The organism is Erythrobacter sp., assembly GCF_040217515.1.
Taxonomy (GTDB): Bacteria; Pseudomonadota; Alphaproteobacteria; order Sphingomonadales; family Sphingomonadaceae; genus Erythrobacter.
This window is the reverse complement of sequence record NZ_JAVJPT010000004.1, coordinates 1-54,866: the sequence shown is the minus strand read 5'-3', so window position 1 is coordinate 54,866 and position 54,866 is coordinate 1. Positions and strand designations below refer to the sequence as shown.

Annotated in this window: 54 protein-coding genes, 2 tRNA genes and 1 pseudogene; 38 read left to right on the top strand and 19 right to left on the bottom strand. The window is 65.4% G+C overall.

The window, feature by feature from the left end; all coding sequences use genetic code 11:
- Positions 1–44 precede the first annotated feature (44 nt).
- The 11 genes from tsf (at position 45) to rpmE (ending at position 10,722) form a co-directional block, all read left to right on the top strand.
- Positions 45–980 (top strand): translation elongation factor Ts, encoded by a 936-nt coding sequence (gene tsf, locus RIB52_RS04255; protein WP_350173269.1) that lies wholly within the window; start codon positions 45–47, stop codon positions 978–980.
- A gap of 166 nt (positions 981–1,146) precedes the next feature.
- Positions 1,147–1,869 (top strand): UMP kinase, encoded by a 723-nt coding sequence (pyrH, locus tag RIB52_RS04250; protein ID WP_350173267.1) that lies wholly within the window; start codon positions 1,147–1,149, stop codon positions 1,867–1,869.
- A 3-nt stretch (positions 1,870–1,872) separates the two neighbouring features.
- The gene (frr, locus tag RIB52_RS04245; RefSeq protein ID WP_350173265.1) at positions 1,873–2,430 is read left to right on the top strand and encodes a ribosome recycling factor; all 558 of its coding nucleotides are present in this window, start codon (positions 1,873–1,875) and stop codon (positions 2,428–2,430) included.
- A gap of 119 nt (positions 2,431–2,549) precedes the next feature.
- Entirely contained in the window at positions 2,550–3,191 is a 642-nt protein-coding gene (gene uppS / locus RIB52_RS04240; protein WP_350173871.1) for a polyprenyl diphosphate synthase, read from the top strand.
- Positions 3,178–3,939, top strand: coding sequence for a phosphatidate cytidylyltransferase (locus RIB52_RS04235; protein ID WP_350173263.1), 762 nt, complete (start codon positions 3,178–3,180; stop codon positions 3,937–3,939). Before uppS ends, RIB52_RS04235 begins: the two co-directional genes overlap by 14 nt.
- A gap of 7 nt (positions 3,940–3,946) precedes the next feature.
- The gene (dxr, locus tag RIB52_RS04230; RefSeq protein WP_350173261.1) at positions 3,947–5,107 is read left to right on the top strand and encodes a 1-deoxy-D-xylulose-5-phosphate reductoisomerase; all 1,161 of its coding nucleotides are present in this window, start codon (positions 3,947–3,949) and stop codon (positions 5,105–5,107) included.
- Between the two features lie 16 nt (positions 5,108–5,123).
- Complete coding sequence (gene rseP, locus RIB52_RS04225) at positions 5,124–6,251, top strand: RIP metalloprotease RseP (RefSeq protein ID WP_350173259.1); 1,128 nt, start codon at positions 5,124–5,126, stop codon at positions 6,249–6,251.
- A 301-nt stretch (positions 6,252–6,552) separates the two neighbouring features.
- A complete protein-coding gene (gene bamA, locus RIB52_RS04220) occupies positions 6,553–9,159 on the top strand; it encodes an outer membrane protein assembly factor BamA (RefSeq protein WP_350173869.1) in 2,607 nt (868 codons plus the stop codon).
- Positions 9,159–9,860 carry an OmpH family outer membrane protein gene (locus RIB52_RS04215; protein WP_350173257.1) on the top strand — a complete coding sequence of 234 codons (702 nt, stop codon included), beginning with the start codon at positions 9,159–9,161 and terminating at the stop codon, positions 9,858–9,860. Before bamA ends, RIB52_RS04215 begins: the two co-directional genes overlap by 1 nt.
- A 43-nt stretch (positions 9,861–9,903) precedes the next feature.
- Positions 9,904–10,395, top strand: a complete 492-nt coding sequence (gene fabZ, locus RIB52_RS04210) for a 3-hydroxyacyl-ACP dehydratase FabZ (protein WP_350173255.1) — start codon at positions 9,904–9,906, stop codon at positions 10,393–10,395.
- A 102-nt stretch (positions 10,396–10,497) separates the two neighbouring features.
- Entirely contained in the window at positions 10,498–10,722 is a 225-nt protein-coding gene (gene rpmE / locus RIB52_RS04205; RefSeq protein WP_034900856.1) for a 50S ribosomal protein L31, read from the top strand.
- A 128-nt stretch (positions 10,723–10,850) separates the two neighbouring features.
- On the opposite strand, the gene RIB52_RS04200 is transcribed toward rpmE, so the two are convergent.
- Positions 10,851–11,174, bottom strand: coding sequence for a TraR/DksA family transcriptional regulator (locus RIB52_RS04200; protein ID WP_350173252.1), 324 nt, complete (start codon positions 11,172–11,174; stop codon positions 10,851–10,853).
- Positions 11,165–11,818 carry a prolyl hydroxylase family protein gene (locus tag RIB52_RS04195; protein WP_350173250.1) on the bottom strand — a complete coding sequence of 218 codons (654 nt, stop codon included), beginning with the start codon at positions 11,816–11,818 and terminating at the stop codon, positions 11,165–11,167. Before RIB52_RS04195 ends, RIB52_RS04200 begins: the two co-directional genes overlap by 10 nt.
- 220 nt (positions 11,819–12,038) lie before the next feature.
- On the opposite strand from RIB52_RS04195, the gene RIB52_RS04190 reads away from it, so the two are divergent.
- The 11 genes from RIB52_RS04190 (at position 12,039) to RIB52_RS04140 (ending at position 21,061) form a co-directional block, all read left to right on the top strand.
- Positions 12,039–12,115, top strand: a tRNA-His gene (locus RIB52_RS04190).
- 72 nt (positions 12,116–12,187) lie between these two features.
- The gene (locus tag RIB52_RS04185; RefSeq protein ID WP_350173248.1) at positions 12,188–13,255 is read left to right on the top strand and encodes a Glu/Leu/Phe/Val family dehydrogenase; all 1,068 of its coding nucleotides are present in this window, start codon (positions 12,188–12,190) and stop codon (positions 13,253–13,255) included.
- A gap of 135 nt (positions 13,256–13,390) precedes the next feature.
- The gene (gene ccmC / locus RIB52_RS04180; protein WP_350173246.1) at positions 13,391–14,164 is read left to right on the top strand and encodes a heme ABC transporter permease CcmC; all 774 of its coding nucleotides are present in this window, start codon (positions 13,391–13,393) and stop codon (positions 14,162–14,164) included.
- Complete coding sequence (gene ccmD, locus RIB52_RS04175) at positions 14,161–14,304, top strand: heme exporter protein CcmD (protein WP_350173244.1); 144 nt, start codon at positions 14,161–14,163, stop codon at positions 14,302–14,304. The genes ccmC and ccmD overlap by 4 nt, the downstream gene beginning before the upstream one ends.
- A complete protein-coding gene (gene ccmE, locus RIB52_RS04170; RefSeq protein ID WP_350173242.1) occupies positions 14,301–14,786 on the top strand; it encodes a cytochrome c maturation protein CcmE in 486 nt (161 codons plus the stop codon). Before ccmD ends, ccmE begins: the two co-directional genes overlap by 4 nt.
- A gap of 15 nt (positions 14,787–14,801) precedes the next feature.
- Complete coding sequence (locus RIB52_RS04165) at positions 14,802–16,820, top strand: heme lyase CcmF/NrfE family subunit (protein WP_350173240.1); 2,019 nt, start codon at positions 14,802–14,804, stop codon at positions 16,818–16,820.
- Positions 16,817–17,344, top strand: a complete 528-nt coding sequence (locus RIB52_RS04160) for a DsbE family thiol:disulfide interchange protein (RefSeq protein WP_350173238.1) — start codon at positions 16,817–16,819, stop codon at positions 17,342–17,344. The genes RIB52_RS04165 and RIB52_RS04160 overlap by 4 nt, the downstream gene beginning before the upstream one ends.
- Positions 17,344–17,778: a cytochrome c-type biogenesis protein gene (locus RIB52_RS04155; protein ID WP_350173236.1), complete on the top strand. Its 435-nt coding sequence runs from the start codon at positions 17,344–17,346 to the stop codon at positions 17,776–17,778. The genes RIB52_RS04160 and RIB52_RS04155 overlap by 1 nt, the downstream gene beginning before the upstream one ends.
- Complete coding sequence (locus tag RIB52_RS04150; protein WP_350173234.1) at positions 17,775–18,416, top strand: tetratricopeptide repeat protein; 642 nt, start codon at positions 17,775–17,777, stop codon at positions 18,414–18,416. Before RIB52_RS04155 ends, RIB52_RS04150 begins: the two co-directional genes overlap by 4 nt.
- A 156-nt stretch (positions 18,417–18,572) precedes the next feature.
- Positions 18,573–20,495, top strand: coding sequence for a potassium transporter Kup (locus RIB52_RS04145; RefSeq protein WP_350173232.1), 1,923 nt, complete (start codon positions 18,573–18,575; stop codon positions 20,493–20,495).
- A gap of 77 nt (positions 20,496–20,572) precedes the next feature.
- Positions 20,573–21,061, top strand: coding sequence for a hypothetical protein (locus tag RIB52_RS04140; protein WP_350173230.1), 489 nt, complete (start codon positions 20,573–20,575; stop codon positions 21,059–21,061).
- A 35-nt stretch (positions 21,062–21,096) separates the two neighbouring features.
- On the opposite strand, the gene RIB52_RS04135 is transcribed toward RIB52_RS04140, so the two are convergent.
- The 5 genes from RIB52_RS04135 to RIB52_RS04115 all read right to left on the bottom strand — a co-directional run bounded on the left by RIB52_RS04135 (position 21,097) and on the right by RIB52_RS04115 (position 26,805).
- The gene (locus tag RIB52_RS04135; RefSeq protein WP_350173228.1) at positions 21,097–21,738 is read right to left on the bottom strand and encodes an inner membrane-spanning protein YciB; all 642 of its coding nucleotides are present in this window, start codon (positions 21,736–21,738) and stop codon (positions 21,097–21,099) included.
- Positions 21,738–22,679, bottom strand: a complete 942-nt coding sequence (gene ftsY / locus RIB52_RS04130; RefSeq protein WP_350173226.1) for a signal recognition particle-docking protein FtsY — start codon at positions 22,677–22,679, stop codon at positions 21,738–21,740. Before ftsY ends, RIB52_RS04135 begins: the two co-directional genes overlap by 1 nt.
- Positions 22,676–23,905, bottom strand: coding sequence for a MiaB/RimO family radical SAM methylthiotransferase (locus RIB52_RS04125; protein ID WP_350173224.1), 1,230 nt, complete (start codon positions 23,903–23,905; stop codon positions 22,676–22,678). The genes ftsY and RIB52_RS04125 overlap by 4 nt, the downstream gene beginning before the upstream one ends.
- The gene (dapF, locus tag RIB52_RS04120; RefSeq protein ID WP_350173222.1) at positions 23,902–24,726 is read right to left on the bottom strand and encodes a diaminopimelate epimerase; all 825 of its coding nucleotides are present in this window, start codon (positions 24,724–24,726) and stop codon (positions 23,902–23,904) included. The genes RIB52_RS04125 and dapF overlap by 4 nt, the downstream gene beginning before the upstream one ends.
- 111 nt (positions 24,727–24,837) lie before the next feature.
- Complete coding sequence (locus tag RIB52_RS04115; protein WP_350173220.1) at positions 24,838–26,805, bottom strand: putative bifunctional diguanylate cyclase/phosphodiesterase; 1,968 nt, start codon at positions 26,803–26,805, stop codon at positions 24,838–24,840.
- Between the two features lie 198 nt (positions 26,806–27,003).
- Between RIB52_RS04115 and RIB52_RS04110 the strand changes: the two genes are divergently transcribed.
- Together RIB52_RS04110 and RIB52_RS04105 are read left to right on the top strand one after the other, a co-directional pair.
- A complete protein-coding gene (locus tag RIB52_RS04110) occupies positions 27,004–27,426 on the top strand; it encodes an EVE domain-containing protein (protein WP_350173218.1) in 423 nt (140 codons plus the stop codon).
- 132 nt (positions 27,427–27,558) lie between these two features.
- A complete protein-coding gene (locus RIB52_RS04105) occupies positions 27,559–27,729 on the top strand; it encodes a CsbD family protein (protein ID WP_350173216.1) in 171 nt (56 codons plus the stop codon).
- A 78-nt stretch (positions 27,730–27,807) separates the two neighbouring features.
- Here RIB52_RS04105 and RIB52_RS04100 read toward each other — a convergent pair whose 3' ends face one another.
- Positions 27,808–29,478 (bottom strand): thiamine pyrophosphate-dependent enzyme, encoded by a 1,671-nt coding sequence (locus RIB52_RS04100; RefSeq protein ID WP_350173214.1) that lies wholly within the window; start codon positions 29,476–29,478, stop codon positions 27,808–27,810.
- Between the two features lie 164 nt (positions 29,479–29,642).
- On the opposite strand from RIB52_RS04100, the gene RIB52_RS04095 reads away from it, so the two are divergent.
- Positions 29,643–29,924, top strand: coding sequence for a hypothetical protein (locus RIB52_RS04095; RefSeq protein ID WP_350173212.1), 282 nt, complete (start codon positions 29,643–29,645; stop codon positions 29,922–29,924).
- Between the two features lie 7 nt (positions 29,925–29,931).
- Here RIB52_RS04095 and RIB52_RS04090 read toward each other — a convergent pair whose 3' ends face one another.
- Entirely contained in the window at positions 29,932–31,305 is a 1,374-nt protein-coding gene (locus tag RIB52_RS04090; protein ID WP_350173210.1) for an MFS transporter, read from the bottom strand.
- Positions 31,306–31,420: 115 nt separating this feature from the next.
- Here RIB52_RS04090 and pgsA point away from each other — a divergent pair, with 115 nt between their 5' ends.
- The 3 genes from pgsA (at position 31,421) to RIB52_RS04075 (ending at position 34,119) form a co-directional block, all read left to right on the top strand.
- A complete protein-coding gene (pgsA, locus tag RIB52_RS04085; RefSeq protein ID WP_350173208.1) occupies positions 31,421–32,029 on the top strand; it encodes a CDP-diacylglycerol--glycerol-3-phosphate 3-phosphatidyltransferase in 609 nt (202 codons plus the stop codon).
- Between the two features lie 92 nt (positions 32,030–32,121).
- A complete protein-coding gene (locus RIB52_RS04080) occupies positions 32,122–33,300 on the top strand; it encodes a hypothetical protein (RefSeq protein ID WP_350173206.1) in 1,179 nt (392 codons plus the stop codon).
- A gap of 3 nt (positions 33,301–33,303) precedes the next feature.
- Positions 33,304–34,119: a trypsin-like serine peptidase gene (locus RIB52_RS04075; protein WP_350173204.1), complete on the top strand. Its 816-nt coding sequence runs from the start codon at positions 33,304–33,306 to the stop codon at positions 34,117–34,119.
- Between the two features lie 33 nt (positions 34,120–34,152).
- On the opposite strand, the gene RIB52_RS04070 is transcribed toward RIB52_RS04075, so the two are convergent.
- Both RIB52_RS04070 and RIB52_RS04065 read right to left on the bottom strand, forming a co-directional pair.
- A complete protein-coding gene (locus RIB52_RS04070; protein WP_350173202.1) occupies positions 34,153–35,022 on the bottom strand; it encodes a metallophosphoesterase family protein in 870 nt (289 codons plus the stop codon).
- On the bottom strand, positions 35,019–35,933 hold the full coding sequence (locus RIB52_RS04065) for a hypothetical protein (RefSeq protein ID WP_350173200.1): 915 nt from the start codon (positions 35,931–35,933) through the stop codon (positions 35,019–35,021). Before RIB52_RS04065 ends, RIB52_RS04070 begins: the two co-directional genes overlap by 4 nt.
- Positions 35,934–36,207: 274 nt before the next feature.
- On the opposite strand from RIB52_RS04065, the gene RIB52_RS04060 reads away from it, so the two are divergent.
- Positions 36,208–38,397 (top strand): M3 family metallopeptidase, encoded by a 2,190-nt coding sequence (locus RIB52_RS04060; protein WP_350173198.1) that lies wholly within the window; start codon positions 36,208–36,210, stop codon positions 38,395–38,397.
- A 34-nt stretch (positions 38,398–38,431) separates the two neighbouring features.
- On the opposite strand, the gene RIB52_RS04055 is transcribed toward RIB52_RS04060, so the two are convergent.
- Together RIB52_RS04055 and RIB52_RS04050 are read right to left on the bottom strand one after the other, a co-directional pair.
- Positions 38,432–38,608: a hypothetical protein gene (locus tag RIB52_RS04055; protein WP_350173196.1), complete on the bottom strand. Its 177-nt coding sequence runs from the start codon at positions 38,606–38,608 to the stop codon at positions 38,432–38,434.
- A 106-nt stretch (positions 38,609–38,714) separates the two neighbouring features.
- Positions 38,715–40,169: a coiled-coil domain-containing protein gene (locus RIB52_RS04050; protein ID WP_350173194.1), complete on the bottom strand. Its 1,455-nt coding sequence runs from the start codon at positions 40,167–40,169 to the stop codon at positions 38,715–38,717.
- A gap of 284 nt (positions 40,170–40,453) precedes the next feature.
- Between RIB52_RS04050 and RIB52_RS04045 the strand changes: the two genes are divergently transcribed.
- Positions 40,454–41,179: a Flp family type IVb pilin gene (locus tag RIB52_RS04045; protein ID WP_350173192.1), complete on the top strand. Its 726-nt coding sequence runs from the start codon at positions 40,454–40,456 to the stop codon at positions 41,177–41,179.
- Between the two features lie 158 nt (positions 41,180–41,337).
- Here the strand turns inward: RIB52_RS04045 and RIB52_RS04040 are convergent, their stop codons facing one another.
- Complete coding sequence (locus RIB52_RS04040; protein ID WP_350173190.1) at positions 41,338–42,246, bottom strand: hydrogen peroxide-inducible genes activator; 909 nt, start codon at positions 42,244–42,246, stop codon at positions 41,338–41,340.
- 14 nt (positions 42,247–42,260) lie between these two features.
- Positions 42,261–43,463, bottom strand: coding sequence for a ribonuclease D (gene rnd / locus RIB52_RS04035; protein ID WP_350173867.1), 1,203 nt, complete (start codon positions 43,461–43,463; stop codon positions 42,261–42,263).
- Positions 43,464–43,659: 196 nt separating this feature from the next.
- Here rnd and aspS point away from each other — a divergent pair, with 196 nt between their 5' ends.
- The gene (aspS, locus tag RIB52_RS04030; protein ID WP_350173188.1) at positions 43,660–45,459 is read left to right on the top strand and encodes an aspartate--tRNA ligase; all 1,800 of its coding nucleotides are present in this window, start codon (positions 43,660–43,662) and stop codon (positions 45,457–45,459) included.
- A 153-nt stretch (positions 45,460–45,612) separates the two neighbouring features.
- Here aspS and RIB52_RS04025 read toward each other — a convergent pair whose 3' ends face one another.
- A complete protein-coding gene (locus RIB52_RS04025) occupies positions 45,613–46,047 on the bottom strand; it encodes a DUF2383 domain-containing protein (protein ID WP_350173186.1) in 435 nt (144 codons plus the stop codon).
- A 254-nt stretch (positions 46,048–46,301) separates the two neighbouring features.
- Here RIB52_RS04025 and RIB52_RS04020 point away from each other — a divergent pair, with 254 nt between their 5' ends.
- From RIB52_RS04020 to RIB52_RS03990, 7 genes are all read left to right on the top strand, one after another.
- Positions 46,302–46,538, top strand: coding sequence for an acyl carrier protein (locus RIB52_RS04020; protein ID WP_350173184.1), 237 nt, complete (start codon positions 46,302–46,304; stop codon positions 46,536–46,538).
- A gap of 182 nt (positions 46,539–46,720) precedes the next feature.
- Entirely contained in the window at positions 46,721–47,980 is a 1,260-nt protein-coding gene (gene fabF / locus RIB52_RS04015) for a beta-ketoacyl-ACP synthase II (RefSeq protein WP_350173182.1), read from the top strand.
- 4 nt (positions 47,981–47,984) lie between these two features.
- Positions 47,985–48,950, top strand: coding sequence for an endolytic transglycosylase MltG (gene mltG / locus RIB52_RS04010; RefSeq protein ID WP_350173180.1), 966 nt, complete (start codon positions 47,985–47,987; stop codon positions 48,948–48,950).
- A gap of 129 nt (positions 48,951–49,079) precedes the next feature.
- A complete protein-coding gene (locus RIB52_RS04005; RefSeq protein ID WP_350173178.1) occupies positions 49,080–49,598 on the top strand; it encodes a 2'-5' RNA ligase family protein in 519 nt (172 codons plus the stop codon).
- Positions 49,599–49,722: 124 nt separating this feature from the next.
- Positions 49,723–49,799, top strand: a tRNA-Met gene (locus tag RIB52_RS04000).
- Positions 49,800–50,340: 541 nt separating this feature from the next.
- Positions 50,341–50,832, top strand: a complete 492-nt coding sequence (locus RIB52_RS03995) for an META domain-containing protein (protein WP_350173176.1) — start codon at positions 50,341–50,343, stop codon at positions 50,830–50,832.
- The gene (locus RIB52_RS03990) at positions 50,833–51,771 is read left to right on the top strand and encodes a hypothetical protein (protein WP_350173174.1); all 939 of its coding nucleotides are present in this window, start codon (positions 50,833–50,835) and stop codon (positions 51,769–51,771) included.
- Between the two features lie 46 nt (positions 51,772–51,817).
- On the opposite strand, the gene RIB52_RS03985 is transcribed toward RIB52_RS03990, so the two are convergent.
- From RIB52_RS03985 to RIB52_RS03975, 3 genes and pseudogenes are all read right to left on the bottom strand, one after another.
- A complete protein-coding gene (locus RIB52_RS03985) occupies positions 51,818–52,918 on the bottom strand; it encodes a patatin-like phospholipase family protein (protein ID WP_350173172.1) in 1,101 nt (366 codons plus the stop codon).
- Between the two features lie 173 nt (positions 52,919–53,091).
- Positions 53,092–54,453: a mechanosensitive ion channel family protein gene (locus RIB52_RS03980; protein ID WP_350173170.1), complete on the bottom strand. Its 1,362-nt coding sequence runs from the start codon at positions 54,451–54,453 to the stop codon at positions 53,092–53,094.
- A 16-nt stretch (positions 54,454–54,469) separates the two neighbouring features.
- Positions 54,470–54,866: pseudogene (locus RIB52_RS03975) on the bottom strand (6-aminohexanoate hydrolase); the annotation flags it as partial.

Sequence of the window (54,866 nt, the reverse complement as noted above, 5' to 3'; positions counted from 1 at the left end):
AGTCGATGCCCGGGCGCCAACGACACGTAAAGGAACACCGAGACATGGCCGATTTCACCGTCGCCGATGTGAAAAAGCTGCGCGAGAAGACCGGCGCAGGCATGATGGACGCCAAGAAGGCGCTGACCGAAGCGGGCGGCGATATCGAGGCCGCTGTCGATGCCCTGCGCGCCAAGGGTCTCGCCACCGCCCAGAAGAAGTCGAGCCGCACTGCTGCGGAAGGCCTTGTGGGCGTTGCCGTCAATGGGACCATGGGCGTTGCGGTCGAAGTCAATTCGGAAACCGATTTCGTGGCCAAGAATGACCAGTTCCAGGATTTCGTGCGCAAAATCACCGGCGTCGCGCTCGAACTGGACGGGGATGATGTCGAGGCGCTCAAGGCTGCGGGCTATCCCGATGGCGGCACTGTCGCCGACAAGCTGACCGACAACATCGCCACGATCGGCGAGAACCAGCAGATCCGCCGGATGAAGTCGATTTCGGTCGGCCAGGGCGCTGTCGTGCCCTACGTCCACAACGCGGTTTCGCCCGATGCCCAGGATCTCGGCAAGATCGGCGTGCTCGTCGCGCTCGAAGGCGATGCGAGCGCCGAAGTGCTCGCCACGCTCGGCCGCGACATCGCCCAGCACGCCGCCGCCATGTTCCCCCAGGCGCTCGACGCCGAAGGGCTCGACCCCGCGGTAATCGAGCGCGAGCGCGCCATTGCCCGCGAAAAGGCGGCCGAAAGCGGCAAGCCCGAAAACGTTCAGGAAAAGATGGTCGAAGGCGCGGTCAAGAAATACGCGAAGGAAAACGCCCTGCTGAGCCAGGTCTTCGTCAAGGACGGCAAGGCCACGGTCGAGGAATATGTCGCGCGCACCGCCAAGGAAGCGGGCACCTCGATCAAGCTGGTCGATTTCGTGCGCTTCCAGCTTGGCGAAGGCATTGACAGGGACGATGGCGATTTCGCGGCTGAGGTTGCGGCGGCGCTCGGCAGCTGATCGCACTGTTGCCAACGAAACCAACGGCCGTCGCAGCAACGTGCTGCGGCGGCCGCTTGCATTGGGGATGAGGCCCGGATGCGGGGACGCTTTGCCTTTGCGCTGTGCGGGCGCACTCGCTAAAGCCGCGCCACCAGTCCAGTTTTTCCCGCGAGCGATACGCCCAATGCCCATGCCCGAAATCAAGCGCGTTCTCCTGAAACTTTCGGGGGAGGTCCTGATGGGCGAGCAGGAGTATGGGATCGATCCCGAATATGTCGCTCGCCTTGCCGAGGAAGTGAAGGCGGCCAAGGATGGCGGAATCGAGGTGTGCCTCGTCATCGGCGGAGGCAACATCTTCCGCGGCATCGCGGGCGCGGCCAGGGGGCTCGACCGCACGACCGGCGATTACATGGGCATGCTCGCAACGGTCATGAATGCACTTGCGATGCAGAACGCGCTCGAAAAGCTTGGTGTGCAGACCCGCGTGCAGTCGGCGATCCCCATGTCCAGCGTGTGCGAACCCTATATCCGCAGGCGTGCCGAACGGCATCTCGAAAAGGGCCGCATCGTCATTTTCGCCGCCGGCACGGGCAATCCGTTCTTCACCACCGATACCGGTGCCGCCCTGCGCGCGGCGGAGATGAATTGCGATGCGCTGATGAAAGGGACCAGCGTCGAGGGCGTCTATGACAGCGATCCCAAGCACAACCCGGATGCCGTGCGTTTCGAGACGGTCAGCTACGACCACGTCCTGTCGCAGAATCTCAAGGTGATGGACGCGACGGCGGTGGCGCTTTGCCGGGAGAACGATATCCCGATAGTGGTGTTTTCGATCCGTGAAAAAGGCAATGTCGCGCGCGTGCTTTCGGGCGATGGCGTGCAGACGATAGTACAGAAGGACGACTGATCCATGCCGCAATACGAGAAGGCCGATATCGAGCGCCGGATGAAAGGTGCCGTGGATTCGCTCAAGAGCGATCTTCAGGGCCTGCGCACCGGCCGGGCCAATACGACGCTGCTCGATCCGGTGCAGGTCGAGGTCTACGGTGCGATGATGCCGCTCAACCAGGTCGCGACCGTCTCTGCGCCCGAACCGCGCATGCTGAGCGTGCAGGTGTGGGACAAGTCGAATCTCACCGCGGTGGAAAAGGGCATCGCCCACGCCAATCTCGGCCTCAATCCGATGATTGACGGCCAGACCATTCGCCTGCCGATTCCCGACCTGACCGAGGAGCGCCGCAAGGAGCTCGCCAAGCTCGCCGGACAATATGCGGAGAAAGCCAAGGTCGCGATTCGCAATGTGCGCCGCGACGGGATGGAAGCGCTGAAGGCCGACGAGAAGAAGAAGGAGATCTCCGAGGACGATCGCAAGCGTATGGAAGAGGAAGTCCAGAAGCTGACCGACAAATATGTCGCCGAAACCGATGAGGCGGCGGCGAAGAAGGAAAAGGAAATCCTCACGCAATAGGGACTAGCGTGACGGCCTTTCCGTCTGGAGGACAAATGGGCGCGACGCCCGCGACCGATACATCTCGTGCCCGCTTGCTTGGCAGCGACCATCCGCGCGCGCGGCACGTCGCGATCATCATGGACGGAAACGGGCGCTGGGCGAAGAAGCGCGGGCTTCCCCGTGCAGTCGGCCACCAGCGCGGGGTAGAGGCAGTGCGCCGGCTGGTGCGTGGGCTGGAGCCGATGGATCTCGAGTGCCTGACGCTTTACGCCTTCTCCTCGGAAAACTGGAAGCGTTCGCATGACGAGGTCGATGACCTGATGAATCTCATGCGCAAGTTCATCAAGTCCGATCTTGAGGAGTTCGTCGCGAACGGGGTGAAGCTCAAGATTATCGGCGACTGGCATTCGCTCGCGCCCGATATCGTCGCCATGCTTGAGGATGCGCTCGCCCGGACGGCCGGTGGCCGGCAAACTCTCGCGGTGGCGCTCAATTACGGCGGCAAGCACGAAATCGCGCGCGCGGCGGCCAAGGCGGCGGTGCAGGGTGCGATCACGCCCGAGGCGATCGAGGCCGAACTCGATACGCACGACCTGCCGCCGCTCGACCTGCTCATCCGCACCAGCGGCGAGATCCGGCTGTCGAATTTCCTCCTGTGGCAGGCGGCCTATGCCGAAATGCTGTTCGTCGACACGCTGTGGCCCGATTACAAGCCCGAACACCTCCAGCAGGCGCTTGACGATTTCGCCCGCCGGGAGCGCCGCTATGGCGGGCGCTGATCCGCGCCTGAAGCGGTTTCGCGCGGTCGGGGCGGACCTTTCGGTGCGGCTGGCCTCGGCGGTCGTGATGGCGCTGTTCGCGGTCGGCGCGCTGTGGCTGGGCGGCTGGGTCTGGTTGGGATTCTGCGCGCTTGTCGCGCTGGGCGTGCTGTGGGAATGGAACCGGATCGTGCGCGCTTTCAGCGGCGGCCCCTTCAGCGAAATCGCGTGGCTGTTCCTCGGCGCCTGTTATGTCGGTGGGGCGACGCTTGCAATGGTGATGGTGCGCAACGGTGCACTCATCCCGGCAGGGGGGATGCGAGGCTTCGGCCCGTTCGAAGTTCTGGCCGGTTTCCTGGTTCCAATCGTCGCGGTCGATGTCGGGGCCTATTTCGCCGGTCGCATGATTGGCGGCCCTAAGATCGCGCCCCGTATCAGCCCATCCAAGACATGGGCCGGCCTTGGCGGCGGGGCCGCGGCGGCGAGCCTCGTCGCGGTGCTTAACGAGGCGCTCGACATCGGGCCCGGGGCGGCGATGCCCGGAATTTCGGCGGGCGCGGCGGGCCTTGCCATCCTCGCAGGCGTGCTGATCGCGGTGATCGCGCAGGCGGGGGATTTCTTCGAAAGCTGGATGAAAAGGCGCGCGGGCGTGAAGGATTCGAGCGGACTCATTCCCGGACATGGTGGCCTGTTCGACCGCCTTGACGGATTTCTCGCGGTATTCTTCGTGCTGTTTGTGGTTGCCCTCCTGCCCGCTTTTCTGGGATGAACGACGCATGAGAACGCTTACCTTGCTTGGTGCGACCGGATCGATCGGGGCATCGACTCTCGACCTGGTGCGGCGCAATCGCGATGACTGGCAGGTCGAGGCGCTGACCGCCAATTGCTCGTCGCGCGAACTTGCCGCGCTGGCGGTGGAATTCGGCGCGAAACTGGCCGTGGTCGGGGACGAAAGCTGCCTAGCCGACCTGAAGCAGGCTCTTTCGGGAACGGGCATCGAGGCGGCTGGCGGTCCGCGCGCCCTTTGCGACGCGGCAGCGCGGCCAGCCGACCTCACGGTCGCTGCGATCGTCGGCTGCGCGGGGCTTGGCCCGGTCATGGCCGCGATCGAGCGCGGCGGAACGGTCGCGCTCGCCAACAAGGAAGCGCTGGTTTCGGCAGGCGACGTGATGACGGCGGCGGTGGCAAGGCACGGCGCGACGCTGCTGCCGACCGACAGCGAGCATAACGCGATTTTCCAGTGCCTTGCAGGCAGCAGCCTCGACGACGTCGCGCGTATCACGCTCACCGCGAGCGGGGGCCCCTTGCGCACCTGGTCGAAGGACCAGCTCGCCAAGGCCACGCCTGCGCAGGCCGTCGCGCATCCCAACTGGTCGATGGGGGCCAAGATCAGCGTCGATTCGGCGACGATGATGAACAAGGGCCTAGAATTCATCGAGGCGCACCACCTCTTCCCGGTCGGGCTCGACCGGCTGCGCATCGTGGTCCATCCGCAAAGCGTCATCCATTCCATGGTCGAATATCGCGACCGCTCGACGCTCGCCCAACTCGGCCCGTCCGACATGCGCGTGCCGATCGCCTCGTGCCTCGCCTGGCCGCGGCGGATGGAGACCCCGCTGGAGCCGCTCGATCTTGCGGCGATCGGCGAACTCACCTTCTTCGCGCCCGACGAGGTGCGCTTTCCGGCAACCCGGCTCGCGCGCGAGGCGATCGAGGGCGGGAGCGGTGCGCCCGCAGTCCTCAACGCCGCGAACGAGGTCGCAGTGGCGGCATTCCTCGCCGGTCAGATCGGGTTCAGCCGGATTACGGCAGTGGTGGAAGATACGATGAGCCGCCACCATGCGGCCGCGCCCGGCAATCTTGACGACGTGCTTGCCCTCGATGCCGAGGCCCGCGCCCATGCCGGGGAGATATTGGAGACTTTCGCCCTTGTTTGAATCGCCCCCTTTCTGGATGTATCTGATCGGTTTCGTGCTGTTGCTCGGTCCGCTGGTCACCGTGCACGAGCTCGGCCACTATCTCGTCGGCCGCCTGTTCGGCGTCCATGCCGAGGCCTTTTCGGTCGGCTTCGGCAAGGAGATCGCCGGGCGTACCGACCGGCGCGGGACACGCTGGAAACTCTCGGCGCTTCCGCTGGGCGGCTATGTCCAGTTCAAGGGCGACATGAACCCCGCAAGCGTGCCCGATGCGGACTCGGTGACAGAGGCGAGCGAGGAGGACACCAGCGGCAATTTTCAGAACGCGGCGCTTTGGAAACGTGCGCTGATCGTCGCGGCAGGACCGGTCACCAACCTCATCGTAACCATCGCCATTTTCGCCTCGCTCTTCGCGATCTACGGCAAGCCGGTGATCGAAGGTGTCGAGGACTCGCGCGAGGTCGCTGTTTTCGCGGAGAATTCGCCCGCTCAGGCGGCAGGGATCCAACTGGGCGACACAATCGTCGCGGTGGACGGCGCGCCCATGGCGGATTTCGACGACATCAAGGCAGTGGTCGCGATTCATCCGGGCGAACGCATGATCTTTACGGTCGAGCGCGATGACGACCGGATCGACATCCCCGTCACCACCGCACGCGACAGCCGGACCGACAGGTTCGGCAATACCAGCCAGATCGGCTTCCTCGGCATCGGCCCGGGCGGGGGGCGCTATGTCTTCGAGCCGGTAGGACCAGTGCAGTCGATCCCGATGGCCTTCGATCACACGTGGGACGTGCTTGGCATGATGGTCACGGGGATCAAACAGGTCCTGACCGGCGAGCGCTCGATCAAGGAGCTGGGCGGGCCGGTGAAGATCGCGAAATATTCCGGCGAGCAGATGAGCCTCGGCCTGGTGGCGTTCATCCAGTTCGCCGCCCTGATCTCGCTTAATTTGGCATTCATCAATTTCTTGCCAATCCCGGCGCTCGATGGCGGACACCTTGCCTTTTATGCCGCCGAAGCGGTCCGCCGCAAACCGGTCGGGCCGCAGGCGACCGAATGGGCCTACCGCACGGGCATTTTCCTCGTGCTCGTGTTCATGGCCGTGGTGACGGTCAACGATGTCGTCTCGCTGCCCGTTTTCGGTCCGCTGTTCGGCAGTTGAGTTTGGGAAAGGTGTCCACACGGCCGGGCGGTCCGACCCTCCCGGCTTGATTGCGCGGCGCGCTTGGGGCACAGGCGTGGCGCTTCAATTCGACCGGGTGGGGGAGACTCGGACCTTCCACGGTGCGCCCGCCGATCGGGCGTGCGATAAAGACGGGTTAGACGGGACAACAACCTTGATGGATCGATCCACCCAGACGGGCCAGCAGCCTGTTGCAGACCCGGCTGTCGCGGCGCAGGCGGACCGTTCGATCGCATTCGGCGCGACGGGTCGGCTGGTGCTCGCTCTGACATGCGGGTCCATGCTTGCCGGCGTGCCTTACGAGGTCCGCGCGCAGGATGAAGCCGCTGCGCCGCAGTCCCAGCCTGCACCCACCCCGGCCCCCGAGCCCGCGCCTCGGCCCAGCACCGATACCATCCGCACGATCAGCGTCGCCGGGGCCGAACGGCTCGAGCCGAGCACGATCCTGTCCTATATCCGCCTTCGGGTGGGGCAGGAATACACCTCGGTCGCGGCCGACCAGGCGCTGAAGGATCTCGGCGCGACCGAGTTGTTCTCGAATTTTTCGATCCGTAACGACAATGGCAATGTCGTCATCACGGTCGAGGAAAACCCGGTCATCAACCGTATCGTGCTCGAGGGCAATGACCGCCTCGACGCGGAAAAGATCCTGCCCGAGATCAAGCTTGCCCCGCGCCAGATTTTCACCCGCTCCAAGGTCCGCGCCGACGTTGCGCGCATCATCGAGCTCTACAAGCGCCAGGGCCGCTTCGCCGCCACGGTCGAGCCGAAGATGGTGCAGCTGCCGCAGAACCGCGTCGATGTCGTGTTCGAGATCAGCGAGGGGCCGAAATCCAAGGTCCGCCAGATCAACATCATCGGCAACGAAAAATTTTCCGACGGCGACCTGCGCGGCGAGATGGTGACCAAGCAGTCGCGCTGGTTCCGCTTCTTCTCGTCGAACACCAGCTACGACCCAGACCGGCTCGCCTTCGACCAGCAGAAGCTCAGGCAGTTTTACCTCACCGAAGGTTACGCCGATTTCCGCGTCGTCTCCGCCGTCGCCGAACTGACGCCGGACCAGGAAGACTTCATCATTACCTATGTCGTCGAGGAGGGCGAGCGCTACCAGTTCGGCGATGTCGAGGTGGAAAGCCAGCTGCGCGACTTCGACAGCGATTCCATGAGCCAGCGCCTGCCGATGCAGCAAGGCGACTGGTACGATGCGAAAGCGGTCGAGGACACCGTTGAACAGCTGACCGATCTTGCGGGCCGCTTCGGCTATGCCTTTGCCGACGTCCAGCCGCGTTTCGACCGCAATAAGGACGAGCTCGAGATGAACGTCACGTTCATCCTGCGCGAGGCGCCGCGCGTCTATGTCGAGCGGGTCGACGTCAACGGCAACACGCTCACCCAGGACAAGGTGATCCGCCGCGAATTCCGTCTGTCCGAAGGCGACGCCTTCAACTCGCTCGGCGTGCAGCGGACGACGGCGCGCATCAATTCGCTCGGCTATTTCCAGGAGAATTTCGAGGTCAACCAGGTCGAGGGCAGCGCCCCGGACCGGATCGTGCTCGAAGCCAATGTCGAGGAACAGCCGACCGGCGAATTGCAGTTCTCGGCGGGTTTTTCCTCGATCGAGCAGTTCATCCTCGCCGCCTCGATCCGCCAGCGCAATTTCCGCGGTCGCGGGCAGACGATCGGGCTGTCGGTAAACTATTCCCAGTTCTCCCGGTCGGCGCAGGTGAGCTTCCAGGAGCCCTACGTCTTCGACCGGAATATCTCTGCCGGGATCGACATCTACCGGCGCGATTTCAACAGCTTCAATTTCCAGGGTCAGGATCGCAACACCACTTTCGAGCAGGCCACGACAGGTTTCTCGATGCGGCTTGGCGTGCCGCTTACCGAATACATGTCGCTGGTGGGCAGCTACACGCTCAATTACGACGAGGTCAGCCTGGATGAGAACCTGTTCTTCTCCGACCTTGACGGCGACGGTGTGCGCGAATGCGATCCGCTGCTGGCCGGGCGCTTCCTGTGCGATGCTCTCGGCGATCGGCTGAGTTCAATCGTCGGCGTCTCACTCAATTACAATTCGCTCAATTCACGCATCCGGCCCTCGCGCGGGCGGCTCATCACGCTGACTTCGGAATTCGCGGGGCTGGGCGGCGACGTGCGATACGTCCGGTTCCGCGGACGCGCGCAGCAGTTCTGGAACGTCGCCAATAGCGGCTTCATCTTTTCGCTGCTCGCCGAAGGCGGCACGATCATCCCGCTGCAGGATCGCGGCGGCCCCAATGTCGACGACGTGCTGCTTACCGACCGCTTCTTCCTTGGCGAGCCGCAGATCCGCGGCTTCGACATTCGCGGCGTGGGCCCGCGCATTCTCACCCAGCCCTATGTCACCGACGAGGACGGCAACCGGGTCCCGATCACCACTCGCCGGCAGGTCCGCGACGACGCGCTGGGCGGACGCAATTACTATCTCGCCCGGGCGGAGCTCGAGATCCCGCTCGGCACCGGTGCGCGCGAGCTGGGCCTGAGGCCGTCGGTCTGGGTCGATGTCGGCGCTTTGTGGGGGATCGATCCTCCCGTTCTCCAGGATAACCCCAACGGCATCCAGCAGCAGGATAGCGAGGGCAATCCGATCTTCATCGATCCCGACGGCAACCTCACGCTCAACCCGCTCCAGCCGGACGGTACTCCGAACAATCCCGCCATCCGGCCCAACTCCGCGATCCGCGAGGTTTTCCTCGGGGATTCCCCCAGTCCGCGCGTCACCGCCGGGATCGGGGTCAACTGGAACTCGCCATTCGGGCCGTTCCGCATCGATTTCGCCCAGACCATCCGCAAGGTCGAGGGCGACGATGACAAGACTTTCACGTTCAACGTAGGAACCCAGTTCTGATGAAACCGATTGTTACCCTTCTCGCCTCCGCCGGCCTTGCGCTCGGCGCATTTGCCGCGTCTCCCGCAGCCGCCCAGATCGAGGGCAAGATCGCGACCGCCGACCGGACCCGTTCGCTGATCGGCACGACGGCACTGCAAAATGCCTTCCAGCAGATCGAGACGACCTATTCGGCCCAGATCGAGCAGATCCGGGCCAAGCAGCAGCAGCGCCAGGCCCTTCTCAAGCAGTTCGACACCAATGGCGACAACGAGATCGATGATACCGAATACAAGGCGGTCGAGACCTCGCCGCAATTCGGAACGCTGCAGACGCTTGACCAGGAACTCAACCAGTTGTCCAACCAGATCGAACTGGCGCGTGTCTTCGTGGTCGAACAGATTGCGCAGCAATACACGCCGGCGCTGCGCGAAGTGGTGCAGCAGCAGCAGATCAAGCTCGTGCTCAATCCGGGCGCGCTCGCCGTGCCCTCGCAGGAAGCCGACATCACGCAGGCGATCGTGACCTCGCTCAACGCGAAGGTTCCGTCCGTGGGCGTGGTTCCGCCGCAGGGTTACCAGCCGACCCGTGCGGGCGTGCAGCTGACCCAGGATATCGAGCAGACATTGCAGGTCATCTCGCTCCTCCGCAAGCAGCAGCAGCAGCAGCAGCAGCAGCAGGGCCAGCAGCCGGCGAACCCGCAGGTCCCGCAGGGCCGCTGAGCCCCAACGGATTGGCGGGCAGGCGACAGGCGAAGGGCATCCCATGAGCGAGAACGGCGACGATTCGGGCGGCGCATCGGATCCAATCACCGATTACGACATTCACCGCATCCTCAAGGCCTTGCCGCATCGCTATCCGCTGCTGCTGGTCGACCGGGTGAAGGCGCTCCAGCTCGGAGAGCGGATCCACGCGGTGAAGGCGGTGAGCATGAACGAGGAGTTCTTCCAGGGCCATTTCCCCGGCGCTCCGATCATGCCCGGCGTGCTCCAGATCGAGGCGCTCGCCCAGGCTGCGGCTATTCTCGGGATCGAGACACTGGAGCTGGCCGGCACGGGCAAGCTTGTCATCTTCATGGGCATCGACAGCGCCAAGTTCCGCGCCCCCGTCACGCCCGGCTGCCTGCTCGATCTCGAGGTCGAATTCCTCCAGCAGCGCCGCACGATTTACAAGTTCAAGGGCCGCGCGAGCGTTGAGGGCAAGACCACCTGCGAGACCGAGTTCACCGCGATGATCGCCGACCCGCCGGAGGCTTGAGCCCGCCCTCTTGCCACAGGACACGTTTGCGCCTATCGGGCGCGCTTTCCCGCAACAGCGCTTCCGGTCGGAACCGGAGCACCGCTAGCAAGGACACGAGACATGAAAGCCGAAGGGCATCCCGACTATCACATGATCACGGTCAAGATGACCGATGGCACCGAATTCCAGACCCGCTCGACCTGGGGCAGCGAGGGCGACGTACTCGCTCTGGAAATCGACCCCAAGACCCACCCGGCCTGGACCGGTGGTCGCCAGCAGGTGCAGGAAGGCGGCCGTGTGGCGGCCTTTAACAAGCGCTTCGGCGGGCTCAGCCTCAAGAAGTGACGTGAGAGTTGGCGCGTGTGACGCGCGCTGACCGGCGGCTTTTTAAGCGCAAAGGCTCTGATCTCGGTCGGCCGAGCACCGACAGAGGCGCAAAGGGGCGGCCCTTCCGGGTCGCCCTTTCGCGGTCTTCAGGCCGCGCACTTGATGCAGCGGGTCGCCACCGGGCGCGCCTCGAGCCGCTTGCGGTCGATCTCGGCTCCGCAATTCGAGCAGGTTCCATAGGTTGCGTTGTCGATCCTGGCGAGCGCGAGCCGGATTTGCGCGATCTCGGCGCGCAGCACGTCGTCCACGCCTTCGAGCGCCTCGTCATCGGCGAGGTCGATCGCTTGCTCTTCCCAGTCATCGTCCAGCGGATGCCTGAGGTCGTCCTCGATCACCTCGGCCCGCTCGAGCAACTGGCCGAGCCTTGCCCGCAATTGTTCGGCGATGTCGGCATACTGGCTCATGTCCATCCCCACTCCTTCTCCCGATACCACTTGGTTATGACGTATTTCACGCCCTTGCGCACCTTCATTCCGTGATGGAGCGTATTGGGGTTTACCCGCCCGTCGCGCCGGGCGTTGTTCCAGCACAACAGTTTGCCGGGTTCCGCGTGGAAGGTCTTGCCCAGCGCTTTGAAACGAGTCGCGCCGCCTGCTTCGACCGCGTTGAGATAGATCATGAACGTCCAAGTGCGCTGGCCCGCGACCGAGCAGAATTTTTCATAATCCGGCCCGCCGGGGGTGAAATAATCCGTATGCGGCTTGAATTCCTGGCCGACGGCATAGCGTTGACCCTGGCAAGGTTCGCCGAATTTCGGGTCGATCCCGTTGAGCGCGCGGAGCAGCGCCTCGAGCTCCTTCACGGCCGGTTCGGCCGGGTCCAGGTCGCAGGTTTCGCTAGTGCGGAAATAGGCATCGCCATTGTCGTCGGCGATGGTCGAAGGGCGGCGATCCTTGTCGACCAGCTCGATCAGCGCCTCGGCGAGATCGGGCGCGAGGAAATCGCGATGCTGGAACAGGTCTGCCTTCGGCGTTGGCACGCGCTGCACGTGCGGGTGTGCGGCGAGGCGCGCGGTGATCGTCGCGCAGTTGGTAGAATCGGTGAACGTCTCCATCGCGGTTACGAGGATAGGTCGCGCAAGGTGCGAAACAAGAGCGTAATAATCTTGCGCTCGCGCCCCTCTGGGGCAGTTTTCGCTTCCCTTGGATGGCGCTTTGTGCAACAGGCTCGCCGCCGTTCATCGCGCTCTTGACCGGGCGTGGATGCAGCTTAAAGCGCCCCATCTTGCGCGGACTTGACGGCGGCTCGGGTGGCCGTGTCGGGCGGGGCATGTGGCGATCGTAGCTCAGCTGGTTAGAGCGCCGGTTTGTGGTACCGGAGGTCGCGGGTTCGAACCCCGTCGATCGCCCCATCACCCCAATTGCATCCTGCCCGGCCTCTCTTTGCAGTCATACTTCCGCGCGCAAGCTGAAGGCATTTGCGTATGACCGCGTTCTGGACCGAACCCGATTTCGACGCCCATGAAATGGTGCATTTCGTCCATGATCGCGAATCGGGTCTGACGGCGATCATCGCCGTCCATTCCTCGCATCTCGGCCCCGGCGCAGGCGGCACGCGGTTCTGGCATTATGCCGCCCCCGAAGCGGCGGTGCGCGACGCGCTGCGCCTGTCGCGCGGGATGAGTTACAAGAACGCCATGGCCGGCCTTCCGCTGGGCGGGGGCAAGGCGGTCATCCTGGCCGACGAAAACCGCACCAAGACTCCCGAAATGCTCGCCGCCTTCGGCGCTGCGATCGAAGGGCTGGGCGGGCAATATGTCACTGCCGAGGATGTCGGCATCAGCGAAGCGGACATGGTCGCGGTTTCCGCGCAAACCGAGCACGTCACCGGCCTTCCGGTGCGCGGGGAAGGGCTGGCGGGCGGCGATCCCGGCCCGTTCACCGCGATCGGCATCGCCAAGGGGATCGAGGCGGCGGTGCGCTATCGGCTTGGCAAGGACAGCATGGAAGGCGTGCATGTCGCGCTCCAGGGCACGGGTAGCGTCGGTGGCGGCGTCGCCCGGTTGCTCGCCAAGGCCGGGGCGCGGCTGACGCTTGCCGATATCGATGCGAGTGGGGCGAAGTCGCTCGCCGACGAACTCGGCGCGGAGACGGTGGCGGCCGAAGCGATCATGGCGACGCCATGCGACGTTTTCAGCCCCAATGCGCTGGGCGCGATCCTGGACGAGAAAAACATTGCGAAGCTCGACACCCAGATCGTCGCCGGCGGTGCGAACAACCAGCTGGCGCGCGTCGGCCACGGTCGCACGCTGTTCGAGCGGGGTATCCTGTACGCGCCCGATTATGTCATCAATGCTGGGGGTATCATGTCGGTCGGAACCGAATATCTCGCTCGTCGCGACGGGCGAGTCGGCAAGGTCGAGGAAGTCCATGCGCTGCTCGACCAGATCCCGGGCCGCCTTGAGGCGATCTGGACCAAGAGCGAGGAAACCGGCGAATCGCCCGACATCGTTGCCGATCGCATGGCGCAGGAACTGATTGGTCGCGGCTGACGAAGCGCGCTGGCGAGGCTGCCTTTGCCATGATCTTGTGCTAATGACGTCTTTGCTGCAGGGGGTCTTGCACCTTTTGCGGCCTTGCGAGGGGGCGGGGCGTCACTACAAACATGCGAGGGATCATCTGACCGCATGCATATCTACGCCAACCCCAAGCGCTTCCTGTCGCTCGCCAAGTGGCTGATGCCGCTCCTGTTCTGGAGCGGTCTCACGCTGTCGGCGGGCGCCGTGGCGTGGGGGCTGTTAATGGTTCCGCCCGACCGGCTGATGGGTGAGAGCGTGCGCATCCTGTTCATTCATGTCCCGGCTGCCTGGCTCGGCATGGGGGGATGGGCGGGAATCGCCGTATCCAGCGCCATGTTGCTGATCTGGAAGCACCCGCTGGCCGGGATCTCGGCGCGCGCGATCGCGGTGCCGGGCATGGTCTTCACCGCAATCTGCCTCGCCACCGGTTCGATCTGGGGCCGCCCGACCTGGGGGACCTGGTGGGTCTGGGACGGAAGGCTCACCAGCATGCTGGTGCTGTTGTTCCTCTATGCGGGCTACATCGCGCTTGTCCAGGCGACCAGCCGCGAGGGCGGTTCGCCCAGGATTGCGGCGATCTTCGGGCTGGTAGGGGCGGTCAATATCCCGATCATCAACCGTTCGGTCGTGTGGTGGAATTCACTTCACCAGCCGCCCAGCATCACGATGGGCAAGAGCGCGATCGACGGGGTGTTCCTGACGCCGCTCCTTTCCGCCGTGATCGGCTTCTCGCTCCTGTTCGGCGCCATCGTGTTGATGCGCATGCGCGCGATCATCGCCGAGGCACAGGTCGAGGCGCGGCTGAAGCGACGCGCGCTCGACAACGATGCGCCGCGTCGCGGCAACGCCGGCGCGGGCGAACCGGCCATGGGAGGCGCATGATGCGCGAGGCGCTCGAACATTGGGATTTCGTGATCGCGGCCTATGCGATCGGACTTGGGGGGCTGGCCGTGCTCACAGCGTGGAGTTGGCGCACCATGCGCCGGGCCGAAGCGCGCCGCGAGGAGGTTAAGAGGCGATGAGTGCAACCGGGCTGAAGGCCAAGCACCAGCGCATGGTGCTCGTCGTAATCGCGCTCGTCGCGATCATCGGCGCGGGGCTGCTCGCGGTGTGGGGGCTCAGGAACCAGGCCAATTATTTCTACCTGCCCGAGCAGATGGCCGAGGCCCCGCCCTCCGTCGGTCAGCCGGTGCGGCTGGGCGGGATGGTGCAGGCAGGCTCGATCCAGACAATGGCCGACGGCGTGACCGTGCGTTTCATCGTCACCGGCAACGAGGCGAGCACGATCCCGGTGCGTTATTCGGGCATCCTGCCCGACCTGTTCGTCGAAGGATCGGGCGTGGTCGCTGAAGGTAGCCTGCAGGCCGACGGGACCTTCCTTGCGACCAACCTGCTTGCCAAGCATGACGAGAATTACGTGCCGCGGGAGCTCGAAGGGCTCGAGGCGCACCAGAAGGCCGAGACCGTCGCGGAGACGACCGTCGGCATCGAACCGAGTTCTTGAGGAACGTGACCGAGCATGATCGCTGAAATCGGCCTTGCCGCCCTTTGGCTCGCCGCCGCGCTCGCCGTTCTCCAGATGGTGTCGGGGGCGCTTGCGCTGCGCACGCCGGAAGGCGAGGCGGCGCCGATGGCGATGTATGCCCGGCCCGCCGCGATCGTGCAGGCCGCGCTCGCCGTGCTGGCCTTCGCCATGCTGCTCTATGCCTTTGCGATCACCGACCTTTCGATCAAGCTGGTCGCGACCAATTCGCACTCGATGAAGCCGTTCGTCTACAAGCTGACGGGCACCTGGGGAAACCACGAGGGATCGATGCTGCTGTGGGTCGCGGTGCTGGCGCTGTCGGGCGGCCTGCTCGCCGGGGCGGAAAAGCGCCTGCCCGAGCGTACCATGTCGGCAACGCTTGCCGTTCAGGGCTTCGTCGCCTTGGGTTTCTACGCCTTCCTGCTGCTCTCCTCCAACCCGTTCGAGCGATTGCCCGTGCCAGCGCCGGAAGGCTCGGGCCTCAACCCGCTGCTGCAGGACATCGGTCTCGCGATCCACCCGCCGACGCTCTACATCGGCTATGTCGGCCTCTCGGTCGCTTTCAGCCTTGCCATGGGTGCGCTGATCACGAGGCGCGTGACGCCCGAATTCGCCCGCGTCATGCGGCCTTGGGTGCTTGGGGCCTGGGTGTTCCTCACTTTCGGGATCACGGCGGGATCCTACTGGGCCTATTACGAGCTTGGCTGGGGCGGCTGGTGGTTCTGGGACCCGGTCGAGAACGCCTCGCTCATGCCCTGGCTCGCCGCGACCGCGCTGCTTCATTCGGTGAGCGTGCTGGCCGCGCGCGATGCGCTGCGCACATGGACGATCATGCTCGGCGTGCTCGCCTTTTCCATGTCCATGCTCGGCACCTTCCTCGTGCGCTCGGGCGTGCTCACCAGCGTCCATGCCTTCGCTGTCGATCCGGAGCGCGGGACGTTCATCCTCGTCCTGCTCGGCCTTTACATCGGAGGTGCGCTGGCGCTCTTTGCGGTGCGCGCCAGTTCGATCGCTGAAGGCAAGCGTTTCACCGCGACCAGCCGCGAAGGCGCGCTGGTGTTCAACAATGTGATGCTTTCCGCGATTCTCGCGATCGTGCTGCTCGGGACGCTCTACCCGCTCCTGACCGAGGCGTTCGACGTGCGCGTCAGCGTCGGCCCGCCCTATTTCAACCCGGCGGCCTCGATTTTCGCCATCCCGATGTTCCTTGTCATGGCGGTCGGGCCGTTGCTGCGCTGGAAGGACGACAAGCCGGCCCGGATCCAGTTCGAGCTTTCGCTGATCGCCGCGATCTTGATTTCGGCCGTCTCGCTGATTGCGATCATCGGCGATTACCCGGTCCTCCCCGTATTCGGGCTTGCGATTGCGCTTGCGCTGGGCATCGCCGCTTTCCTGCCGCTGCGCGGGCGCGAACTGGCCCGCGTGCCGGTGGCGGTATGGGGCATGGTGCTGGCCCATTTCGGCGTCGCGGTCGCGCTGTTCGGCATGGCGAGCGAAAGCGCCTTTACCGAGGAGCGCCTTGCCGCCGTCTCTGCCGGACAGACCGAAAGCATCGGCGGCTTCGACGTGACGCTCGAAGAGGTCGCGCCGGTTGCCGGGCCGAACTGGACCGCGATCGAAGCGCGCCTTGCCGTCAGCCGCGACGGCGGCGAGCCGATGATCATCACCCCGCAGGCCCGCAATTTCTGGTCGCCCCCGCAGGCCACCAGTGAAAGCGCGCTTGTCACCCGCTGGAACGGGCAGCTCTATGCCGTGATCGGCGATGAGGCGGGCGTGGATGCGGCGGGTAATGCGCGCTGGCAGATCCGCTTGTGGTGGAAGCCGTTCGTCACCTTCATCTGGTATGGTGGCCTGCTGATTGCCCTGGGCGGTATCCTCGCGATCGCCGGGCGCCTGCAGGTCGATCTCAGGCGTCGCAACGCCGCACGTCTCGGCGCGGACAGGCGCGAGGGACTGCGCGCTCTGGGCGAGGGGCCCAATGCACCCCCCCACGCGCCGGAGCCGGCGGAATGAAACGCCTTGCCTACGTCGTCCCGCTGGCCCTGTTCCTGTTCCTGGCCGGGCTGTTCGCTTTCCAGCTGACCCAGCCCAAGGACGAATTCGTCAAGAGCACGATGGTCGGTAAACCCCTGCCCGACTTCGCGCTCGATCCGGCTGCTCCGGGCCTTGCCGGGGCATCGCGCGGCAATTTCACCACCGGCGAGCCCAAGCTGCTCAATATCTGGGCGAGCTGGTGCGTGCCCTGCATCGCCGAAGCCCCGCAGCTGGAAAGGCTCGCCGATGAAGGGATCGACATCATCGGCATCGCGATCCGCGATCGTCCGGAGGACGTGACTCGCTTCCTCGAACGCTACGGCAACCCTTATAGCCGCGTCGGTGCGGACGATATTTCCGAGGTCCAGCTCGAGATCGGTTCGTCGGGCGTGCCCGAAACTTTCGTGATCGATGGCGAAGGCGTGATCCGGTATCAGCATATCGGCGATATCCGCGCGAGCGATGTGCCGACATTGCTTGAGGAACTGGAGAAGGCGTCGTGATGCGCGTGCTCGCCTTCCTGCTCGTCATGCTCATGCCCGTGGCGGCGAACGCTCAGCAGGCCATGCCACCCGCGCCCTATGCCTATACCCAGCTCGAGGATCCCGCGCTCGAGGCCGAAGCGCGCGAGCTGATGCTGACGCTGCGCTGTCTCAAGTGCCAGTCGCAGTCGATTGCAGATTCCGACGCGCCCATGGCGGGCGACATGCGCCACCAGGTCCGCACGCGCCTGCTCGCCGGCCAGGAACCCGGGGAAATTCGCGCCTGGCTGGTCGATCGCTATGGCGATTACGTCAGCTATTCGCCCGAGGTGAGCGAGACCACCTGGCCGCTTTTCGCCGTTCCGCTGCTGTTGCTGGCGGTCGTTCTCGGGGTGCTGCTGCGGCGGCTGGGGCGACGGCGCGCGGACGAGGCCGATGCCGAGGCCGAGGCATGATCGGCGGGTGGCTTGCAGTATTGGCGCTCGCTTTCGCGGCCTTTGCGCTCGCGGCGTTCCAGCTGCGCCTGCCGCGCCAGGGGTTCGCCGTCTTCGGCGCGGCACTGCTGTTCGGCCTGTCGGGCTATGCGCTGCAGGGCTCACCCGGCCAGCCCGCCGCGCCGACCGAGCGCGTCGCCAACGCGACCGAGGGCGGCGAGGAAATGGTGGAGGCCCGCCGCGCCTTGTTCGATCCCGTCCGGGCCAAGCCGAATTACCTCACCGTCTCGGATGGCTTTGCCCGCAACGAAAGGTTCGCCGAAGCCGCCGGTGCGCTGCGCAAGGGGCTGGCCGACAATCCCGGCCATCTCGAAGGCTGGCTCGCTCTGGGCATGGCGCTGGTCGGCCATGCCGATGGGCATGTCACCCCGGCCGCGGCCTATGCCTATGGCAAGGCGCGCGCGATCGATCCTGCAAGCCCCGCGCCGGATTACTTTCTCGGCTTCTCCTATCTCCAGTCCGGCCAGATCCGCGCCGCGCGCGAGACCTGGGCGGGGCTGGTCGAGCGTTCCCCCGACGATGCGCCATGGGTTCCCGAACTCAACCGGAGGATCGAGCAGCTCGACCGGATGATCGCCAATGCACCGATGCTGCGCTAGCGCCGGACCGGACGCGCTGCGGCCCATGTTGCAGGCGCGAAGGCGCGGTGCTAATCGGCTTGCCGCGATCCCGGAATGCACGCCGGGAGGATCGCCGGAGTCGCAGCTGAGGCGCGGCTTCAGGGCAGTACCGACAACACGGGAAATCCGCGAAGCATGAGCGACACAGCAGCGCCCGCCCATCAGCCGCCAGCAGGCGGCCATTCGCACGGCGCATCCAAGGCCGCGCTCGCCGTAGGCGCCATCGGCATCGTTTTCGGCGATATCGGGACGAGCCCGCTTTACGCCTTCCGCGAGACCTTCGTCGGGCGTTCGACGGTGCAGCTCGACACGGCGCATGTCCTGGGTGTCATCAGCCTTATTTTCTGGTCGATGACGCTCGTTGTCGCGATCCAGTATGTCACCATCCTGATGCGCGCGGACAACAGGGGGCAGGGCGGCAGTCTCGCCCTTGTCGCGCTGATTTCGCGCAGCCTTTCGAAATCGCGCTATGGCTGGATCGCGGTGCTGCTGGGCGTGTTCGCGACCAGCCTGTTCTACGGCGACTCCATGATCACGCCCGCGATTTCGGTCCTCTCTGCGGTCGAGGGGCTGACCGTGGTGGACGAGGGGCTGCAGCAATTCGTGATCCCGATCGCGCTCGCTTTGCTGGTTTTCCTGTTTGTCCTCCAGAAACGCGGCACGGCCAAGGTCGGCGCGCTCTTCGCGCCGGTGATGATCGTCTATTTCTCCGTCATCGCGGGGCTGGGGGCGTGGCAGATCGTCCAGACGCCCGAGATCCTGTGGGCGCTCAATCCCTATCACGCGGTCAATTTCTTCGTCCTCGACGGGTGGTTCGCTTTCCTCGCGCTTGGCAGCGTGGTGCTGGCGGTGACGGGGTCGGAGGCGCTCTATTCGGACATGGGCCATTTCGGGCGCGGGCCGATGCGCCTGTCGTGGTTCGGCTTCGTCATGCCGTGCCTGCTGCTCAATTATTTCGGGCAGGGCGCGATGGTGATCGGCCTTCCCGCAGACGAAGCCTCGCGCGCGATCCAGAACCCGTTCTTCTTCCTCGCGTCCGAGCAATGGCGCCTGCCGCTCGTCTTCCTTGCGACGGTGGCGACCTTCATCGCCAGCCAGGCGGTGATTTCGGGCGCTTTCTCGATCACCCACCAGGCGATCCAGATGGGCTATATCCCGCGGCTCAACATCCGCCACACCTCGGAAACCGAAGGCGGGCAGATCTACATCCCGGCGGTCAATTGGGCGCTGATGGTGGCGGTCGTGATCCTCGTGCTGACCTTCCAGAACTCGTCCAACCTCGCTAATGCCTATGGCATCGCGGTGACCGGCGCGGTGACGATCGACACCCTGCTGATGGCGGTGCTGCTGGTGAGCGTGTGGAAATGGAAATGGTGGTATGCCGCGCCCGTCGTCCTCACCTTCCTGATCGTCGACGGGGCCTATTTCGCGGCCAACCTGACCAAGGTGCCCGAGGGCGGCTGGTTCCCGCTGCTGGTCGGCTTCATCGCCTTCACCCTGCTCACCACCTGGGCGCGCGGGCGCAAGCTGATGCGCGAGCGCATGAGCGAGGTCGCCCTACCGATGGAGATTTTCGCGAAATCCGCGAAAAATTCGGCCCTGCGCGTGCCGGGGACGGCGATCTTCATGGCTTCGAGCACGGCCGGCGTGCCCTCCGCGCTGCTGCACAATATCAAGCACAACAAGGTGCTGCACGAACGCGTCGTCATCCTCACGGTCGATATCCAGGACGTGCCCTATGTCGACCCGGCGGAACGCTGCGAATACACCGACATGGGCGACGGCTTCTACCGCGCGGTTTTGCATTACGGCTTCATGGAGGAAACCGACGTGCCGATCGGTCTCACCCGGATGGAGCGCTGCGGGGGCGAGTTCGACATGATGCAGACGAGCTTCTTCCTCTCACGCCAGACCCTGCTGCCTTCGGAAAAGCCCGCCATGCCGATCTGGCGCGAGAAGATCTTCGCCTGGATGCTGCGCAATTCGGCAAGCGCGATGGATTTCTTCAAGCTGCCGACCAACCGCGTGGTGGAACTGGGGAGCCAAGTGGAGATCTGAGGCGGTCGGGTTCTTACAAGCCTTGCCGGGGTTCCTGCTTTAAGGTCCATCGCAGCAAGCCACCTGCGAGGATATCCATGACCGTTTTTCGCCTTCTCCTGCTCGTCGCTGCGCCTCTCGCGCTTTCGCAGCCCGCTTTTGCGCAGGAGCGCGATCTTGGCCCTGTCATCAACTTCTGGACCAAGCTGGCAGTCTTGTGCCTCGAAGCCAAAGACGATGAATCGCTGGCCCTCGCTGAACGGCTGAAGGCCTGCGACATGGTCGCCGAAGCCATGGATCGAAGCTTTGCCGATCCCGACACGGCACCGCGCAATCAGGCCGAAGCCAATGTGTTCTGGACGAGGCGTTCGTCGGTGCATTCGTTCAAGGGATCGCTGATGGGCCAGATCGACGGTGTCCGATCGCGCCGGGTTTGCGAGCAGGTGCAAAGGCAATGGGAAACCCTGCTCAAAGTCAGACCTGAAGCCTATCCCGCGCAATATCGCGAGCTCGCCGAGAGCGATGGACGCGTCAAGGCATCCGCCTCCAGGCTCTGGAACAAGTGCCGCGAGGAATTCGGGCTCTGATGCACGAGCCGCGCGCCGCTTCGCGCGCGTCGCGCTCACCCTCCCGTCGGCGGTTCGTCCTTCAGCACTTCGTCGGCATCGTCGATCGACAGCCCGTGCTTCATCAGCATCGGGATATTGGCGAAGGTGAACAGGAAGGTGAGCGGCAGGAACACCCACAGCTTGGCCCATAGCCAGCCCTCGAAATCCATAGTCGCCACCAGCACCTCGTTGAGCCCGGCGAGCAGGAGGAAGAAGAACCCCCAGTTGCGCGACAGCTTCAGCCAGCCTTCCTCCGACAGCCCCTCGAACGCGGCTTCGAGCAGGATTTTCAGCAGCGCCCGGCCCGCCAGCCAGCCGCCGATCAGCGCCGTGCCGAAAACGGCGTAGATAATCGTGGGCTTCAACTGGATGAACTTTTCGTCCTGGAACCAGATCGTGAGCGCGCCGAAGCCGACGATCAGCGCGGTCGAGAACCATAGCATCGGCGATATCCGGCCCAGGAGGAACTTGGACACGGCAAGCGCGATGACGGCGGCGACCATGAAGGCGCCCGTGCCGTAGACGATCGCGATGATGTCGCCGAGGCCCGGATCGTCGGGTGCGGACAGGCGATAGACCGCGAGGAACACGACCAGCGGCCCGTAATCGACCGCGACGTTGAGCCAGCCCGACCCTGCCTTTTTCTCCTCGGCCATCACGCCACCCCCGCGATCACGCGCGCGACGAGGTCGGGGTCGAAGGGGCGCAGGTCCTCCATCTGTTCGCCCACGCCGATCGCGTGGATGGGCAGGCCGTATTGCTCCGCCGCCGCCACCAGCACGCCGCCGCGTGCTGTCCCGTCGAGCTTGGTCATGATGAGCCCGGTCACGCCCGCCACCTCCTGGAACACGTCGATCTGCGAGAGGGCATTCTGCCCGTTGGTCGCATCGAGCACTAGCACGACGTCATGCGGCGCTTCCGGGTTGAGCCGGCCTAGCACGCGGCGGATCTTCGCCAGTTCGTCCATCAGCTCGCGCTTGTTCTGCAGGCGGCCTGCCGTGTCGACGATCAGCGCGTCGATGCCGGTGTCGGTCGCCTGTTTGACCGCGTCGAACACGATGCTCGCCGGATCGCCGCCTTCAGGGCCGCGCACGAGGTCGACGCCGGCACGGTCTGCCCAGGTCGCGAGCTGGCCGATGGCCGCGGCGCGGAAGGTGTCGCCCGCGGCGAGCAGCACGCCGTAATCGTCCTCCATGAACAGGTGCGCGAGTTTCGCAATGGTGGTCGTCTTGCCCGATCCGTTGACCCCGATCACGAGGATGACCTGCGGGCGCGGGAAGGCGGTGATTTCGAGCGGCTTGGCGACGGGGCGCAGGATCTCGGCGATTTCCTCGGCCACCGCTTCCTTCAGTTCGGTCTGGGTGATCGTCGCGCCGAAGCGCTTGTCGGCGAGTTTCCCGCGGATCCGCCCGGCCGCCTTGGGCCCGAGGTCGGAGACGATCAGCGCGTCCTCGATATCGTCGAGCGTCCCCTCGTCGAGCCTGCCGCCTGCAAGGGCAAGGCCGGTGAGATTGGTGGCAAGCCGGTCGGAGGTCTTGCGAAAGCCGCCGAGCAATCGCTCGCTCCAGCTCGTGGCCTCGTTTTGCGTATCGCTCATCGCAGCATTCCTTCCTCGACCGCCCGCACCGTGACCGGCACGATTTCGCCCGCCGGCGTGCCTTCGGGCAGAGCGACGCGGGCATAATTCGGGGCATAGCCCGTGCCGTCCCGCTCGGCGAGGACGGGGAGCGTTTCGCCCACAAGGCTCTCCAGCCAGGCCGCGCGGCGGCTCGCGACGGCGGCGCGCAGCTCGGCGGCGCGGTCCTTGATTATCGCGCGGGCCTGCTGCGGCATGCGCGCGGCGGGAGTCCCTTCGCGCGGGGAGAAGGGGAAAATATGGCCGTGGACGATGTCGCATTCCCCGATGACCGAGAGGTTGTCGGCATGGTGGCCCTCGTCTTCGGTCGGGAAGCCCGCGATGAGGTCCGCGCCCACCGCGATTTCCGGACGCCGGGCCTTGAGCCGGGCGACGAGGTCCACCGCATCGCGCCGCAGGTGCCGCCTTTTCATGCGCTTGAGGATCAGGTCGGCCCCGTGCTGGAGCGAGAGGTGGAGGTGCGGCATCACCCGCTGCTCGCCCGCCAGCAGGTCGAACAGGCGGTCATCGATTTCCACCCCGTCCACAGAAGAAAGCCTAAGCCGGTTTAGTTCAGGAAACTCATGCAGGGTGGCTTCGATCAGGTCGCCGAGCCGGGGCATGTTGGAAAGATCGTGTCCCCAGCTTGTCAGATCCACACCGGTAAAGACAATTTCCTTAGCCCCCGCAAGAATATGTCCTTCAACCGCGTGCAGCACCTCGGCCACGCTCAGCGAGCGGCTTTGCCCGCGCCCCTTGGGGATGATGCAGAAGGTGCAGGAATGGTCGCAGCCGTTCTGCACGCCGATGAAGGCGCGGGTGCGACCCCCTTCGCCTAGCCCCCCACCGGGCCGGGAACTCGCGCCCCCGGTCGCACCGTAGGCGCGCGGATCGAGCTTGGTCGCATTCGGCACGATCGCGTCGACTTCGGGCATGGCGGCGAGCGCATCGCGTTCGATATCGGCGGCGCAGCCGGTGACGACGATCCGCGCATCGGGCCGCGCGCGCCGGGCGCGGCGGATCGCCTGGCGGGTCCGGCGCACCGCCTCGTTCGTGACCGCGCAGGAATTGACCACGAGGAGGTCCCGACCGTCCCCGCTGCCGCCCCGGCTCTCCGCAAGGCGCGCCTGCAGCGTCTCGCTCTCGGCGATGTTGAGGCGGCAGCCCAGCGAAATGACTTCGGGCGTTGCGGTGCGTTGCCCCGTCACGCGTAATCCCCCCAGTCGAAACTGCCGCGAAAGGCCTCGCTCGCCGGGCCCGTCATGCGGATCGAATGCCCGCCGCCGGCCCATTCGATCACGAGCTCGCCGCCGGGCAGCGCGACCGTCACCGGGCTCTGCACCGTCCGGCGCAGGATCGCCGCCACCGCGCTCGCGCAGGCGCCCGTCCCGCAGGCGCGGGTCAGGCCCGCCCCGCGCTCCCACACGCGCAGGATGAGGCGGTCCTGCCCGGCAAGGCTCGCGACATTGACATTGACGCGCTCGGGAAACAGCGGGTCGCGCTCGATCTCGGGCCCCAGCGTTTCGAGGTCCACCGCGTCGGCATCCTCGACGAGAAACACGACATGCGGATTGCCGACATTGACCGCCATCGGATTTTCAAGCTCGCCCCATCCGACCGGCATGGCGGCGGTGTCCATCGGCATGGCGAGCGGGATCGCCTCCCAGGCGAAATGCGGTTCGCCCATGTCGACGCTCGCGCCTCCCGCAACCGGTTCGAGCGTGATCACGCCCCCGGCCGTCTCGACCCGGGCCGGGGCGCCGTGGAGCAACGCCACCGCGCGGCTGGCATTGCCGCAGGCTTCCACCTCGCCGCCGTCGCAATTGAAGATCCGCATACGGAAATCGATATCCACGGCCGGGTCGGTCGCCGCCTCGATCACGATGAGTTGGTCGCAGCCGATCCCTTCGCGCCGGTCGGCCAGCGCGCGTGCGACCGCGCCGGTCATGCCGGGCAGCTCGTTGGTGCGGGCATCCAGCACGATGAAATCGTTGCCGAGCCCGTGCATCTTGGTGAAGGATACTCGCATGGCAGGCCCACGCCTCTATGCGCGCAGGGCGCGCTCGTCCAGTGGCGCGACGGGCCGGCAGGGCGCGCCTGCGGGGATGGGATTGGCGGCCGGTCGTGGCCGTTGCCGTGATCAGCCCGCCTTGCGGTCGCGGCGCTCGCGTTCCTCGCGCTCCTCGCGGTTCGTGCGGTGCGTGCGGCGCGGCAGGATCGGCCCGCCGTCGAGCGCGGTCCCGCCCGGATGGGGTGCGCCTGCACCCAATGTCGGGAATTCGTCGGCGATTTCGCCGGATTCGCCGCCCTGCGTCGGGGCCGCGTTTTCGGCGGCACAAGCCGCGCGGTTGGCAAGGTCGGCAAGGTCGGGCAGGGTGCAAGGCGCCTGTGCGGCCCCCTCGCGGCCCGCATCCGCGCCGTCCGCTTTGCTGCCGCGCCCGAGCCGGCCGGCGATGCCGAGCCGCTGGCGCACCTGCTCGGCGGTTTCCGGGCGGCCGTAAATATAGCCCTGGCCCTTGAATTCGCCCATTTTCTTGAGCGCGGCGAGGATCTCTTCGTGCTCGATGCCCTCGGCGGTTATCGGCAGGTCGAGCCCCCGCCCCAGCGAGACGATCGCATCGACGATCCGGCTCTTGCCGCCGTCCTCGTTCAGTTCCTTGATGAAACTGCGGTCGATCTTGATCCGGTCGAAAGGCAGCGACCGCAGCTGTTCGAGGCTCGAATAGCCGGTCCCGAAATCGTCCAGGCTGACTGTCACGCCCTGGTTGCGCAGGCTCGTGATCATCGTGCGCACGAGGCCGATATTTTCGTGCAGGCAGGATTCGGTGATCTCGATCTCGAGCCGGCGGGCCGGAAAACTGTGTTCGACCAGCAGCTTGATCAGCTTCTGCGCAAACCATGGATCGCGCAATTGCAGGGGCGAGATGTTGATCGAAAGGGTCAGCGCCTCGTCCCAGTCGCGCGCATCGGTGAAGGCCTGGCACATGAGCTGTTCGGACAATTCGCCGATCAGGCCGATTTCCTCGGCGACGGGAATGAAGATTTCCGGGCTGACGAGCCCGAGATGGGGCGAACGCCAGCGCGCCAGCATCTCGAACCCGACCAGTTCGCCGGTCTCGAGGTCGATCTGCTGTTCGTAGAAGGGTTCGAATTCGCCTTTCGTGAGCCCGCGGCGGATGCCGACCTCCAGCTCGTTGCGGAAGCGCAGCTCGTTTTCCATGCTCGGTTCGAACCAGAAGAAGCGGTTCTTGCCCTGTTTCTTGGCCTGGTACATCGCAATGTCGGCGCGGTGGAGCAGGGTGTCGCCGCTCGCCGTGAGCGGCTCGAGCCCGTCGGAGCAGTGATCGCTCGCCAGGCCGACCGACATGGTGATCTCGAGCGTGACATCCTCGAGCGTCAGCGGCAGGGACATCGCCTCGTAAAGCCGGATGACGAGATCGTCGATCCGCTCGCGCCGGGCCGGGTCGTAGGGCGTGACGAAAGCGAATTCGTCCCCGCCCAGCCGCGCGAAACGGGCGCTTTTCGGAAGCACGTCGCGGACTCTTTCGGCGAAACGGACCAGCACCTCATCGCCCGTCCTGTGGCCGTGCATGTCGTTGACCTGCTTGAAATTGTCGAGGTCGATCATGCCATAGGCGATCGCCTGCCCGCGCTCGGCAACGCGCGCGCGCAGCGTTTCGGTGACTTCGGCCATGGCGCGGCGATTGAGGCAATTGGTGAGCGGGTCGCGCTCGGCGAGCGTGCGCGCCTGCGCCTCGGCCCGGCGGCGTTCGTCGATCTCGCGGGTAAGCTCGCGGTAACGGCGCCAGGCGAAGATGACGAGCGCGATGTTGAGCAGCATGGCGGTGGTGAGCAGCGGGTCCGCGCCCTGCCCGATGCCGGCCAGCGCCCAGAACGTGTCCGGCACGACCACGCCGCCGGTGGCGATGAACAGGAGGATCGCCGATGTGGCGATGCCGAGTGCGACAATGTCGCGCTGCGCGCTTTCCTGCGGGGTGTTCTCGTGAGCGGGGGGATTGTGCCGCGCGCTGTCCCGCGATGCGTGCGGCGAGGATGCCTGGACGGGTTCCTCGCCACCCCTTGCCTGTTTGCCGTATGTTGCCGTCATGCCCGTTACTCTCGTGCGCCCGTTTCCCCTTACGTCCGCCCCGGGGGCAGGGCGGGCCGCCGGGGATTTGCCGCGTGATGCCGCAAGAGCACTGAAGATCGCGTTAATCCGCCCGCCCTTGCCTTGGCGCGAGCGGGTCTGGCACAGGACCTGCGGCGGCGGTCCGGCCGCCGGGTCCATACCTTTGGGGAGAGCTTCATGGCGCAAGCGGCGCGCAATTACTGGCTGATGAAATCCGAACCGTTCAAATATGGCTGGGACGATCTCGTCGCGGAGGGCGAGGGCGTATGGGACGGCGTGCGCAACCACCGGGCGAAGAACAACCTCGCCGCGATGGAGGTGGGTGACGAGGCGTTCTTCTACCATTCGCGCGAGGGGCTGGAAATCGTCGGGATCTGCGAGGTGACGGTGGCCGGGATCACCGATCCGACCGACGAAACCGGCAAATGGGCTGCGGTGAAAGTGCGCGCCAAGGAGAAGTTCGAGCATCCCGTCACACTCAAGCAGATCAAGGCCGAACCGCGGCTGGCGGACTGCGAACTGGTGCGCCTGTCGCGCCTGTCGGTGGCGGCGATCACGCCGGAGGAATGGGACATCATCTGCGCCATGGCGAAAGGCTAGGGCGTCGTCGCGGCCGCGCCACGCTTCGGCGCGTGCGGCGACCATGATGGGAACATCGCCCCCCACCCATTCATTGATCGCACTGAAAGGCCAGTAAAAACATTGGCTTGGAAGCATCAATGGAGGATCATTATGGGCGAGTTCACCGATAAAGTGAAAGGCAATGTCAACGAAGCGATCGGCAAGGCCAAGCAGAAATCCGACGATCCCGAGACCCGCGCCGAGGGGCGTGAGGACGAGGCCAAGGGCAAGGCCCAGCAGGCCAAGGGCGAAGCCGAGGGCAAGGTCGGAAACGACATCTGATCGCGCCGCCAGGCACGCACAAAGGGCCGCTCCCGAATGCCGGGGGCGGCCCTATCTACGTGCCGGAGAGAGCCGGGTTCAGCGGTTCCTGAGGCCGCTCACCGTCGCCCCGCTCGCCGCGAGCTGTTCGACCTCGATCACCGCGTGGATGAGGCGCAGCCCCTTGCGCTCCTTCGCCTCGGCGAAAGCGGCGGCGAATTCGTCGGTCGTCTCGGCGCGCGCGCTCCATGCGCCGAAGGCTGCGGCGAGCGCGGCGAAATCGGGATTGGCGAGGGTGGTGCCCGAAACGCGGCCGGGATATTCGCGCTCCTGGTGCATGCGGATCGTGCCGTAGGCACTGTTGTCGATCACCACCACCAGCAGGTTCGCGCCCGCCTGCGCAGCGGTGGCGAGTTCCTGCCCGTTCATCAGGAAATCCCCGTCCCCGGCCACGGCGACCACCGGACGGTCGGGATAACGCAGGGCGGCGGCCACTCCGGCGGGCACGCCATATCCCATCGCCCCGCAGGTCGGCGCGAGCTGGGCGGGGTATCCTTCATATCGCCAGTAGCGATGGAACCACCCGGCGAAATTGCCCGCCCCGTTCGCCAGCACCGTCTCGTGCGCAAGGCCCTCGCGCATCAGGGTGACGCAGGCGGCGAGATCGAGCGCAGGCGCGCTCTTGTTCGGCGCGTGGGTCGCCCATTCGCGCCATTCCCGGTTCGCCTCGCCGCCCGCATCGAAGGGGATGATCGCGGCGTCTTCCCAGAGCGCGGCGGCCTCGGCGAATTCGTCCACCGCGCAGCAAAGCGAAAGGTCACTGCGATAGACCCGGCCGAGTTCCTCGGGATCGGGATGGACATGCACCAGCACCTGACCCGGATGGTCGGGTGAGGGCACGGTGTAGCCTTCGGTCGTCGCCTCGCCCAGCCGCGCGCCCACCGCCAGGACAAGGTCCGCCTGCCGCACCCGCTCGACCAGCTTGGGATTGGGGCCGTAGCCCAGCGACCCGGCATAGACCGGCGATGAAGCGGGGATCGCGTCCTGCCGGCGAAAGGCGGTCGCCACCGGCAGCCCGATCCGCTCGGCGAAAGTCTGGAAGGCCTCGCGCGCCTTGCGGTTCCAGCCCGCCCCGCCGACGATCGCGATCGGAGAGGCCGCATCCGCCAGCAGCGCGAGGAGCGCCTGCATCGCATCGGGGCACGCCGCCTGTGCGGGCCGTTCGACGCGAGGGCGCGGCGCGACCTCGACGCTGACCGGGTCGCACAGCATGTCCTCCGGCAAGGCGAGCACGACGGGGCCTGGCCGCCCGCCGATCGCCACGGAAAAGGCGCGCGCGACATATTCGGGGATGCGTGCGGGGTCGTCGATTCGCGCGGCCCATTTGGAAATCGGCGCGAAGAAGGCGGGAAAATCGACCTCCTGAAATCCTTCGCGCCCCTGCATCCCCCGCGCGACATCGCCCACGAACAGCACCATGGGCTGCGAATCCTGCTGCGCGACATGGACGGCGATGCCGGCATTGGTCGCCCCCGGTCCGCGCGTCACGAAAGCCACTCCCGGCCGCCCGGTCAGCGCCCCGTCGGCGCAGGCCATGAAGCCCGCCCCGCCTTCCTGCCGGCAGGTCACGGTCTCGATGCGCCCCCGGTCATGCAGCGCGTCGAGCACCGCGAGGAAGCTCTCCCCCGGCACGGTGAAAAGGCGGTCGGTGCCCTGCGCTTCGAGACATTCGACCAGCAGGTTCGCCGCGCGTTTCGTGGTGTCGGCCATGGCCGCCCCTCTCCCGTCACCCTGTTGCGCCTGCGCGCTTAGCCCGGCCGTGCCCGGCCCGCAATCGCGCCCGTCCCGCCCGCGCCTGCGCCACCTGTCCCGCTGTGCAACAAGAGGGGCGAAGCGTGTGACAAAAAGTTAAGAAAGTCTTAACACCACTGCCCATGCGCTATGCGAGCCTTACCGCCGATCTCGTCTCCGCCCCGCAGCGCCGGGGGGATGCGACGCGCAGGAAGCGCGGCCCGGGCGAACGCCGCCGCCGCGCGCTCGTGCTCACCGACGAAAGCGCGCATCATCCCTTCCGGGCAAGCCTGCCGCCGCATGTCCGCGCCGACCTGATCGACATCCCGGCGGAAAGATTGTGGGATCTGACGCGCGAGGATATTCGCGGCGCCGCAAGCACCTATGTGACGGTCACGGCCGCGGTGCTTGCCTTCATCCTCTGACGCAGCATCAGCCCGCCAGCCCGCGCGCGCCCGCCATTTCCTCGCGCTCGACCCGGTAGAGCATCCGTCCGAGCCAGGCCGAAACGACGCTCATCCCAGCGGCGAGCAGAACCTGGTCGACCGCTTCCACCCCGAGCGAGGTCAGCCCCACGGAAAACAGCGATCCGCCGACCATCGCGGCCGAATTGACGATGTTGTTCGCCGCGATCACCCGCGCCGCCTTGTCGCCGGACACGCGGGTGGTGAGAAACGCGTAAAGCGGGACGACGAACATGCCGCCCAGCACCGCAATGCCCAGCAGCGCGAGCAGCAATGGCAGCGCCATCGGCTGCGCGAGGAAGGCCGTGATGGAAAGCAGACCCTGATCGCTCGCCCCGTTCCAGTTCTTGACCAGCAGGTAGAAGGCGATCACGCAGCCGCCCATCAGGACCACGCTGACCGGCGCGAACCGGGCCGAGACCGCGCCCTTGAGCAGGGCGTTGATGCTGACCGATCCCAGCGCGATGCCGACCGAGAACATGACGAGGAACAGGCTCGCGACTTCGGGGCTTGCCCGAAGCGTGTTCTTGGCGAGCGGGGGAAACTGGATGAACAGCACCGCGCCGATGGTCCAGAAGAAACTGATCGCGACGATCGCGTACCAGATCGGGCGGTCTTCCATCGATTCGCGGATGATCGCCACCGATGAACGCCACAAATTCCAGTCGATCGGCTCCACCCGGCCCTGCGCGGGAGCATCGGGCACCTGGCGGCTGACGGCATAGCCGACGATGGCGGTGAGAACGATGCCGAGCGCTGCCCATTCGGTGTGCTCCACCGCAAGGGGTCCTGCGAGAATCGTGCCCAGCAGGATCGCGACATAGGTCCCCGCCTCGACGAGGCCGGTCCCCGCGAGCACTTCGTCGCGTTCGAGATGCTGCGGCAGGATCGCGTACTTGATCGGGGCGAGGAAGGTCGACTGGCAGCCTGCCAGCAGCAGCACGAACAACAGCACGACGATCGACAGGCGCGTGTCGATCGCCAGCACGCCCAGCGGCAGGTAGACGGCAAGGTCCCACCCGCTCCACGCCATGTAGAGCCCGAGCGCGCCCAGGCTCATGATCGCGATCTCGCACAGTTTCACCGTGCGGATGATCCGCGCCTTGCAGCGCATGTCGGCAAGCTGGCCGGAAATGCCGGAAATGACGACGAAGGGCAGGATGAAAACGGCCGAGGCGATGCCGCTGAACAGCGTTTCGGTCGCCGGATCGTTATAGACCGCATAGACCACGAAGAGCAGCATCGTCGTCTTGTAGAGATTGTCGTTGAACGCGTTCAGGAACTGAGTCGCGAACATCGGGACAAAGCGCCTGGTGCGCAGGAGATGCGTGGCTGTCGTCATGCGTATCCGCGGGGAACCCTGTCCCCGGCGACCCCCATAGCGCAACGCGATGCGTTCACAAGAGCGCCCTTTCGCCTTTTGCGCGGCCTCCGCCCGCGCTAAGGCGGGCCGCGCCATGCTGACATTGCCCAACATCCTCACGCTTTCGCGCATTCTCGCAGTGCCGTTGCTGGGTTTTTTCCTGTGGTGGCCGGATTGGTCGCTGGGCTATCTCGTCGGCTTCTTTCTCTACTGCCTGATCGCGCTGACCGATTATCTCGACGGCTATCTCGCCCGGGCGCAGGGGGCGGTATCGAAGCTCGGGACATTCCTCGATCCGATCGCGGACAAGATCATGGTCGCCGCCGTCATCCTGATCCTGACCGCGCAGGGATTCCTGCGGGGCCCCTATGTCGGCGATTTTCACGCCATTGCCGGGCTTATCATCCTGCTGCGCGAGATCGCGGTATCGGGGCTCAGGGAATTTCTCGGCGGGTTGCAGGTTTCCGTGCCGGTCTCGCGGCTGGCCAAGTGGAAGACCGCCTTCCAGCTCGTCAGCCTCGCCGCGCTAATCCTGGGCGGCGCGGTGCACGGCCAGCCCTGCCAGGCGCTGGGCGAGGGGTGCAAGAGCGTCGCGGAAAGCTGGCTGCATGTCGCCGGGCTGACGACCCTGTGGACGGCGGCGGTGCTGACTCTGGTGACGGGCTGGGATTACCTGCGCGTGGGGCTGCGCCACATGGATTGAGGGGCGGTCCATCGGCGCGCCAAATAGAATTGGAAGTATTCGCCATAATGGGATAGTAAAGAGCGCGAATGTTTCAGCCGAGGGGGCAGCTCATGAATGTTCGCCATTTCCTTTTTTGCACGTTCGCCTGTGTCGCATTGCCGATCGCCCCGCTCAACGCCGGCGGCAATGTCTCCGACAAGCCAGAGCGTAAAAGCGAAACTTTCGTGCGCGCGGCCCGGCCCGGGGAGTATCAAACCAAGATTAATAAGAAATTCGATGCCGGCCCGGGCAAAGAGGTTCCGGGACTACAGGGAAGCCCTTCTGACAAGGCGCTGAAGGGCGCGAAGGTCCTTTGCGACCTGCCTTTCGGCCCCCTCAATGGGGATGACGAGCTTATCGGTTCACGGCCGCAACCCGAGGCCGGAGCCGCGCTGATCGGAGCAGTGGCGACTTCGCTGTTCAAGTTCGCCTTCAAGAAGGAGGCGAAGGCGATCGAGAAGGAGTTGGCCCGTTACAAGTCGGAATATTCGGCGAGCATCTCCATCCCCGCCTTCGAGCGCAGTGAGGAGGGCGACCTTCGGCCTGTCCCGCGCTGCCTTCGTATCGTGCGTGCAAGTCGGCCCAAAGGCACCGGCGAAGCAAATGATGTGGAAGTGGAATTCGATGCGATCCTCTTTGTCCACTGGGTGCCCGAAGCGATGGCATGGCAGCTTGTTCCAATCGCAATCGCGACGGGTCGGCCGGTCGCGAAGGGGTCCTCGGTCGGCTTTGCCATGTCGTTCGCCGGAACCTCACCTTACGTCGAAGACGGGATCGGCAAACAGGCGACGCTGAACGAAACCGTCATTGCCAAAGGCAAATACGCGCTGTCTTCGGATGCAGAGTATCCTGACAAGATGAAATGGGCGGCGCCGGTAAAATATTGCGACATGCTGGAGCGGTTGCCTGTCGTCGAAACCGAGGAGGCCGGGACGGACAAGGATCAGGCCGCCACTGGGGCATCATCCGAAAAGACGATCGCTGATTACCTACTCGATTGCAGCATCACATCCCCAACCGCGCGGACCGGGATCGTCCCCGGCGCAGCGCTGCTGCCGATACCGGGCCAGGTTCCGCAGGCCGGGCGGGTGAGCAGTGCGAGCCTCGCTTTCAAGATCGTCGAAACCGGCAAGGGCAGGCGCAAGGCCAAGCTCGAGGACTGGAAACTGTTCGCCGAAACAGCGGGAGGCGATATCGGCGGGGCCTTGGGCGCTGCGATCGGCGAACTGCTCAAAGGCGATGACGAATAGGGGGTGGCCGTTATCGTATCGCCTCGTCAGCGGGCTCCCCTGGCCGCGCGCGCGCCTCGCGGCGGGGTCTTTCCTGGCCGTGCCGCTTCGATCCATGGGGGCGCTCACCAGCCCAAAGCCCTGCCTTGCGATTGGTCGGGCAACGGCCGCAGGCGCGAGATCTCGCCGCAGGACCGTCCGTATAACGCGATCTGCAAACTCGAAGGATCGCGACCCGCCACCGGGTTCCTGATCTCGGACCGGCATGTCCTCACCGCGGCCCACGCCGTGCGGTGCATCACCCATGCAATCGTGAGGTTTCCGGGGACCGGTGCGAAGCCGATCAAGGTTCCTGCGCACAAGTGCCGTATTCACCCGCGATACAAGCCAGGCCAAGATTGTGACAACAATAACTGGGCGTTCGACCTCGCTGTCATCCCGCTGCCATCCAGGCTCAGGATCGCACCGCTTCCGCTGGCGTTCATCTCGCAAGCGCGGTTCGATCAGTCCCGGCTCGAGATCGCTGGCTATGTCGATGGGGCATTGCTTGCTTACAGGGAAGGCGATGGCCCATTCTGCTCCAGCAATATCGGGCAAAGGGAAGCCGCGCTGCGTCTCCCGCTTGTCCACCACCGGCTCGACACGAGCCGGTCGCAAAGCGGTTCTCCGCTGATCGCTTTCGGAGCCGACGGGGAACCCGTCGTCGTCGGGGTGCATGTCGCCGGCCCGCGTAGCAATGTCTTTGGGGGGCTGGGCAACCGCGCCTGCGCGTTTCGACCCGAGCTGCAGGGGCCGGGATTCTCGCTGCCTATTCCCCCCCCTGCCGGGGGCACTTCCTAGCGCCGTCCCCTGACGCACGCCCTGACGCACGCCCTAACGCACCGGCGGATCGACCCGCGGGACCTGTCCGACCGGGGCGACCGGGTCGCCGTCCTCGCGCGGCGGGCGCGCGTCCTCGGGCACGTCGTCGATCTGCATGTCGCGCGTATTCACCTCCTCCAGATTGCGCGCGGTCACGCTCAGGCTCTCGCCGTCCCAGCACAGCTCGTTGAAGGAGGGCGGGGTCGAGCGGGTCCGTTTCGACAACGTCCCCGCGCCGATCATGCGCACCGGGCCCTCCGTCGTCTCTTCCATGATATCGAACGGATCGTGGACATGCCCGCTGATCACCGCCTCGACCGGGCGCCGCGCCAGTTCCGCCAGCGCCTTGCCGCCATGGCGGGTGAGCGCGGTGCCTTCGGTTCCCACTTCGCGCAAGGGGTGATGCACCGCGACGAGCGCGCGGCGACCTTCGGGCAGGGCGTCGATCGCGTCCAGGCACTTGGCGAGCGCCCGGTCCGTGACCCAGCCTTTCGACCAGTTCAGCCGCGGCTGGGCGCGCACCGCGGTCTTGAGCGGCACGATGACGAGGCCGTTCAAATCGATTGCGCGCTCGATCAGCTTCGCCATGCCCTTGAACCGCTTGTAGGGATCGAAGAAGCGTTCGACGGGGTTGAAATAGGGCATGTCGTGATTGCCGACCTCGACGGTGACGGGCACGTCGAGGCCGGTGATCCAGTGGATCGCAGCATTGAATTCGCGGTGCCGCGCGCGCATCGTCAGGTCGCCTGTGATCGCCACCGCGTCGGGGCGGCGCTCGGCGATTTCCCGCTTCACCCAGTCGAGCGCCTGGTTGTCCTCCAGCCCGAAATGGATGTCGGACAGGTGGAACAGCAGGCGGTTGGCATCCTTGCGACCGGTCATGCCGGCCTCGCTTTCGTCCCGAGGCCCATGATTTCGAGGGCGAAGGGCTCGCGCCGGATCCGGACCTCGGCCCCCGTCCGGGCGTGCTCCCCGTCGATCATCAGGTCGATGGTCGATCCTTCGACCGCTTCGATCCGGGCGCGGTCCATGATGCCGAGCTCGTCGAACGGACCCTCGCGGAAATCGCGCCGGGCCATGGCGAGGCCCTGGCGCAGCCAGTCGCCGAGATTTTCCATCCGGTAGCCGCGGGCCACCATTGCCCCGTCCGGCAGCGAGAAGTGGAGGCCGGGATAGCCCTCTTCGCGTCCCGCAGCCGGATCGGCGAGGCGCGCCAGAGCCCCGCTCGCCGCCTCGCGGGTGATGTCGAGCGATTTCGCCGCCGCTTCGCCCATGTCGCGCGCGCGTATGTCTTCGCGCACGTCGGCCCAGCGCGCGCCGGGGCCGCACAGGATTTCGGCAAGGGCGGTGTGGCCCGCGCAGCGCATGCAGTGCCGCCGCGTGCCGACGAGATCGCCGCGCGCCAGCATGGCGGCGATCTCCGGCGCGCAAAGCGTGCCGAACATGGCCGTGGCAAGCAGGTTCTGCGTGCCGCCCGGCAGTGCGAGCACCGCGCCGTCCCAGCCCTCCGCCTCCAGCCTTGCGAAATGGCGCGAGATCGTCCCGTCGCCCGCGAAAACGACGAGCAGCCGCGCCCCCAGCTGATCGAGCGCGGCGCGGCCGGGCAATTCGTCCAGGCGGCAGTCGAAAGTGCGCACGCCCGCCCCGCCTTCGCCTCTCTCGCCGCCGCCGGACACGGCGCCGCTGCCCGGGAGTGCGGCGCGCACATCGGCGACTGCCCGTTCGCTGTAGCTGCCGCTCGCACTGTTGACGACAAGGACCGGGGGCAGAACGGGGCACGCGTTTTTGTTCATGCACTTATGACGCATCGCACGCGCGCCTGTTCCGGTGGGGGCAGGCTTTCACACGGTCGAGGGGCGGCTTGCAATCTGCGGCAATCCCCTGTTCAAGTCGCGCCTGTTAAACGGTGCATCGCATCGGCGGGCCGAGCGCCCGCAAGACCTGAATTAACAAAGAGAGACTTTTATGAAGGCCCGCATCATGGCCCCTGTTCTGACGACTGTTTCCTTCGCTGCGCTGGCTGCCGGCAGCGCGCTTGCAACGCCCGGAGAGACGACGAGCAAAAGCATGACCCAGACCGCCCCCATCTCCGCCGCCGAGGCAAGCTCCGCATACGCGACACCCGAGGGCACGGGCTATTTCGCCTCGCCCAGCGACCTGCCGTTCCGCGCGCCCGATTTCACCCGGATTTCCGAGTACGACTACCTCCCCGCCTTCGAACAGGGCATGGCGATCCAGAAGGCCGAGGTGCGCGCGATCATCGACAATCCGGCGCCACCGACGTTCGGGAACACCATAGTCGCGCTGGAAAAATCGGGGCGGATGCTGGGGCGCGTTTCGGCCGTTTTCTTCGCGCTGACGGGTTCGAACACGACCGACCGGCTCGATGAAATCAACAAGGAAATCAGCCCGAAACTGTCGGCGCACAGCGATGCGATCCTGCTCGATCCCGATCTCTTCGCCCGGGTGAAGGTGGTCTACGATGCGCGCGCCAGCATGACGATGACGGTGGAGGACGCGAAGCTGCTGGAGGAAACCTATGCCGACATGGTTCATGCCGGCGCGCTGCTCACCGATGCCGAACGCGAGCGGGTGAAGGCGATCAACACGCAGCTTTCGATGCTGACCACCGAATTCGGCCAGGTGCTGCGCGATGCGACCAACGACCAACCGCTGATCGTCGACACGCGCGAGGAGCTTGCCGGGCTTTCGGACGCCGATATCCGCGCCGCCGCCGACCTCGCGGCGGAACAGGGCATGCCGGGGAAATACGCCATCGCGCTGCAGAACACGACGCAGCAGCCGCTCTTGCCCGCGCTCGCGAACCGCTCCGTGCGCGAGGCCCTGTTCATGCGCAGCTACACCAGAGCCGACGGGACGAACCCGGAATACGACACGCGCATGATCCTTGCGAAGATCGCCCGGCTTCGCGCTGAAAAGGCGGCGATTTTCGGCAAGGAGGACTGGGCTAGCTACACCATGTACGACCGCATGGCGAAGGTCCCTGCAACCGCGCTTTCCTTCATGGAGCAGATGGTCCCCGCGCTCGCCGCAACCCAGCGGCGCGAGGCGGAAATGCTCAACGCGGCCATTCGCGCCGAGGGCGGCAATTTCGAAGTGCAGCCCTGGGACTGGTATCGCTATGCCAACAAGGTGAAAGCCGATCGTTACGATCTCGATGAGAGCGCGGTGATGGAATATTTCCAGATCGACCGCGTGCTCGAGGACGGCGTGTTCTACATGGCGAACCGGCTCTATGGCCTCACCTTCGAGAAGCGCGACGACATCCCCGTTTACCACCCGGACGTCTCGGTCTACACCGTGTTCGAGGAGGACGGGTCCGAGCTCGGCCTGTTCTATTTCGACCCCTATCAGCGCGAATCCAAGCGGGGCGGGGCGTGGATGAGCAATTTCGTCGACCAGTCGCACCTGTGGGGGACGAAGCCGGTCATCTACAACGTGCTCAACATCCCCAAGGCGGCAGAGGGCGAGGTGCAGCTCGTCGGTTTCGACGATGTGAACACCATGTTCCACGAATTCGGCCATGCGCTGCACGGCCTGTTCGCGGACCAGAAATATGAAAGCCTGTCAGGCACGGCGACCGCGCGCGACTTCGTCGAATATCCCAGCCAGGTCCACGAAATGTGGGCGACCGACCCGGAAGTGCTGCAGAACTATGCCAGGCACTATCGCACCGGCGAGACGATCCCGATGGACATGGTCGAGAAGATCGAGGCCGCCTCGCGTTTCAACCAGGGCTATGATTTCGGCGAGGTGGTCGAGGCCGCGCTGCTCGACATGAAATGGGCTGCCCTGTCTCCGCAAGAAGCCGCCGCGATCGACACGCCGGACAAGGTCACGGCCTTCGAGGAACGTTCACTCGAGGAACTCGGGCTCGAGATCGACCTTGTCCCGCCGCGCTATCGCTCGACCTATTTCAACCACATCTTCAGCTCGCCCGCAGGCTATTCGGCGGGCTATTACAGCTATCTGTGGACCGAGATGCTCGACCGCGACAGCCGCGAATGGTTCCGCGAAAACGGCGGCCTGACCCGCGCAAACGGCCAGCATTACCGCGACACGGTGCTCAGCCGGGGCGGGACGATGGACTATTTCGAGATGTATGAAAACTTCGCCGGACGGCAGCCGGACGTGCAGCCGATGCTGGAGGCGCGCGGACTGGTTTCGGGCGACGAGGCGGCGGACAGCGAAGCCTCCGACGGCAGGCTGCCGCCCCGCTCGCTTGGCGAATCGTGACCTGAGCAATCGAGGCGAGGGCGGGGGCGCGGGTCTATTCCGCGCGCCGCTCTCGCCGTCGATAAACCACCTCGGTCACCGCGAATACGAGCGCCATGAGCGCGTGGGGAAAAACGCTGTTGCCCGCCGCGTAACTGACGATCGTAGCGATCACGCTGCCGATTATGACCGCGATGCTCCCCGCCTTTACGAACTTGCTGCGTGGTTCCATGTGGCGCGCCCTTCCTGCCGGGCAGGATCATGCCACGATCCGCGCCGTTTCGCCAAGAGGACCGCGTGGAGGCCCGGCTTTCGGGCCGATTGCGTCCGCCTCGCGCCTAGCGGGCGTGCGGCAGGCGGGCGACCTTGCCGCCCCCGGCGGCGATGGCGGGTTGCGCTTCGCCCCCGCCTGTCTTGCCCCCGCCCGCCTTGCCCCCGCCCGTCTTGCCCCCGCCCGTCTTGCCCCCGCGCGGCGCGAGGGGCATCGCCACCAGCTCGCCGCCCGCGCCCGCTTCCCCGCCGGCGCGGCGATAATGGTCGAGACTGCCCTGCAGCCCCCTCATCTTTTCGTGCAATTCATCGTTTTCGCGCTCGACCCTTTCGAGCCGTTCGACCTTGCGGGCGAGCGCCCGGCTGTCCTTGCGTGCCTCGGCCAGCGCCTTTTCGAGCCTCGCGCATTCGTCCTGCGTGGCGGCGAAGCGGCGGTTCACCTCGCCCAGCCTATCGCCATGGTCGCGGATCGCGCTGCGGGTCGAGCCGAGTTCCTGCTTCACCTGTTCGGTCTCGCGCGCCATCGCCACGGACTGGTCCTTGAGATTGCGGTTCTCCTCGCCCAGCGCGCGGTTCTCCTCGCGCATTTCATCGAGCAGGCGGCGCGTGACCTCGTGCCCGCTGCGTTCCTGTGTCAGCTCGCCGGTCAGCGCATAGGCCTTCGCCTCGAAAGCGATCTCGAGATCGGCCCGCGCCGTTTCCAGCGTGCGGGCACGCTCGCGCAGGGTCTCGTGTTCTTCCTCGAGCCTTTCGTGGCGGCTCTGCGCGGTCGCGAGCTTTTCGGACAATTCGCCGACCCGCCGCTCCTGCGCGGCGCCGTGCTCCTCGCTTTCGGCGATCCGTTTCGCATCGCGCTCGGCCGCGAGGCGCGCTTCGTCGCTGGCGTGGCGCGCCTCTTCGAGCGCGCGGTCGCGTTCGCCAAGGGTGGTGCGCAGGCGCGCGATTTCCATCTCGCACTGTTCGCGCGCGGCCCGGTTTTCATCGGCTTCGCGAGTCAGCCTCGCGGCGGTTTCCGACAGGCCGCGGGCGCGCTCCCTGGCTTCTTCATGCGCGCGGTGCATTTCGCCGCGCTCGCGCATCGCCGTTTCGAGCCGACGCTCGGCCCGCCCCGTTTCCTCCCGCGCTCGGGCGAGGTCTGCGGCGAGCTCCTCGCCGCGCGCCTCGAGCCTTTCGGCCTCGCGCTGCCGCTCGTCCAGCCGGCGGGCGAGGTCGCGGTTCTCCTCGGCGAGGCCGGGGACCCGCTCCGCCTCGCTTTCCAGTTCGGCGATCAGGCGCGCGATCCCCTCGGCATCTGCGCGCGCATCGTGCATCGCGCCCATCACCGCGTCGAGCTGGCCGCGCAGCGCCTCGGCCCGCTCGGTCCGGTCGGGGGATGAGGGGGCGGTCTTAGCGCGCGCGGAATTTCCGGCCGTCCCGCGCGAGGGGCGCGGGCCTGCCGTTCCGCGCGCGGCGGCGCGACCTGCGGGGGCGGGGGCTAGCGGCCGGGAAGGGGTGAGGAAGGAGGAAAGCCTGAATTTGCGCATGATCAATCCCTGTGCCGGGTCCCGGGTGGGGCGCGCGAGGCTTGGTGGGGATGGCGCGCCGTGTTCTCGCCATGGATAATGCGCGATTCATAATTTCCGCGCAGTTGGGCCGGGCCCCGGGGATTCTGCCTAGGCAGGCCTCGATATGGTTCCGGCCGGCGCTGCATCGGGGCGGGAGGCGGAAAAGGCGGGCGGGGGGCCTATTTGTAAATTGTTTATTTCCGTTTGGCACGTAGCACCCCGAATAACGGGGTGTGACAATGGTAAAGGCTGTCAGGAAATGCATGCGCGATTCCTCCGGTGCGACCGCGATGGAATACGGATTGATCATTGGATTCGTCGCGCTCGGATCGGTCGGGGCCCTGACCGCTCTGGGTGCGGGGGCCAGCGACAGCTTTGACGAAGTCAATACGAACCTCTCCAGCGAGGCAGGCGGTTCGGGCAATGGGGGCTCGGGCAATGGAGGGTCCGGCGGCGGGTCCGGCGGGGGCAATTTCGGCGAGGATGATGGCGCCGGGTCCGGCGGGGGCGGCGGCTCGGGCGGTAGCGGCTCGGGCAGTGGCACGGGAGGAAGCGGTTCGGGCGGCGGCGACCCGGGCAGTGGCTCGGGCGGTGGCGGCTCGGGTGGCGGATCGGGCGGCGGCTCTGGTGGCGGCGGCTCGGGCAGTGGCGGCGATGATCCGGGCGGAAACGGTGGCTCCGGCGGCAATGGCAATGGCTCGGGCGGCAATGGCAACAGTGGCGGCGGCAACGGCGGCGGCGGTAATGGCGGCAACGGCAACGGCGGCGGTAATGGCAACGGTGGCGGCGGCAATGGCAACGGTGGCAATGGCAACGGTGGCAACGGCAACGGTGGCAACGGCAACGATGACCGCGACGAGGACGATCGCGATAACGAAGAGGACGAAGACGAGGACGAGGACTACGACGACGAAGAGGATGAAGACGACGAAGACGACGAAGACGAGGACGAGGACGACGATCCCTGGTGGAGATGGTGGCCCTGGTGATGATCGGCTGAGAGGCGCGGATGATCGCAGGACGGCATCGCGCCGGCCGCCGGACCGTTGCCCGAGAATTGCTCTTCAAGCGTCGCAAGGGCGCGTCTCGACTTCGCCCGGGCGCGCCAAGTGCGCGTTTCCGCAGCATTCGCTCGGCAGCCTGCCGATCAGCCCGCGCGCAGTTCCCCGGCAAGCAGCCTGAAATCCGCCTCGCGCGGGGAATTGCGCCGCCACACCAGCGCGATTTCGCGTTTCGCGCCCTCGCCCTCGACCGGGCGCGCCACGACCTCGGTCCCGGCGAGAATCCCCGCCTCGATCGCCATTTCCGGCAGCAGGGTGAGACCCAGATCGTTGTCGACCATCTGCACCAGCGTGTGCAGGCTGGTCCCGATCATGCTCGCGCTCGCCCGCAATTCGCTGCGGTTGCACGCGGCGAGCGCGTGTTCGCGCAGGCAGTGGCCGTCCTCCAGCAGCAGTAGGCGGCCAGAGGAAATCATCGGATCGATCATGTCGGGCGGGATTTCCTGCGGCGGATCGCGCGGATCGTCCTTGGGAAAGGCGACATAGAGCCGGTCGTCGGCGATATGTTCCAGTTCGACATCGCCGGTGTCGAAGGGAAGGGCGAGCAGCACGCAATCCGAGCGCCCATGCTGGAGGCTCAGCAAGGCATCCTGGCTGGTTTCCTCGCGCAGCATCAGTTCGAGCTCCGGGCGTTCGCGGCGCAGGCGCGGGAGCAGACGCGGGAGGATGAAGGGGGCGATCGTCGGGATGACGCTCATGCGCAGCTGGCCCGAAAGCGGCTTGCCCGCGGCCTGGACGAGGTCGGACAGCTCCTCCGCCTCGCGCAACAGCCGGCCCGCTTTCGTCACCACCTGTTCGCCCAGCGCGGTGAAGCGCACCACCCGGCGCGAGCGTTCGACCAGCGTCACGCCCAGCAGCGATTCAAGCTCGCGCACGCCGGCCGACAGGGTCGATTGCGAGACGAAGACGCTTTCCGCCGCGCGGCCGAAATGGCCGTGTTCGTGGAGCGCAACGAGATATTGCAGCTGCTTGATGGTGGGCAGGTAGGTGGACACGGGCCTACTCGCGCCTATTCCGCCGCCAGCCGGTCTTCCATGGCGGAGCGCATATCGTCGATATGGGTCATCTTGAGCTTGCCCTTTTCCACCGCGAAGGCGAGCTTGCCCTCGACGAGATCGAGCGCATCCTTGCCGAATACCTCGTAGCGCCAGCCCTTGAGGACATTGAGATCGCGCACCCCGGCGGCGAGCGCTTCCATTTCCTCGGCGCGGGTGAGCAGGCGGGCGGCGACATCGATTTCGCGCGCGCGGATTTTGAGCAGCAGTTTCAGAAGGTCCGCCACCAGCGCGCCCTCGCGGCCCAAAGGTGCGCCGCGCTTCATCTTCTCGGGCATCTCCTCCTTGGGCAGGGGTTCGGCCTCGGCGATGACCTTGAGCATGCGCTTGCCGATATCGTTGTCCTTCCACGCCGCCGACAGCCCGCGCACCTTGGCGAGATCGGCCTGTTTCTTGGGCGGATGGCTGGCGATGTCGGCGAGCGTTTCGTCGCGCATGATCCGTCCGCGCGGGATGTTCTTGTGCTGCGCCTCGCCCTCGCGCCAGGCGGCGAGCGCCTTCAAGCGCCCGAGCACCTGCGGGTTGCGCCCCGGCGAGCGGATGCGCTTCCACGCGGCATCGGGATCGATCAGGTAGTTCGATGGATCGGAGAGCCTTTCCATCTCCGCGTCGAGCCACACGCCGCGCTCGGTCTTGATCAGCTTCTTGAGGATCTTCGGGAAGATTTTCGACAGGTGGGTGACATCGCCGATGGCGTATTCGATCTGCCGGTCGGTCAGCGGGCGGCGCGACCAGTCGGTAAAGCGCGCACCCTTGTCGATCTGGATGTTCAGCCAGGTCTCGACGAGATTGGCATAGCCGATCTGTTCGGACTGGCTGATCGCCATCATCGCAACCTGCGTGTCGAATATGGGGTGCGGGGTCTTGCCGGTAAGGTTGACGATGATCTCGACATCCTGCCCGCCGGCGTGGAAGACCTTGAGCACGTCCTCGTTGTCGCACATCAGGTCGAGCAGGGGGGAAAGGTCGATGCCGTCGGCGAGCGGATCGATCGCGGCGGCTTCTTCGGTGTTCGCGATCTGCACAAGGCACAGTTCCGGCCAGTAGGTGTTCTCGCGCATGAATTCGGTGTCGACCGCGACGAAATCGGATTTCGCCAGCCGCTCGCACAGCTCTTCGAGGGCTTCGGTGGTCGTGATGAGGTCGTGTATGTGCATGTCGCTCATTATGTTGGTGGGCGGAGTGCCGCCCTCGGGGCCTTGCCGGTCCCTGGTGGAGAGGTCCCGCGCGACTTGACAAAGCGCCGGGCTTCGCCTGTTAGCGCGCGCATATCCGCTTGGGGCTTTGGCACCAGCCCGCGCCGGACATTGGCGCGCCCATAGCGCCTTACTCTCGAACAGGACAAGAGTTTAGATGCACGCCTACCGTTCCCATACTTGCGCACAACTTTCGGCCGAGAATGTCGGCGAGACGGTCCGTCTGTCGGGCTGGGTCCATCGCAAGCGCGACCATGGCGGGGTTCTGTTCGTCGACCTGCGCGACCATTACGGCATTACCCAGGTCGTCGCCGACGAGGATTCGCCGGCGCTGCCGGTGCTTGAACGCCTGCGCGCCGAATCGGTCGTCACCATCGACGGCGAGGTGAAGGCGAGGACGCCCGCGACGGTCAACGCGAACCTGCCGACCGGCGAAATCGAGGTGTTCGCCCGCTCCATCACCGTGCAGAGCGCGGCGGAGGAATTGCCGCTGCCCGTGTTCGAGGAGCCCGATTACCCCGAGGAAATCCGGCTGCGCTACCGCTTTCTCGACCTGCGCCGGGAAACCATGCACCGCAATATCGTGCTGCGCAGCCAGGTCATTTCCAGCATTCGCCGGCGCATGACCGAGCAGGGCTTCACCGAATTCCAGACCCCGATCCTGACCGCCTCGAGCCCCGAAGGCGCGCGCGACTTCCTCGTGCCCAGCCGGATGCACCCGGGCCGGTTCTACGCGCTCCCGCAGGCGCCGCAGATGTTCAAACAGATGATGATGGTGGCCGGATTCGACCGCTATTTCCAGATCGCGCCCTGTTTCCGCGACGAGGACCTGCGCGCCGATCGCAGCCTCGAATTCTACCAGCTCGACTTCGAAATGAGCTTCGTGACGCAGGAGGACGTGTTCCAGGCATTGGAGCCGGTGCTTGCGGGCACGTTCGAGGAATTCGCAGGCGGCAAGGCCGTGACCCCGGCGGGGAGCTTCCCGCGCATTCCCTATGCCGAGGCGATGCTGAAATACGGAACCGACAAGCCGGACCTGCGCAACCCGCTCGTCATCAGCGACGTCACGGGCCATTTCGAGCAGTCGGGCTTCGGCCTGTTCGAGAAGATCGTCGGCTCCGGCGGCGTGGTGCGCGTGGTCCCCGCTCCGAACACGGCGGATAAGAGCCGCAAGTTCTTCGACGACATGAACAACTGGGCGCGCGGCGAAGGCTATGCGGGCCTCGGCTATGTCACCCGCAAGGGCGGGGAATTCGGCGGGCCCATCGCCAAGAACCACGGGCCCGACCGGATGAAGGAGCTTTATGACGAGCTCGGCCTCGGCCCGGATGACGGCCTGTTCTTCGCCGCAGGCAAGGAGCCCGAAGCCGCCAAGCTTGCAGGCGCCGCGCGCACGCAGGTGGGCGAACAGCTCGGCCTCATCGAACAGGATTGCTTCAAATTCTGCTGGATCGTCGATTTTCCGATGTACGAGTGGGACGAGGAGGCGAAGCGGATCGACTTCTCCCACAACCCCTTCTCGATGCCGCAGGGCGAGATGGAGGCGCTGGAAACGCAGGACCCGCTCAGTATCAAGGCGTGGCAATACGATATCGTGTGCAATGGCTACGAGCTGTCTTCGGGCGCGATCCGGAACCACCGGCCGGACATCATGTACAAGGCCTTCGAGATCGCGGGCTACAGCCGCGAGGACGTGGATGCGAATTTCGGCGGCATGATCGAGGCGTTCAAGCTCGGCGCGCCGCCGCATGGCGGCTCCGCGCCGGGGATCGACCGGATCGTCATGCTGCTTGCGGGCGAAGAGGCGATCCGCGAGGTCATCGCCTTCCCGATGAACCAGAAGGGCGAGGACCTGATGATGGGCGCGCCCAGCCTTGCCGAGCCCAGGCAGCTGCGCGAACTCGCGATCCGCGTGGTCGAGCCGCCGAAAACGCCTGCAGCGGCCAAGGACGGCTGAACGCGCTAGAAAGAAGGGCACCCGGCATTTTCGCCGGATGCCCTGCGTGAAAGGCGTTTCGCTTTATCGTTCTGGTTGTTTCGGGACGGCTGGCCGTGCCTCTGGAAGGCCTTGGCCCCGCTGCCTTTGTAAAAATCCTGCCGTCGAACGCCGTCAGCCATATTGCCGATCGAGCACGTGGCCGAAGCTTTCACCCTCGTGCACGTCGCGCGCGGCGCGTTCGATCGTGCGGCGGGCGGCATCGTCCAGCCGATCGTCCGCGAGCGCGCTGTCATAGCGTTCGGCGAGATCGCTTTCGGCCGTTTCGATCCGGTGCGCGGCGGCCTCGTCCCCGTCCTGGAAGGCATCCATGACCGCGCGGATCAGATCGCCCGCCCGCGCCGAGGCGCTGGCATCCTTCACGGGCTCGCCCCCGCGTCCGGCGAGCGCCTCGTTGAGCATGTTGACGGTGCGGGTGCGCTGCGAAATGCGCCGTTCGAGCGTCTGTCGCAGCGCGCTGGCATGGGCTGTCTCGTGCGCGCGGCGATAGGCCTCGAGCGTGTCGTATGTGGCCTGTGCAAGGCCTTGTAGCATTTCCCTGTTGGCCATATCGGACCTCTCTCGCCTCCGGGTCTGAACCGGATTTCACCCGTGTTTCAAAAGACTTAATGCCGGGCTTGCCGATCCTATCCGGTGGGCGGGGCAGGCTGGTCGCGATCTGCGGCGAGGCGTGGTGCGCGTGCGTCGGCAGGGGCGCTCGTCGGAGGCCGCGATGCGAGGCCGATCCCCACTTGCGCTTGCCAGCGCCGTTGACTAGGGCCGAGCGTGACTTCTTTGCAAAACCCCAGACAAGAGGGACGAACATGAGCGAAACTGCCGACCGCGTGCAGAAGATTGTCGTCGAGCATCTCGGCGTCGAGGCCGACAAGGTCACTCAGGAAGCGAGCTTCATCGATGATCTTGGCGCCGACAGCCTCGACATCGTCGAGCTGGTCATGGCTTTCGAGGAAGAGTTCGGAGTTGAAATCCCCGACGACGCGGCGGAGAAGATTTCGACCGTGGGCGATGCGACCAAGTATATCGACGAACACAAGGGTTGATTCCCGGGGCTGATTGACCGCCCACGGCATGGCGCGCCCTTGCCTCTGCGACAGGCGCGCGAAGCTGAACGACAGGCCCTCAGCCCCATTCGCGGGCTGCGGGCCTTTGGTTTTCAGGCCCGATACAGCCGGGCCGCGCGCAGGGGTCATTGCCCCCTGTCCGGGAGACGAAAGGGATTGAAATGCGCCGTGTGGTTGTAACCGGGCTCGGTCTCGTCACCCCGCTTGGCGGGGATGTGGAGACCAGCTGGCGGAACCTGATCGCGGGCGAGAGCGGGGCGGGGCCCATCACCCGCTTCGACGCCTCGAACCAGAAATGCACCATCGCCTGCGAGGTGAAGCCCAAGGATCATGCCTGGGGGTTCGATGCCGACAGCCGTGTCGATCCCAAGATCCAGCGACAGGTCGATCCCTTCATCGTCTACGGCATCGATGCCGCCGGACAGGCGCTGGAAGATGCCGGCCTCACCGACATGACCGAGGAAGAGAAGCTGCGCACCGGCTGTTCGATCGGCGCAGGCATCGGCGGGCTTCCCGGGATCGAGCTCGAAAGCGTCAACCTGCACGAACGCGGGCCCGGCCGGGTCAGCCCGCACTTCGTCCATGGACGCCTCATCAATCTCGTCACCGGACAGGTGCAGATCAAATATGGCTTCATGGGTCCGAACCATGCGGTTGTGACGGCCTGTTCCACGGGTGCGCACTCGATCGGCGATGCTGCGCGCATGATCGCGGCAGACGATGCCGACGTGATGCTGGCAGGCGGCGCCGAAGGCACGATCAACCCGCTCGGCATTGCCGGCTTCGCGCAGGCGCGCGCGCTCAACACCAGTTTCAACGGACGCCCGACCGAGGCGAGCCGCCCCTATGACAAGGCGCGCGAAGGCTTCGTGATGGGCGAGGGCGCCGGCATCGTGGTGCTGGAAGAGTACGAGCGCGCCAGGGCGCGCGGCGCGACCATTTACGGCGAAGTCACGGGCTATGGCCTGTCGGGCGATGCCTATCACGTCACCGCGCCGCATCCCGAAGGCAAGGGCGCGGAACTCGCCATGCGCATGGCGCTGCGCAAGGCCGGGTTGGGCCCGGGCGACATCGACTATGTCAACGCCCACGGCACCAGCACCATGGCCGACACGATCGAGCTCGCCGCGGTCAAGCGCGTGCTGGGCGAGGACCTCGGCGGTGCCTCAATGAGCTCGACCAAGAGCGCGATCGGCCACCTTCTGGGCGGTGCGGGCGCAGTCGAAGCGGTGTTCTGCCTGCTCGCCATGCGCGACGGTATCGTGCCCCCGACATTGAACCTCGTCGACCCGGACGAGGGGACCGAAGGCATCGACCTCGTGCCCTTGAAGGCGCGGGAGCGCGAAGTGCGCGCCGTGCTCAACAATTCCTTCGGCTTCGGCGGGACCAATGCCTCGCTGATCATGCAGAAGGTCGACTAGGCGCGTGAGGCGGCTCGGCCTCGTCCTCCTTCTCGTCGTCGCACTCGTCGGGGCCGGGGCGTGGCTCGCCTATGCCCAGCTGGGCGAGGCGAACATCGAGGAGGAGACGGCTTTCGTCATTCCCTCCGGCGCGTCGATCAGGGCGGTGGCGGACAAGCTCGAGGCCGAAGGGCTCATCTCTTCGGCCGATGGCTTCGTGCTGAACGCCCGCCTGTTCGGCTCGTCCGAGCCGATCCAGGCGGGCGAATTCCGCCTGACGCCCGGCATGAGCCAGGCGCAGATCCTCGAAGCCTTCCAGACGGGCGACGTCATCCGCCGCTTCGTCACCGTGCCCGAGGGGATGCCGTCGATCATGGTGTGGGAGCGGCTGATGGCCGAGGAGCTGCTGACGGGCGAAATCGACGTGCCGAGCGAAGGCTCGATCCTGCCCGACACCTATTCCTTCGAGCGCGGGCAATCCCGCGCCGAACTGGTCGAGCGGATGCAGGCGGCGATGGATCGCTTCCTTGCCGAAGCCTGGGCCGAGCGCGCGCCGGGCATCGCGGTCGACACGATGCGCGAGGCGCTGATCCTCGCCTCGATCGTGGAAAAGGAAACCGGGAAACCCTCCGAACGTCGCATGGTCGCCGGGCTCTATTCCAACCGGCTGAAGGAGGGGATGCTGCTGCAGGCGGACCCGACCATCATCTATCCGATCACGAAAGGAAAGCCGCTGGGCCGCCGCATCCGCCAGTCCGAGATAGCGGCGGTCAACGATTACAACACCTACACCCGCACCGGGCTGCCCCAAGGGCCGATCACCAATCCGGGGCGCGAGAGCATCCGCGCCGTGCTCGACCCGGCGAAAACCAGCGCGCTGTTCATGGTCGCCGACGGGACGGGCGGCCATGTCTTTGCCGATACGCTGGAAGAGCACAACGCCAATGTCGCCGAATGGTATGCGCTGCGGCGCGAACGTGGGGAGATGTAGTCTTACTTGGCGAATTAGCGTGAGTCCCTGCGCAGGCAGGGACCTCAGGCCACGCTGTGCGACATCGACCGAGGTCCCAGCCTACGCTGGGACTCGCACCTTTCCGGCGCGGCATGCTACCCCGCCTCCATGTCCCGCCCCTTCATCGTCACCGCCGTCCTCCCGCCCGACATCCAGGGCTGGGCCGAGCGCCTGCGCCGCGCCCATTTCCCGGTCGAGCGCAACCACCTGCACGCCCACGTCACGCTGTTCCACGCCTTCGCGCCCTCGCTGCTCGACGAGTTGAAAGCTTTCCTGCCCGATATTGCCCGCGAGTTCGCCCAGCCGCAGGCGCGCATTACGGGCCTGATGGATCTCGGCAAGGGCACGGCGATCGCCCTCGCAAGCGAGGAATTGCTACGCCTGCGCGCGCTGATCGCCGATCATTTCCATGGCAGCCTGACCGATCAGGACCTGCACGAACCGCGCCCGCACATCACGATCCAGAACAAGGTGTCCAGGCAGGAGGCGCGCGCCCTGCAGGTGGCCCTCGCGCCCGAGATCGAGCCACGCGCCTTCGCGTTTCCCGCCCTCGACCTGCACCGCTATGAGGGCGGTCCGTGGAGCCATGTGAAGCGCATGGCTTTTCGCGGCAAGGAGCGTCCCTGAAGCCCCTGCCGGAACGCGTCGGGCAGGGCCTGGTGTCGGGACACACGGGGCGCTTGACCGCAGGCAAGGCCCGCCCTAAATGCCCCGCTCGCCCGGGCGACGTACCGGCGCGAATCCCTTACGGGGCGGAGTAGCTCAGGTGGTTAGAGCAGCGGAATCATAATCCGCGTGTCGGGGGTTCAAGTCCCTCCTCCGCTACCAATATCCTTGATGGATGGCCGAAGTTGCGGAGTGACCGCGTGGTCGCCGTTATCCGGGTGCGACGGTTCGGCAGTTTCTAGGACCTCCAACTTCGCGCCGTGCTGCGTCAGAGGGCAGTTGGCAGCTCCTCGATGCAGCTCTTCGTCGAACTGTTCTCATCCGGGCGGAGCACCGCTTACGTCCTCTCAGTGCCTGTCCGAAATGGCTTTTTCGAGAGCGGTCAGAATTCTGGCTTTGCCGAACTCGTCTGGCTGCGGCCACCGCGGTTAGCTAGGTAAAGAGAATGAAAAATTCGCTTGTTGCTGGCCCATGGGTCCGAGGGGGCACACTCGATGCCAATCGCTCCCCGGTCAGGACGGACGTTCGATCAGAAACAGGCGGTCGTCCTTGAGACTGCCCACTCGCCCGACGACCCCTAAGTCGATACCAGCCAGCCGCCGACCCGCCACCGCCCCATATTGGGCATGACCAATCTTGCGTAGCCATTGCCATCAGTCTCATTCTGAAGCGGTCCCATGCATATGTGGGAGGGGAGGCGCAGATGAAATCGATTGCTTTGCCGCTGGTATTCCTTCTCGCAGGGACCGGCTGCACGCATCAGGGCGCAGAACAAGGCGAAATGACCGAGATGGATCAGGGTATCTCTCTTGCCGAAACCACTTGGCGCCTTGCCGAGATCGCGGAGCATCCCGGCGATGCCGCTCTTGTCGGCGAGGTTGAGGCAGGTCTCTACACATTGGTCCTGGACCCCGATGGCAGGGCCGCGTTCCGGCTCGATTGCAATCGAGGCTTCGGTCGCTGGCAGGGGACGGTTCTGGAGAAGCAGGCGAGTGGGCAGCTTTCCTTTTCCCAGATCGGTGTGACGAAGGCGCTGTGTGCGCCGGATTCTATCAGCGACGCTGTGACTGCGGATTTGGCGCGGTTCGACACGTTCTCCCTGAAAGGCGAGCAGCTGGTTCTTTCGGATGCCGAAGGCACGCTTCGCTACGTCTGGAAGCCCGCTGAGCTTGAGGGCGAGCGAGGCGGCGAATAGATGGGCCGTCCTTCGCCAAGACTGCGCGGGATCAGCCGTTCCGCACTTTCCGCAAGCGCCATCTGCACCGCTTTCCTGACAGCGGCTTGGGGATCGCCGCTCGCCGCGCGGCCTATTGATCGGGACGTGGTCGCGACCTCGTCTTCCGGGAACGAGACGCTCGCGGCGACGCCGTCCAGCCTGGCCGGGATCGCGGAGAAGGGCGATGCCGCGCCTCGGCAGGATCGCCGCAGCGTCGAACCGGCATCGCCACAGGGTGACAAGGACCTAACCTTCATAGTGAGCCCCTATGTCTGGATCCCGACCGTGACCGGCAATATCGGCACTTCGGCGCAAGGGCTCGACTTTGCGCTCGATGCGGGCGACCTGCTCGACGTCTTCGAGTTCGGCGGGCTGATCCACGGCGAGGTGCGCCACAAGTCGGGCTGGGGCGTCTCGACCGATTACATCTTCGCCAATCTCGGGACGGGCGTCGATATCGTGATCGGCGACGTGGATGCCGATATCGATGCCGAGGTGCTCGAGCTGACGCTGGTTCGCCGGATCGACGCGGGCAGCGATGCGATCGACCTTTATGCGGGTATTCGGCGCTGGGACGCGGATGTCGCCATCGCGATCGACACCTTCTTCTTCGACGACACCATCGTCACCGGCGACGAATGGACCGACCCGATCGTCGGCGCGCGCTACCAGCACGAATTCGCGCGTGACTGGCGTGTGCTCGTGCAGGGCGATATCGGCGGTTTCGGCGCAGGTTCCGATTTCAGCTGGAACGCCGTTGCAGGCGTGTCTCATTCGCTGTCGGACAGGGCCTCGATCCAGCTTGTCTACAAGACATTGAGTGTCGACAGGCAAAGCCCGGCAATTGGCGATGGCCCGCCGATCGATCTCGATATCACGATTTCCGGGCCGCTCATCGGCTTTGCCTATCGTTTCTGACGCGCATCCCGCCAGCCGCCGGGATGGCGGAGTGGGATGCATTTGCTTACTGCTCGAATTCCCGGTCGAGGCAGCCGTTCTCTTCGACAGCGCTTTCCCGCCCCATGTCGAAGAACTGGTTCATCCGCTGCGTGTCGAAGATTTCCGCATCTTCCGCTTCGATGTCCTCCTCGATACCGCACAGCGATACCCGGACCCTGTTCCTTTGCCCGAACAGTCGAAGTCCCGAAAGAAATGTCTGGTCATGCGAGGTGAGCGTGACGGAGATCGAGCGCTGGAGGATCGACAAGGCATCCGCCCCGACGACCTCGAACTTGGGCTGGAGCCGGCCATTGTAGAGGATCCAGATATTGCGCTGGCCCGCGCGGGAGTTCAGCCGGCGTTCCAGCAATTCCAGCGGAAGAACGAAAAAGCTGCTGACGACGCCGCCATCGACATGCATCTCCGAAAAGCTGTGGGATCCGTCGTTCGCCTCTATGAAAACGGGCGGGAAAACGCCCGGAATGCTCGCCGAAGCCAGCAGCACCTGGCGGAACAGGGCGTCGCCCTGCGGCGTCCCTCGCGCTGCGACTGCACCCATGTCCCAGATCATTCCGCGCCCGGTGTCGAGCTGTGTCGTCATGACAAGCAACCGCCGCCCCTTTTCGTGTTCTGCCGCAATGCGATCCAGAAAGTCGCGGGTGGTGTATTTCGCGATCAGGTCCTTGAGCGGGTCGGTGCGGGCGACCGCAGATTTACCGAACAGGATGCCGAAGGGGCGGCTTCGATAGACATCGCTTGGCCCTATGCCGGTGTAGATCGTCCTGAGCGCTTCATCTTGCGAAGTGCCCAGGAAGGCGAAAGGTGCGATCAGTGCACCAGTGCTGACCCCGGTCACCAGGTCGAATTGCGGCCGCGATCCCTTGTCGCTCCAGGCATTGAGAAGTCCTGCCGTGTAGGCACCCTTGTCCGACCCGCCCGAGATGACGAGCATGTTTTCCGGGTCAGGCAGCCCGCTTGCCTTGCGGTCGGAATAGACCTGCCCGATCCACGCATTGTAGCGGGCCCGGTCGCTTCCAGACCAGAAGCGGACAGGTGAAGAGCCGTTATCGCCCGGCAGGATCGATGCGATAACCGAAGAAGGCTCGGTATATTCGATCCGCTCCATCCCGGCGCAGGCGGATGTCAGGAGGCCCAAGAGGCCGAGGGTAGCCCGCGCTGCATGTCCACCGGCCACGCGAATTAACGGCATTCCCCGCCGCGTGAACCTTTCGATACGAGATTGGGTCATTGTCACCATACGCGGATGCAGCCGCTGTTCCGTCGGCAGCGAGAGTGTTTCTAATTGCCTTGCGGCTCGCCCTGCGCCGCCTGTGCCGACCTGATATGCACGTCCTGCTGCGGATAGGGCATCGACAGACCCTTCTTGTCGAACGCTTCCTTCACCTGCCGGGTGAGGTCCCAGTAGACGTCGAGATAGTCCTCCGCGCGCACCCATGGCCGGCAGACATAATTGACCGAGCTTGCCGCAAGCTCGTTTGCCGCGACCGTCGGTTCGGGATCGGCGAGTATCTTGGGGTGGGCCGCGACGATTTCGCCGATCGTGTCGAGAACTTGCTGGATTGGATCATCGTAGGATGCGCCGAAGACGAGATCGACACGTCGCACGTCGCTGACCGAAGCATTGACGATGACATTGCCCCAGACATTGCGGTTGGGCACGATTATGATCTTGTTGTCGACCGTGGCGATCGTCGTGGCGACGATGCTGACATCCTTCACGGTTCCGCTCACCCCGCCGACATCGATGTAGTCGCCCTCGTCGAAAGGCTGGTTGACGAGGATCATCAGACCGCTCGCCAGGTTGCCGAGCGTGTCCTGGAAGGCGAAGGCGAGAATAAAGGATGCGCCTCCGATCAGAGCGAAGAGCGGGGTCACATCGATATCGACCGAGGCGAGCACCACCAGAACGCCGATGACTATGAAAATCCAGAAGAACATCGCCGCGATGAATGCCTGAAGCAGCTTCGACAGCTTCGAGAAACGGCCCAGCCAGACATGGACTATCCCGCGCGCGAAGCGGGCGACGAGAACGATGGCAGCCAGCGCCAGAAGCGCGATACCTATCCGCTTGAGTAGCGCTATCCCGCCATCGGGCCGACCCAGCCAGGTTACGAGGGAACCGATGAGCGCCGTCGTGCTGGCCTGCGAGGTCTCCTCGAAAAGCACCGCTTCGCGATAGGCGCGCAGATCGGCAACCCGGCCTTCGTCGCCCCCCTTTCGCGCGAAGGAATCGACTGCCATCGTGAAGCGCGAAAGCAGAGCGGCTCGCTTTTCGACCAGTTTTATGAGACGGGCAAAGCGCGGATCGCCTTCCTGAGCCGGATTGCGCGCGATGTCGGCCTGAAGATCGGCGATTTCCTGAGTCGCGTCACGAACATTAGCGAGCCAGGCATCGGTGACTTCGCCAAGCTCATCCTTGGTCAACGGGATAAGCAGATGCGAGAGTTCCTCGATCGTGACCGAGGGATCGGTAACGCGCTCGGGGAACGCTGTTTCCGGCTCGGTTCCGCCTGTTGAATCGGATTGCGCCTGTTCGGACGTATCCGGCGCCGGATCGGAAGATTCCTGGGCGAAAGCGGGGCCGGGAAGCAGCGCAAGCCACAGCGTCGCCGCAAACACCAGCAAATAACGTGTCATCATGGTGCGCTCCGGCCGCTCAGTCCTTGCCCATCAGATATTCGGCGACTGCCTGGTAGGCAGGCAATGAAGTGGGATCGATGAAGCCGTTCTGCGCCCTGGGATAGGAAGCGAAGCGGACCAGCACCATCTCGGCGGTCGGATCGACATAGATCGTTTGTCCATGGACCCCGCGCGCGGCATAGGCGCCGTGCTCGTTATGGAAGACCCACCACTGGCTGGTGTAGCTGCCGCCCGGAATGGTCGGGAAACCGGCGAATTTCGAGCGGTCACCTCCTTTCGCGATGCGCTCTGCGACCGCGGCCGGGAACAGACGCTCGCCGCCCGCTACGCCCTTGTCGAGCATGAGCTGTCCGAGCCGCCCGAGATCGCGCAGTCCGGCGGTAATGCCGCCGCCTGCGAACGGAACGCCCTTG

Excerpts from the sequence above, each read along its gene's own strand:
- RIB52_RS04020 (WP_350173184.1), top strand. The coding sequence starts at position 46,302 with ATGAGCGAAACTGCCGACCGCGTGCAGAAGATTGTCGTCGAGCATCTC.
- RIB52_RS04045 (WP_350173192.1), top strand. The coding sequence starts at position 40,454 with ATGCGCGATTCCTCCGGTGCGACCGCGATGGAATACGGATTGATCATT.
- RIB52_RS04065 (WP_350173200.1), bottom strand. The coding sequence starts at position 35,933 with ATGAACAAAAACGCGTGCCCCGTTCTGCCCCCGGTCCTTGTCGTCAAC.
- rseP (WP_350173259.1), top strand. The coding sequence starts at position 5,124 with ATGTATCTGATCGGTTTCGTGCTGTTGCTCGGTCCGCTGGTCACCGTG.
- RIB52_RS04115 (WP_350173220.1), bottom strand. The coding sequence starts at position 26,805 with ATGACGGCAACATACGGCAAACAGGCAAGGGGTGGCGAGGAACCCGTC.
- RIB52_RS04140 (WP_350173230.1), top strand. The coding sequence starts at position 20,573 with ATGACCGTTTTTCGCCTTCTCCTGCTCGTCGCTGCGCCTCTCGCGCTT.
- RIB52_RS04070 (WP_350173202.1), bottom strand. The coding sequence starts at position 35,022 with ATGACCGGTCGCAAGGATGCCAACCGCCTGCTGTTCCACCTGTCCGAC.
- tsf (WP_350173269.1), top strand. The coding sequence starts at position 45 with ATGGCCGATTTCACCGTCGCCGATGTGAAAAAGCTGCGCGAGAAGACC.
- RIB52_RS04195 (WP_350173250.1), bottom strand. The coding sequence starts at position 11,818 with ATGGAGACGTTCACCGATTCTACCAACTGCGCGACGATCACCGCGCGC.
- RIB52_RS04050 (WP_350173194.1), bottom strand. The coding sequence starts at position 40,169 with ATGCGCAAATTCAGGCTTTCCTCCTTCCTCACCCCTTCCCGGCCGCTA.
- RIB52_RS04060 (WP_350173198.1), top strand. The coding sequence starts at position 36,208 with ATGACCCAGACCGCCCCCATCTCCGCCGCCGAGGCAAGCTCCGCATAC.
- RIB52_RS04200 (WP_350173252.1), bottom strand. The coding sequence starts at position 11,174 with ATGGACATGAGCCAGTATGCCGACATCGCCGAACAATTGCGGGCAAGG.
- RIB52_RS04090 (WP_350173210.1), bottom strand. The coding sequence starts at position 31,305 with ATGACGACAGCCACGCATCTCCTGCGCACCAGGCGCTTTGTCCCGATG.
- ftsY (WP_350173226.1), bottom strand. The coding sequence starts at position 22,679 with ATGAGCGATACGCAAAACGAGGCCACGAGCTGGAGCGAGCGATTGCTC.
- rnd (WP_350173867.1), bottom strand. The coding sequence starts at position 43,463 with ATGCACATACACGACCTCATCACGACCACCGAAGCCCTCGAAGAGCTG.
- pyrH (WP_350173267.1), top strand. The coding sequence starts at position 1,147 with ATGCCCATGCCCGAAATCAAGCGCGTTCTCCTGAAACTTTCGGGGGAG.
- RIB52_RS04215 (WP_350173257.1), top strand. The coding sequence starts at position 9,159 with ATGAAACCGATTGTTACCCTTCTCGCCTCCGCCGGCCTTGCGCTCGGC.
- RIB52_RS04235 (WP_350173263.1), top strand. The coding sequence starts at position 3,178 with ATGGCGGGCGCTGATCCGCGCCTGAAGCGGTTTCGCGCGGTCGGGGCG.
- fabZ (WP_350173255.1), top strand. The coding sequence starts at position 9,904 with ATGAGCGAGAACGGCGACGATTCGGGCGGCGCATCGGATCCAATCACC.
- ccmE (WP_350173242.1), top strand. The coding sequence starts at position 14,301 with ATGAGTGCAACCGGGCTGAAGGCCAAGCACCAGCGCATGGTGCTCGTC.
- dapF (WP_350173222.1), bottom strand. The coding sequence starts at position 24,726 with ATGCGAGTATCCTTCACCAAGATGCACGGGCTCGGCAACGATTTCATC.
- RIB52_RS04080 (WP_350173206.1), top strand. The coding sequence starts at position 32,122 with ATGAATGTTCGCCATTTCCTTTTTTGCACGTTCGCCTGTGTCGCATTG.
- RIB52_RS04155 (WP_350173236.1), top strand. The coding sequence starts at position 17,344 with ATGCGCGTGCTCGCCTTCCTGCTCGTCATGCTCATGCCCGTGGCGGCG.
- pgsA (WP_350173208.1), top strand. The coding sequence starts at position 31,421 with ATGCTGACATTGCCCAACATCCTCACGCTTTCGCGCATTCTCGCAGTG.
- RIB52_RS04100 (WP_350173214.1), bottom strand. The coding sequence starts at position 29,478 with ATGGCCGACACCACGAAACGCGCGGCGAACCTGCTGGTCGAATGTCTC.
- RIB52_RS04165 (WP_350173240.1), top strand. The coding sequence starts at position 14,802 with ATGATCGCTGAAATCGGCCTTGCCGCCCTTTGGCTCGCCGCCGCGCTC.
- bamA (WP_350173869.1), top strand. The coding sequence starts at position 6,553 with ATGCTTGCCGGCGTGCCTTACGAGGTCCGCGCGCAGGATGAAGCCGCT.
- RIB52_RS03995 (WP_350173176.1), top strand. The coding sequence starts at position 50,341 with ATGAAATCGATTGCTTTGCCGCTGGTATTCCTTCTCGCAGGGACCGGC.
- RIB52_RS04105 (WP_350173216.1), top strand. The coding sequence starts at position 27,559 with ATGGGCGAGTTCACCGATAAAGTGAAAGGCAATGTCAACGAAGCGATC.
- rpmE (WP_034900856.1), top strand. The coding sequence starts at position 10,498 with ATGAAAGCCGAAGGGCATCCCGACTATCACATGATCACGGTCAAGATG.
- RIB52_RS04150 (WP_350173234.1), top strand. The coding sequence starts at position 17,775 with ATGATCGGCGGGTGGCTTGCAGTATTGGCGCTCGCTTTCGCGGCCTTT.
- RIB52_RS04145 (WP_350173232.1), top strand. The coding sequence starts at position 18,573 with ATGAGCGACACAGCAGCGCCCGCCCATCAGCCGCCAGCAGGCGGCCAT.
- RIB52_RS03990 (WP_350173174.1), top strand. The coding sequence starts at position 50,833 with ATGGGCCGTCCTTCGCCAAGACTGCGCGGGATCAGCCGTTCCGCACTT.
- dxr (WP_350173261.1), top strand. The coding sequence starts at position 3,947 with ATGAGAACGCTTACCTTGCTTGGTGCGACCGGATCGATCGGGGCATCG.
- RIB52_RS04055 (WP_350173196.1), bottom strand. The coding sequence starts at position 38,608 with ATGGAACCACGCAGCAAGTTCGTAAAGGCGGGGAGCATCGCGGTCATA.
- RIB52_RS04160 (WP_350173238.1), top strand. The coding sequence starts at position 16,817 with ATGAAACGCCTTGCCTACGTCGTCCCGCTGGCCCTGTTCCTGTTCCTG.
- frr (WP_350173265.1), top strand. The coding sequence starts at position 1,873 with ATGCCGCAATACGAGAAGGCCGATATCGAGCGCCGGATGAAAGGTGCC.
- RIB52_RS03980 (WP_350173170.1), bottom strand. The coding sequence starts at position 54,453 with ATGATGACACGTTATTTGCTGGTGTTTGCGGCGACGCTGTGGCTTGCG.
- RIB52_RS04025 (WP_350173186.1), bottom strand. The coding sequence starts at position 46,047 with ATGGCCAACAGGGAAATGCTACAAGGCCTTGCACAGGCCACATACGAC.
- aspS (WP_350173188.1), top strand. The coding sequence starts at position 43,660 with ATGCACGCCTACCGTTCCCATACTTGCGCACAACTTTCGGCCGAGAAT.
- fabF (WP_350173182.1), top strand. The coding sequence starts at position 46,721 with ATGCGCCGTGTGGTTGTAACCGGGCTCGGTCTCGTCACCCCGCTTGGC.
- RIB52_RS04185 (WP_350173248.1), top strand. The coding sequence starts at position 12,188 with ATGACCGCGTTCTGGACCGAACCCGATTTCGACGCCCATGAAATGGTG.
- RIB52_RS04005 (WP_350173178.1), top strand. The coding sequence starts at position 49,080 with ATGTCCCGCCCCTTCATCGTCACCGCCGTCCTCCCGCCCGACATCCAG.
- ccmC (WP_350173246.1), top strand. The coding sequence starts at position 13,391 with ATGCATATCTACGCCAACCCCAAGCGCTTCCTGTCGCTCGCCAAGTGG.
- ccmD (WP_350173244.1), top strand. The coding sequence starts at position 14,161 with ATGATGCGCGAGGCGCTCGAACATTGGGATTTCGTGATCGCGGCCTAT.
- uppS (WP_350173871.1), top strand. The coding sequence starts at position 2,550 with ATGGACGGAAACGGGCGCTGGGCGAAGAAGCGCGGGCTTCCCCGTGCA.
- RIB52_RS03985 (WP_350173172.1), bottom strand. The coding sequence starts at position 52,918 with ATGGAGCGGATCGAATATACCGAGCCTTCTTCGGTTATCGCATCGATC.
- RIB52_RS04095 (WP_350173212.1), top strand. The coding sequence starts at position 29,643 with ATGCGCTATGCGAGCCTTACCGCCGATCTCGTCTCCGCCCCGCAGCGC.
- RIB52_RS04135 (WP_350173228.1), bottom strand. The coding sequence starts at position 21,738 with ATGGCCGAGGAGAAAAAGGCAGGGTCGGGCTGGCTCAACGTCGCGGTC.
- RIB52_RS04110 (WP_350173218.1), top strand. The coding sequence starts at position 27,004 with ATGGCGCAAGCGGCGCGCAATTACTGGCTGATGAAATCCGAACCGTTC.